Source organism: Kitasatospora brasiliensis (genome assembly GCF_032654805.1).
Lineage (GTDB): Bacteria > Actinomycetota > Actinomycetes > Streptomycetales > Streptomycetaceae > Kitasatospora > Kitasatospora brasiliensis.
Window position 1 is genome coordinate 1,643,733 of the sequence record NZ_JAUOOW010000001.1, and the last position, 57,671, is coordinate 1,701,403.

The following is a 57,671-nucleotide window of genomic DNA, read 5'->3' on the forward strand; positions in this document are numbered from 1 at the left end:
GTACTTGCGGTCGCCGCGGATCGAGTCGCGCAGCTTGGCCAGGCGGGCGTCGGTGGCCTCGGCGGACAGCTGCGGGGCCCACTGGAACGGGGTGTGCGGCTTGGGCACGAACCCGCCGATGGAGACGGTGCAGCGGATGTCGTTCTGGCCGGTGACCTCGCGGCCCTTCTGGATGACGTTCTTCGCCATCTCGCCGATCTGGAGCACGTCCTCGTCGGTCTCAGTGGGCAGGCCGCACATGAAGTACAGCTTCACCTGGCGCCAGCCGTTGCCGTACGCGGTGGCGACGGTGCGGATCAGGTCCTCCTCCGACACCATCTTGTTGATCACCTTGCGCATGCGCTCACTGCCGCCCTCGGGGGCGAAGGTGAGGCCCGAGCGGCGCCCGTTGCGGGACAGCTCGTTGGCGAGGTCGATGTTGAAGGCGTCGACGCGGGTGGACGGCAGCGACAGGCCGATCTTGTCCTCGGTGTAGCGGTCCGCCAGTCCCTTGGCGATGTCACCGATCTCGGTGTGGTCGGCGCTGGACAGCGACAGCAGGCCGACCTCCTCGAAGCCGGTCGCCTTCAGCCCGCGCTCCACCATCTCGCCGATGCCGGTGATGCTTCGCTCCCGCACGGGGCGCGTGATCATGCCGGCCTGGCAGAAGCGGCAGCCGCGGGTGCAGCCGCGGAAGATCTCCACGGACATCCGCTCGTGCACCGTCTCCGCGAGCGGGACCAGCGGCTGCTTGGGGTACGGCCACTCGTCCAGGTCCATCACGGTGTGCTTGGACACCCGCCACGGCACGCCCGGGGCGTTCGGCACGACGCGGCCGATCCGGCCGTCGGCCAGGTACTCCACGTCGTAGAACTTCGGGACGTACACCCCGCCGGTACGGGCCAGGCGCAGCAGCAGCTCGTCGCGGCCGCCGGGGCGGCCCTCGGCCTTCCAGGCGCGGATGATGTCGGTGATGTCGAGCACGGCCTGCTCGCCGTCGCCGACCACGGCGCAGTCGATGAAGTCCGCGATCGGCTCCGGGTTGAAGGCCGCGTGGCCGCCGGCCAGGACGATCGGGTCCTCGTCGGTGCGGTCCTTGGCGTCCAGCGGGATGCCGGCCAGGTCGAGCGCGGTCAGCATGTTGGTGTAGCCGAGCTCGGTGGAGAACGACAGCCCGAAGACGTCGAAGGCCTTGACCGGGCGGTGGGCGTCCACCGTGAACTGCGGGACGTCGTGCTCGCGCATCAGCGCTTCGAGGTCCGGCCAGACGCTGTAGGTGCGCTCGGCGAGCACGCCCTCGCGCTCGTTCAGCACCTCGTAGAGGATCATGACGCCCTGGTTGGGCAGCCCGACCTCGTAGGCGTCGGGGTACATCAGTGCCCACCGGACGTCGGCGGCGTCCCAGTCCTTGACGGTCGAGTTGAGCTCGCCGCCGACGTACTGGATCGGCTTCTGGACGTGCGGGAGGAGGGCCTCCAGGCGTGGGAAGACCGATTCGACAGTCATGTACTAGGAACCCTTACGACGTGATTCGGTGCCGCGATTCGGCACGGGAGGGGTGACCCTCAAGGGTAGCCCAATCCGGGGAACGGGCCGTCTGCCCCGGATCACGGGCCGCCCGCGCCCCGGCGCCACCCCGGCGGCGGGTGCCCGCCCCGGCACGCCCGGTGGGCGCCCGCCGGGCGGCGCCGTCCGCCGTTGACACGCCCGGAAGGGCCGTGCGGTACTGACGGGGCTCCGCCGAAGACATCTGCGCCCCTTCCGGACAACCCCTTCCGGACAAGGGAGTTGAGTCGTACGCTCGGCCCTCGTCGGATTTCCCGCCGGCGCCGGCGCAAGGAGAACCATGACCGACACCGGTCGGCGGATCCGCCTCCGGCCCCTCGACACCCGGCCGGCCCGCTACCCCACGCCGGCCCAGGCAGAGTCCGCCGCGCGGCGGCTCGCACTGCGGCACCCGGACCGCTGCCGACTGCGCGAGGTGGGCCGCTCCCGGGCCGGGCGCCCACTGCTGCTGCTCTCGGTGGACCGCGGGCCGCGCGCGGTGCTGGTGGTCGGCGGCCCGCACCCCAACGAGCCGATCGGCACCGCCGGGACGGTCCGGCTCGCCGAGGTGCTGCTGGAGCGCCCCGCGCGCCCCGGGCTCTCCTGGCACCTGCTGCTCTGCCTCGACCCGGACGGCGCCGCGCTCAACACCGGCTGGCTGGACGGCCCGCTCACCATGCGACGCCACTACGAGCACTTCTTCCGCCCGTCCTTCGAGGAGCAGCCCGAGCTGCTGCCCGCCCCCGGCTCCGGCCGTCCGCCGATGCCGGAGAGCCTGGTGCTGACCGGCCTGATCGACGAGCTGCGCCCCTTCCTCCAGTGCTCGCTGCACGGGGTGGACTTCGGCGGCGCGTTCGTCCAGCTCACCCGGCCGGTCCGGGGCCTGGCGGGGCGCTTCGCCCGCTCCGCGGAGCGCGCCGGAGTGCCGCTCGACGTGGACTCCTACGACGCGATCGGCTGGGCCAGCCCGGACCCGGGCACCTATCTGATGCCGGACCCGGGCGCCGGGGGCTCCCGGGCGCTGCCGGACGAGCCGGAGCTGTCCACCTGGTCCTACGCGGCCCGGCACGGCGCGGTCACCGCGGTGCTGGAGGTCCCGATGTGGGCGGTCGACGCGGTCGGCGACGCCCGCCGCCACCCGGCCGGGGCACGGGCCCTCGCGGCCGCCGCCGGGGAGCTCACCGCGCGGGCCGGGGAGCTCACCGCCCTGCTGCCGAGCGTCCCCGGGCACGGCGACGAGGAGCGCGGCCCGCTGCTGCGCACCGTCGAGTCCAGTCTGGCGGTCGCCCCGCGGGTGGCCGAGGAGTGGCTGGAGCGCTGGGGTGCCCAGCCGCTGACCGCCTCCCGGGTCACGACGGCCGGGCTGGTCGCGGCCCGGGTGCCGCTGCGGGTGGCGTCGGTCCTGCTGCGGCTGCTCGCCGACGTCCGCGGCCCCGGCGCGGAGGCCGCCCGGGAGCGGGCCCGCGCCGTCGTCACCGACAGCCTGGACCGGCTGCGCCACCGCTTCGGGGCCCGCTGGGTCCCGGTCCAGGAGCAGCTGGCCCATCAGACCCGCGCCGTCCTGACCACCGCCGACTGCCTTCTCTGAGCACCCCCGGGCGCGAAAGAACGGGGCCGGCCCGGGAGTTCCCGGACCGGCCCCGCCGCGCGGCGCGCTCAGGCCGCTATCGGCCGCTGGCTGCGCACCGCCTGGAGCAGCCCGATGGCGAGCCAGTTGGCGAACATCGAGGAGCCACCGTAGGAGACGAACGGCAGCGGGATGCCCGCGACCGGCATGATGCCCAGGCACATCCCTATGTTCTCGAAGGCCTGGAAGGACAGCCAGGCGATGACCCCGGCGGCCACGATCGTCCCGTACAGGTCGGTCGCCTGCCGGGCGATCCGGCAGGCCCGCCAGAGGATCACGCCGACCAGCGCGATGATCGCCAGCGCCCCGACGAAGCCGAGTTCCTCGCCGGCCACGGTGAACACGAAGTCGGTCTGCTGCTCCGGCACGAACTGCCCGACGGTCTGGGTGCCGTGGAACAGCCCCTTGCCGGTCAGCCCGCCCGAGCCGATCGCGATCCGGGCCTGCGCGGTGTTGTAGCCGACGCCGTTCGGGTCGAGCTGCGGGTTGGCGAAGGCCGCGAAGCGGTCGATCTGGTACTGGCTCAGCAGCCCGAACTTCCAGATCGCCACGCATCCGGCGGTGCCCGCGACGAGCAGGCCGAGCACCCAGCGGTTCGCCGCGCCGGAGCCGAGCAGGATGCCCAGCACGATCGCGGCCATCACCATCACCGAGCCGGCGTCCGGCATCAGCAGCACGATGGCCATCGGCAGTCCGGCCCAGAGCAGGGCCCGGAACACCGCCCGGTGCGAGGGGAACTCCTGCTCCCCCGCGTCCACCTGGTCGGCCAGCACGACGGCCATCGCCAGCACGATCGCGAGTTTCGCGAACTCGGCGGGCTGGATGGAGAAGCCGCCGCCGAGCTGGATCCAGGAGTGGGCGCCGTTGATGGTCGAGCCCAGCGGGCTGAGGGTGGCCAGCAGCAGCACGATCACGCCGACGTACAGGAACGGCACGATGGTGCGGAAGCGCCGGCTCCCTATCGCTATCACCACGGCGCACAGGACCAGTCCGACCACGAAGTTGGTCAGGTGCCGGTACAGGAAGTACTGCGGGTCCCCGTGGGTCAGCGAGTCGCGTCCGCGGGTGGCCGACCAGACCAGCAGCGAGCTGCCGGCCGAGAGGGCCAGCGCGGCGACCAGCAGTATCCAGTCCAGCCGCCAGAGCGGGGAGTCCTTGGACAGGGCCTTGGAGACCCCGCTGCGCTGGGGGGCCAGCCGCAGTTGGCGGTACGAGCCGTAGGAGGTCATGCCCGTCCCCTTCCCGGTCCGCGGACGGGTTCGAGCGCGGCGTCGGCCGCGGTGTACGACGCCGGACGGTCGGTCGGCGGCGCCTGGTCGAGGAAGGCCGCCGCGGGGGCCGGCTGTGCCGCGGCCGGGTCGAGCGGCGCCGGGGCGACGGCGGGGGCGGCCGCCGGGGCCTGGGTGCCGTACGAGGCCTGCTTGATGATCGCGGTGCCGTCCGGGTTGAACTTCGGCAGCTCGGCCTGCGGGGCGGGCAGCAGGGCCTTGCCGTTGTCGATGGCGCCCTTGTCGTCGACGCCGTACAGCGCCTGGTAGATCCGGCGGATGGCGTCGCCGGAGCCGCCGGAGCCGGTGCCGCCCTGGCTGATCGTCATGACGACGGCGTAGTCCTTGCTGTACGTGGTCAGCCAGGAGGTGGTCTGCTTGCCCTCGACCTCGGCGGTGCCGGTCTTGGCGTGCAGCGCGATCTTGTCCTGCGGCCAGCCGTTGAACTTCCAGGCGGCGGTACCGGACTTGATGACGCTCTCGGTGGCCTGGTCGATGTAGCTGAGCAGCTTGTCGTCGCCGGGGAACTTGGCGTCCGCCTGCGGGGCGATCTCGCGCACGACGTCCCCGCCGGGGCTCATCACGGCCTTGGCGATGGTCGGCCGGTAGAAGGTGCCGCCGTTGGCGAGGGCCGAGTAGATCCGGGCCATCTGGACCGGGGTGACGAGGGTGTCGCCCTGGCCGATGGCGAAGTTGACGGCGTCACCGGCGCGCATCTGGTAGCCGTCGACGCAGTTCTCCCGGGCGATCTGGTCGGAGTAGCTGTTTCCGCCCTTCTGCCCCTGGGCGCACCAGGCGTCCTTGTTGTTGTCGTAGAAGGTCTGCTTCCACTGCCGGTCCGGCACCCGGCCGGGCACCTCGGAGGGCAGGTCGATGCCGGTCTTGGCGCCGAGGCCGAACTGGTGGGCGGTCTTGAAGAACCAGTCGCCCGGGTCCTTCTTCGGCTTGATGCCGCCGTCCTTCATCCACTGGTCGTAGGCCAGGCCGTAGAAGACGGTGTCGCAGGAGACCTCCAGGGCCTTCTCCAGGGAGATCTGGCCGAAGTTCTCGCTCTCGAAGTTCTTGAACTCGCGACCGCCGATGGTCATGCTCTTCGGGCAGTCGTAGTGGCCGTCCAGCGAGTAGCCGGCCTGCACGGCGGCGGTGGTGGAGATGACCTTGAAGGTCGAGCCGGGGGCGGACTGACCCTGTATCGCCCGGTTCAGCAGCGGGAAGTTGGACTCCTTGCTGGTCAGCGACTGGTAGTCCTTGCCGCTGATGCCGCCGACCCAGAGGTTCGGGTCGTAGGTGGGGGCGCTGGCCATGGCGATGATCCGCCCGGTGTGCACGTCCATCACCACGGCGGCGCCGGAGTCGGCCTCGTAGTTGCGGTTGGTGACCTTGTCGAAGGTGTTGCGGGCGTCGGCCATGGCCTGGCCGAGGTTGTCCTCGACGACCTTCTGCACCCGGGCGTCGATGCTGGTGACCAGGTTGTCGCCGGTCTGCGGGGCGACGGTGCCGGCGGTGCCGATCACCCGGCCGAGGTTGTCCACCTCCAGCTTGGTGATGCCCGCGGTGCCGCGCAGGTCGCGGTCGTACACCGACTCCAGGCCGGCCCGGCCGATCTGGTCGGCCGGCAGGTAGCGGTCCAGGCCGGTCTTGTCGGCGGTCTTGCTGACCTCCGCGTCGGTGACCGGCGAGAGGTAGCCGAGCACCTGGGCCATGTTGGCGCCCTCGGCGCCGGTGTAGCGGCGTACGGCGGTGGGCTGCGCGGTGACCCCGGGGAAGTCCTCGCGGCGCTCCATTATCTGCATCGCCTGCTGGGTGGTCGCTTCCTTGGTGACCGGGATCGGCTGGTAGGGCGAACCGTTCCAGCAGGGCTGGGAGGTCTTGGCGTCGCAGAGCCTGACCTTCTCCTGGACGTCCTTGGCGGGCATGCCGAGGACCTCGGCCAGCCGGGCCAGCACCCCCTTGCCGCCGTCCTTCTGCTGGAGCAGCGAGGTGCGGCTGACCGAGACCACCAGCCGGGTCTCGTTGCCGGCCAGCACCCGTCCGGAGGCGTCCAGGATCTCGCCTCGGACGGCCGGCTCGACCACCTCGCGGATGTGGTTGCCGGTCGCCTTCGCGGTGTACTCCTTGGCGTTGCGGATCTGCAGGTACCACAGCCGCCCGCCGAGGGTGGCGAGCAGCGACAGCACCAGGATCTGCAACACCACCAGCCGGATCGTCACCCGCCGGGTGCGGCCGGTCTCGGGGATGTTGCTCACGTCTCGTGCGCTCCAGGATGCGGGGAAGTCGGGAGGTCGGGGCCGGGCCGGTTACGGGCGGCGGACGAAGCCGGGCACGCGCCGCTTCTTGTACGACGGGCCGCCCGAGGCATCGCGGGTAGTGCGGTAGCGGGCCAGGGTGCCCAGGCCGGAGCCGCCCTGGTCGTCGTCGGCGGCGGCCACCGGGTCGCGCCCGAAGCGGCGGCCGAGGTACATCACCAGCGGCACCACGAAGGGCGCCAGCAGCAGGTCGTAGAGCAGGGCGCTGATCACCAGGCCGCCGAGGCCGACGTGCCGGGCGGCGGTGTCGCCGACCAGGGCGCCGACCATCGCGTACAGCAGGGTGGAGGCGACGGACGCGGCGCCGACCACCAGCAGCGAGCCGGCGACGGAGCGCTGGCGGCCGTGGTCGGAGCGCAGCAGTCCGGCGGCGTAGCCCATCAGGCAGAGCACCAGCGCGTAGCGGCCGATCGCGTGGTCGGAGGGCGGGGCGAGGTCGGCGAGCAGGCCGCCGGCGAAGCCGACCAGGCAGCCGCCGGTGGGCCCGTAGACCATGGCGAGGCCGACCACGACGAGCAGCAGTATGTCCGGGGTGGCTCCCGGGAGTTGGAGTCGGCCGAAGACGCTGACCTGGAGGATCAGGCCGAGCAGGATGAGGCCAGCGGAGACGGGGATGCGGGCGAGGCGCATGGCTCAGTTCCCCCCAGTGGGCTTGGCGGGCGGGGCGGCGGGCGCGGAGGCCGGGGCCTGGGCGGCCGGCTGTCCCGGGGCGGTGGCGGGGGCCGGCGGCAGGACGGCGTCGCGCGGGTCGGTGCGCGGCGGGACGACCACCACGCCGACCAGGTCCAGCCGGGTGAACTGGACGAAGGGCTCGACCAGGACGGTCTTGGTCAGCTGGCCGGCGTTGGCCTGGACCTCGGTGACCTTGCCGACCGGGACGCCGGGCACGAACGGGCGGCCGCTCTGCGAGCCGAAGGTGACCAGCCGGTCGCCGGCCTTGACCTGGGCCTTGCCGTTGAGCAGGGAGACCTTCATCGGGCTGTCGCCGCCGCCGGAGGCGAAGCCGATCTCGCCGGTGCCCTCCAGCCGGGTGCCGGCCGAGAAGCCGGGGTCGGAGGCGAGCAGCACGGTGGCGGTGGTCGGGGCGACGGTGGTGATCCGGCCGACCAGGCCCTGGCCGTTGACCACGGTCATGTCGCGGGTGAGGCCGTCGTCGCTGCCGGCGTCGATGGTGATGGTCCAGGAGAAGCCCTGGGCGGGGCCGATCGCGATGACCTGGGCGGCCTTGACGGTGTATCCGCCGGTGCCAGCGGTGCGCAGCAGGTCGTCGAGCTGCTTGGTGCGTCCGGTGGCCATGTCGGAGGAGGCCAGCTTCTGCCGCAGTTCGGTGTTCTCGCGGGCGAGTTGGTCGGTGCGGCCGCTGTTGGTGGCGGCGTCGCGGAAGGCGCGGACGGTGTCGGCGACGGGGTCGACGACGGTGGCGGCGCCGCGCTCGACCGGGCCGAGGACGCTGGCGGCGGCGTGTCGGGCCGGGCCGAGCGGGGAGTCCTCACCGCCCTTGATGTCCACGGTGATCAGCGCGAAGGCGACGGCCACCAGCAGGATGAGCAGCAGCCGGCTCTCTCGTGTGTCCCTCACGGTGCTGGTACTGCCCCTTCGTACCTGGCCGCCGCCCGGGGCTGTGGGGCCCGGGCGGCGGCCCGTTCAGTCGAGTGTCGGATGTGGCGCGTGGTGCCGGCGGTGCGGCGGCCTGTCAACGACGCGGCGAAGCGTCGAGTACCTGCTGGAGGGCCTCGAACTCCTCGACGCACTTGCCGGAGCCGAGCGCGACGGAGTCGAGGGGGTTCTCGGCGATGTGGATCGGCATGCCGGTCTCGCGGCGCAGCCGCTCGTCCAGGCCGCGCAGCAGGGCGCCGCCGCCGGTGAGCACGATGCCGCGGTCCATGACGTCGCCGGCCAGCTCGGGCGGGCACTGGTCGAGGGTGGTCTTGACGGCGTCGATGATCGCGTTGACCGGCTCGTCGATGGCCTCGCGGACCTCGGCGGCGGAGATGACCACGGTCTTGGGCAGGCCGCTGACCAGGTCGCGGCCGCGGATCTCGGCGTGCTCGTCCTTCTCGCCTTCGAGGCCGAAGGCGCTGCCGATGCTCATCTTGATCTGTTCGGCGCTGCGCTCGCCGAGGAGCAGCGAGTACTCCTTCTTGATGTGCTGGACGATCGCGTTGTCCAGTTCGTCGCCGGCCACCCGGATGGACTGGGCGGTGACGATGCCGCCGAGGGAGATCACGGCGACCTCGGTGGTGCCGCCGCCGATGTCGACGACCATGTTGCCGGTGGCCTCGTGGACGGGCAGGCCGGCGCCGATCGCGGCGGCCATCGGCTCCTCGATGATGTGCACCTGGCGGGCGCCGGCCTGCGAGGAGGCCTCGATGACGGCGCGGCGCTCGACGCCGGTGATGCCGGAGGGCACGCAGACGACGACGCGCGGGCGGGCGAGGTAGCGGCGGCGGTGGATCTTGAGGATGAAGTAGCGCAGCATCCGCTCGGTGATCTCGAAGTCGGCGATCACGCCGTCCTTGAGCGGGCGGATGGCGACGATGTTGCCCGGGGTGCGGCCGATCATCTTCTTGGCCTCGGCGCCGACCGCGAGGATCCCGCCGGTGTTGGTGTTCACCGCGACGACGGACGGCTCGTTCAGAACGATGCCCTTGCCCCTGACGTACACCAGCGTATTGGCTGTTCCGAGGTCGATCGCCAAGTCGCGGCCGATGAACGACAGGTTGCTCGCCATGGGGTGTGGGTGCCTTCCCGGGCTCGGAGTTCATAGGGGGGGTGGACGAATGCGCGCGCCCACGCTTGGGCGGAGACCAGTTGAGCTGCCTTACCGGGCCCTTGAGTCGCGTCCATCGTAGTCACGCGGCGCGGTAGGGACGTCGACGTGGGGCATGCCGTCCATTGTCCGGGGCGTGATCGCTTCTCCGAGGATTGGGACGCCGTGTCGGCGCCGCCAGTTCCCTATTTCACGATAAGAATGCCCCGGCCGGGCCAATGGTCCCGACCGGGGCGGCACGAAGGTCCTGCGGGCGTGTCGCGCCCGTTCCCGCCGGGCGTGTCGCCCGGGCGGGGTCAGGCGTGCGCGGGGAAGAAGATCTTGATCTCGCGCTCGGCGGACTCCGGGGAGTCGGAGGCGTGGATCAGGTTCTCGCGGGTGATCGTCGCGTAGTCGCCGCGGATGGTGCCGGCCCCGGCCTCCAGCGGGTTGGTGGCGCCGGCGAGCATGCGGATGCCCTTCACGACCTCCTCGCCCTCGACGATCAGCGCGATCGAGGGGCCGGAGGTCATGAACTCAAGCAGCGGCTCGTAGAACGGGCGGCCGACGTGCTCCGCGTAGTGCTGCTCCAGCGTCGCCCGGTCGAAGGTGCGCAGCTCGATGGCGGCGAAGCGCCAGCCGGCCTTGCGCTCGATGCGGCTGATGATCTCGCCGGCCAGGCCGCGGCGGACGGCGTCGGGCTTGAGCAGGACGAGAGTGCGCTGGGACACGGTGCGTCTCCTGGGGATTCGGTTCGGCAGACAGTCGGGTCGACGAGCGCCGACAAGGCAGAGATTACCTTGCGTACACGGCGTGTCGGTCGGCCGGTCCGGGCCTCAGGCCTGTACGGCGGCGGCCTCCGCGGCGGCCCGGGCGGCCTTGAAGTCGTCCACCTTGCGGCCGTAGTGCACCGAGCACCACCACAGGCCGGCGAAGACGACGCCCAGGCCGAACATGCTCGGCAGGATGAAGCCGCTGGCGATCAGGCCGATCTGCAGCGCCCAGCCGATCTGCACCGCGCCGGGGCGGTTGATCATGCCGCAGAGCAGGACGCACAGCGCCATCGCGATGCCGCTGACCGTCCAGATCTCCGCGCCGGAGACGTCGGAGAGCCGCATCGCGACCAGCGCCGCGAACATGATCAACAGCGCTTCGCCGATCAAGGTCGAGGAGCAGAGCGTCCTCATGTCACTTCCTTCCGAGCAGCAGGCGGGCCTCGCCCACCGTGATGACCGAACCGGTGACCAGCACCCCGGCGCCGCCGAGGTCGCCCTCCTCCTCGGCGAGGGTGACGGCGGCGGCGATGGCGTCGTCGAGCCGGGGCTCGACCTGGACGCGGTCCTCGCCGAAGACGTCGACGGCCAGGGCCGCGAGCGCGTCGACGTCCATCGCGCGGTGGGTGGAGTTCTGGGTGATGACGACCTCGGCCAGGATCGGCTCGAAGGCCTCCAGCACGCCGGCCACGTCCTTGTCGCCGGAGGTGCCGATCACGCCGACGAGCCGGGTGAAGCCGAAGGACTCGCCGAGCGCGGCGACGGTGGCGCGGGCGCCGTGCGGGTTGTGCGCGGCGTCCAGGATGATCGTGGGGCTGCGGCGGACGACCTCCAGGCGACCCGGCGAGGAGACGCCGGAGAAGGCCTGGCGGATCTTGTCCACGTCGAGCTGCCCACCGCGCGCGCCGCCGACGCCGAAGAAGGCCTCGACCGCGGCCAGGGCGAGGGCCGCGTTGTGCGCCTGGTACTCGCCGTGCAGCGGGATGAAGACGTCCTCGTACTCCTCGCCGCCGAGGCCGCGCAGCGTCACCAGCTGGCCGCCGACGGCGAGTTCACGGCGGATCACGCCGAACTCCATGCCCTCGCGGGCGACGGTGGCGTCCACCTCCACGGCGCGGCGCAGGATGCTCTGGGCGGCGTCCAGCGGCTGCTGGGCGACGACCGCGACGGAACCGGACTTGATGATCCCGGACTTCTCGACGGCGATCTCGCCGGTGGTCTCGCCGAGCTTGTCGGTGTGGTCCAGCCCGATCGGGGTGATCACCGCGACGGCGGCGTCGATGACGTTGGTGGCGTCCCAGGAGCCGCCCATGCCGACCTCGACCACGGCGACGTCCACCGGGGCGTCGGCGAAGGCGGCGTAGGCCATGCCGGTCAGCACCTCGAAGAAGGACATCGGCACCGGCTGCGCCGCGTCGACCATCTGCACGTAGGGCTCGATGTCGCGGTAGACCTCGACGAAGCGCTCGGGGGTGATCGGGGCGCCGTCCAGGCTGATCCGCTCGGTGACGGACTCCACGTGGGGGCTGGTGTAGCGCCCGGTGCGCAGCTCGAAGGCGTTGAGCAGCTGCTCGATCATCCGGGCGGTGGAGGTCTTGCCGTTGGTGCCGGTGATGTGGATGGAGGGGAAGGACCGCTGGGGCTGGCCCAGGATGTCCATCAGCGCCTCGATCCGGTCGAGCGAGGGCTCCAGCTTGTTCTCCGGCCAGCGCTTGGAGAGCTCCACCTCGACGTCGCGCAGGGCGTCGCCGGTGTCGCCATCGGCGGGGCGGAGGGTGTACGGGTTCGGGTCGGCCTTGTCGCTCACGTCCACAGTCTACGGAGCGCTGGCCGGTCTTCCTCAAGGGGTGAGAACGACCACTTTGCCCCTTCTTTTACATGATCATCCAATTTCCTCCCCTTACTGTCGATTTGGCGACTTGAACCGCAATGAAGCATCGATTCGCAGCCGATAGGAGATCTCAGCCTTTGATCACGGGGAGCACCGCGCCATGCCCGACGCCCTGCACGAATGGATCACGCTTCGCCAGGACACCGTCGTCTGGCTCGCCGGGCTGATCTCGCTGGCCCTCGTCGGCTACATGGCCATGGTCTTCGGGCGCTTCCTCGTGTACTGGGCCGGCTCCCGGCACGCCTTCCGGCACAGCCGCCCCGCCCAGCCCGGCGACCCCGCCGCCTTCCAGTGGCACCTGGTGATTCCCTGCCGCGACGAGGAGGCCGTGGTCACCCAGACCCTGGACGGCCTGCGGGCCGGCGCGCCCGAGGCCCACCTGTGGGTGATCGACGACGACAGCGAGGACGCCACCCGCGAGCTGGTGCTCACCGCCGCGGCCCGCGACCCGCGGATCCACCTCGTCCAGCGCCGCCGCCCGCACGCCCGGATCGGCAAGGGCGCCGCCCTCAACGCCGCCTACCGGGAGATCTCCGCCTGGCTGCCCGAGTCCACCGACCGCTCCCGGGTGGTGATCGGCGTGGTCGACGCCGACGGACAGCTCGACCCGGGCACCCTCGCCCAGGTCTGCAACGCCAAGGCGCTCGGCCGTCCCGACACCGGCGCCGTCCAGATCGGCGTCCGGATGCGCAACGCCGACGACGAACTCCCGCTGCCCGGCCGCGGCAAGGCCGCCAACGCCCTGGCCCGCGCCCTGGCCCGGATGCAGGACATCGAGTTCCAGGCCAACAACGCCGGCATGCAGCTGCTGCGCCGCCGCACCGGCAGCGTCGGCCTCGGCGGCAACGGCCAGTTCGTCCGGCTCACCGCCCTCGACTCGCTGACCGTCGAGGAGGGCCGGGCCGGGCGCCCCTGGCCCGAGCGCGCCCTGCTGGAGGACTACGAGTCCGGCCTCGACCTGCGACTGGCCGGCTGGCGGCTCACCCACGTCACCGAGGCCCAGGTCTCCCAGGAGGGCCTGGTCTCGCTGCGCCGCTTCCTCACCCAGCGCACCCGCTGGGCCCAGGGCAACATGCAGTGCCTGCGCTACACCGGCCGGGTGCTGCGCTCGCCCCACTACACCCCGGCCGGCAAGGCCGAGGTGCTCTACACCTTCCTCCAGCCGGTGATCTGCGTGCTGCTGGTGCTGCTCTTCCCGCTCTCGCTCGGGATCACCGGCGCCGGACTGGTGCTCTTCCCCGAGGAGACCGCCGAGTTCCAGCTCCGCTTCGGCCCGTGGATGCTGCTGGTCTTCGTGCTCGCCACCCTGCCGATGGTGTTCTGGGGCTTCGCCTACCGCCGGCTCGTCCACCCCGACCGCGGCCGGCTCACCGGGCTCCTCTGGGGCGTCCTGGTCTGGATCTACGCCTACCACCTGTTCGTGGTCGCCACCCGGGCCGCCGTACGGATGCTGCTCGGCCGCAACGGCTGGGCCAAGACCCGCCGCAACGCCGAGAAGGTCGCCCTCGGCGCCCCCACCGCGCTCGAATCCTGAGCCCGCCTCCCCTCCCCCCGCACCTCCCCCCGCACGCCGTCCCACCGGAGTCCCGCATGAGCCCGTGCCTGCCCCCGTCCAGCGTCGCCGTCGTCCTCGGCACCCGCCCCGAGCTGGTCAAGCTGGCCCCGCTGATCCACGAACTCGGCGCCGCCACCCGGCTGGTGCACACCGGCCAGCACTGGGACGAGGCGATGTCCGGCCGCTTCCTGCGCGACCTCGACCTGCCCCGGCCCGAGCTGCTCACCGGTGTCGGCGGCCGCCCCCGGGCCGGCCAGATCGCCCAGTCGCTGGGCCAGTTGGACGCCGCCTTCGCCGAGGACCGGCCCGTCGCCGTGGTCGTCCAGGGCGACACCAACGCCACCCTGGCCGGGGCGCTGGCCGCCAACGCCCGGGAGATCCCGCTGGTCCACGTCGAGGCCGGGCTGCGCAGCTTCGACCGGGCGATGCCCGAGGAGCACAACCGGGTGATGGTCGACCACGTCTCCGACCTGCTCTGCGCCGCCACCGGGGAGAACGTCGCCAACCTGCGGGCCGAGTCCCTGGCCGAGGAGCGGATCGCGCTCACCGGCAACACCGTGGTCGAGGTGGTCCGCCGTCAGCTGCCCGACGAGGCCGCCCGCGCCGCGCTGCTCGCCGCCCACGGACTGCTCCCGGACGGGTACGTGCTGGCCACCGTGCACCGCCCGGAGAACACCGACACCGCCGAGGCGCTCGGCGCGGTGCTCGCCGAGCTGGACCGGATCGCCCGGACCGGCACCCCGGTGCTGTTCCCGATGCACCCGCGCACCCGGGCCGCCGTCGAGCGCTTCGGGCTGGACGGCCTGCTGGAGCGCCTCGCCGTCACCGGCCCGGTCGGCTACGGCGACTTCCTGGGCCTGGCGAGCCACGCCGCGCTGCTGGTCTCCGACTCCGGCGGCGTGCAGGAGGAGTGCACCGTGCTCGGCCGCCCGCTGCTGGTGGTGCGCCGCTCCACCGAGCGCCCGGAGGCCGTGTCGGCCGGCTTCGCCGCGCTGGTGCGGCCCGGCGAGGAACTGGGCGCGCTGGCCCGCGACTGGCTGGTCGACACCCCCGAGCGGCTCGCCCGGCTGGCGGCCACCCCGAGCCCGTACGGCGACGGCCTGGCCTCGGCCCGGATCGCCGCGCTGACCGCCGCGCTCGCCGGGCCCGCCGGGGCACGGGCCCTGCCGCAGGCCGCCTAGGCGCCCTTGACAGGCAGATTGGTCTACTCCACCTTGTGAGGCAAGTCTCCGTTCCCGACCGGGACTTGAGTTGTCGGTAGCTCCCGCACCCGCACGGACACCCCGGACGGCGCACTCCCCCACGAGACGCCGCCGGGCCTCCCCCACAGGAGATGGAGTCATGCCACCTGCCCGACACCGGCGCCCGCGCGCCCTGCGTCCACTGCTCGCCGGCGCCAGCGCCATCGCCCTCGGCCTGAGCGGCCTCGCGCTCGCCGACAGCACCGGCGCCCACGCCGCGGACACCGACCTGATCACCAACGGCGGCTTCGAGACCGGGAACCTGTCCGGCTGGACCTGTTCGAACGGCACCGTCCGGACCACCGCCCACTCCGGCTCGTACGCCCTCCAGTCCACCCCGAGCGGCAGCGACACCGGCGAGTGCGCCCAGACCGTCACGGTGAAGCCCGACTCCGCCTACACCCTGAGCTCCTGGGTCCAGGGCTCCTACGTCTACCTGGGCGCCCGCGGCACCGGCGGCACCGATCCGAGCACCTGGACGCCGGGCGGCACCGGCTGGAACCGGCTCAGCACCGGCTTCACCACCGGCCCCGACACCACCAGCGTCACCGTCTACCTGCACGGCTGGTACGGGCAGCCGGCCTTCCTCGCCGACGACGTCTCACTGCTCGGCCCCGGCGGCCCTCAGCCCTCCCCGAGCCCGACCGCCACCGCGACCGTCTCGCCCTCGCCAAGCCCGACGGACCCCGGCACCGGGAGCCCGACGCCCACCTCCACCGGCAAGCCCCCGAACCTGCCCAAGCACATCCTCACCGGCTACTGGCAGAACTTCGACAACGGCGCCACCGTCCAGCGGATCAGCGACGTCCCGGCCGCCTACGACATCATCGCGGTCTCCTTCGCCGACGCCACGGCCACCCGCGGCGGCCTGAGCTTCACCCTCGACCCCGCCCTCTCCTCCCGCCTCGGCGGCTACACCGACGCCCAGTTCAAGGCCGACATCGCGGCCAAGCGGGCAGCCGGAAAGCGGGTGGTGCTCTCGATCGGCGGCCAGAACGGCACCGTCTGGGTCGGCGATTCCGCCTCCGCCGCGAACTTCACCGCCACCGCCTGGGCGCTGATGCAGGGTTACGGCTTCGACGGGATCGACATCGACCTGGAGAACGGCATCAGCTCCACGTACATGGGCCAGGCGCTGCACGCCCTCGCCGCCAAGGCGGGGAGCGGATTCATCCTCACCATGGCTCCGCAGACGATCGACATGCAGTCAACCGGCATGGAGTACTTCAAGCTGGCGCTGAACGTGAAGGACATCCTCACCATCGTCAACATGCAGTACTACAACTCCGGTGCGATGAACGGCTGCGACGGGAACGTCTACTCACAGGGCACCGAGAACTTCCTCACCGCGCTGGCCTGCGTCCAGCTCAAGGGCGGGCTGCGGCCCGACCAGGTGGGCCTCGGGGTGCCGGCCTCCACCAGCGCCGCGGGCGGCGGATACCTCGCCGCCGGCACCGTGAACAACGCGCTGGACTGCCTGGCCTCCGGCACCAACTGCGGCAGCTACAAGCCGGACACCACCTGGCCGGGCATCGGCGGCGCGATGACCTGGTCGACCAACTGGGACGCCTCGGCGGGCAACCCGGTCGCCGGCACCATCGGCGCACACCTGCACGCCATGCCGTGACCCGGCCCGGAGGCCCGGGTTCAGACCCCGGCCCGGGCCTCCGGCACCTGCGCGACCGAGCCGTGCCGGCGGCGCAACTCGGCCGTGATCTCGGCCAGTTCACCGTCCGGCAGCAGCGGCAGCATCATCGCGACGCCCTGGAGCAGACCACCGAGCAGGAAGGTGGTGTCGGGCGTCGCGGCGACCAGGCCGCGGACCTCGGCCACCTCGCCGGCCGCCACCGCCTCGATCAGCTGGGCGGCGTTGGCGGTCTCCTCGTCCACGTCGACCGCGCCGGTGTCCTCCGGAGCCCGCCGGACCATCGCCCGCAGCACCTTGTCCCCGACCTCGGGGGCGTACGCCTTGCGGACCGCCTCGGCGGCGATCCAGGTGAGCAGGGTGGTCACTTCGCGCTCGGCGTGCTCGGCGAGCAGCAGGTCCAGCTCCGTGTCGAACGCGAGCTGGTTCCCGTGCCGGAAGGCGAGCAGCAGGGTCGCCGCCCTGGCCTTGGCCTCTTCGACCGCCTCGGCAGGCAGTTCGTCGGCCAACTCCTCGGTCACCACCACGCCGTACCCTCCCGTCCGTCGCTCAGCAGGAACGCTCAGCAGAAACGCCCATTCGGAAACTCCGTGCACACGGTACACAGCGGACCTGAAAACTTCCGTGAACCCGCGCGGGCAAGACCGGAATCAATTCGCTCGGAATAAGACCTCACCCGGTCGCAGGATGATAATTCGCCGGAAGGGAGCAATGCTGATGGGCTATTTGGTGTAGTGAAAGTGCCCCGAGAAGCCGAGTCCGGAAGCGCTCCGGAAAACGCCCGAGGGGCCGCACCCCGCGTGTTGCGGTGTGCGACCCCTCGGGGGAACGACGGGGCTCAGCCCTGCGGCAGCGCCGCGAGCTGGGCGGTGATCCGGGCGATGTCGGCCTCGGCGGCCTCCTGACGGCCACGGATCTTGGCGACCACCTCGTCCGGCGCCTTGGCGAGGAAGGCCTCGTTGCCGAGCTTGGCGGTGGTCTGGGCCTTCTCCTTCTCGGCGGCCGCGAGGTCCTTGGCCAGGCGCTTGCGCTCGGCCGCGACGTCGATGGTGCCGGAGAGGTCCAGCGCGACGGTCGCACCGGCGACCGGCAGCGAGGCGGTGGCCGCGAAGCCCTCCTCGGGGACGGTCAGCCGCAGCAGCGAGCGGATCGCGTCCTCGTGGACGGCCAGCACGGTGCCGGCCAGCTCCAGCTGGGCCGGGACCCGCTGGCCCGGCTTGAGGCCCTGGTCCGAACGGAACCGGCGGACCTCGGTGACCACCTGCTGGAGCGTGGCGATCTCGGCCTCGGCCGCGGCGTCGCGGTAGCCGCTGTCCTGCGGCCACTCGGCGATGACCAGCGACTCGGCGCCGGTCAGCGTGGTCCACAGGGTCTCGGTGACGAACGGCACGATCGGGTGCAGCATCCGCAGCGTGACGTCCAGGACCTCGCCCAGCACCCGGCGCGCGGCGTCGGCCTGCGGGCCGCCCTTGGCCAGGGTGGTCTTGGAGAGCTCGACGTACCAGTCGAAGACCTCGTCCCAGGCGAAGTGGTACAGCGCCTCGGAGAGCTTGGAGAACTGGAAGTCGTCGTACAGCGCGTCCACCTCGGCGACGGTGCTGTTGAGGCGCGACAGGATCCAGCGGTCGGTCGCGGTCAGCTCCTCCGGCGCGGGCAGCGGGCCCTCGACGGTGGCGCCGTTCATCAGCGCGAAGCGGGTGGCGTTCCAGATCTTGTTGGCGAAGTTGCGGGCCGCCTGGACCCAGTCCTCGCCGATCGGCACGTCGACGCCCGGGTTGGCACCGCGCGCCAGCGTGAAGCGCAGCGCGTCGGAGCCGTACTTGTCCATCCAGTCCAGCGGGTTGACCACGTTGCCGAAGGACTTCGACATCTTCTTGCCGTTCTGGTCACGGACCATGCCGTGCAGCGCGATGGTGTGGAACGGCGGGGTGCCGTCCATTGCGTAGAGGCCGAACATCATCATCCGGGCGACCCAGAAGAACAGGATGTCGTAGCCGGTCACCAGGACGGAGTTCGGGTAGAACTTCGCGAGGCTCTCGGTCTGCTCCGGCCAGCCGAGCGTGGAGAACGGCCACAGGCCGGAGGAGAACCAGGTGTCCAGGACGTCGCTGTCCTGGTGCCAGCCCTCGCCCGTCGGCGGCTGCTCGTCGGGGCCGACGCAGACGATCTCGCCGTTCGGGCCGTACCAGACCGGGATGCGGTGGCCCCACCACAGCTGGCGCGAGATGCACCAGTCGTGCAGGTTGTCGACCCAGTCGAAGTACCGCTTCTCCATCTCCTGCGGGTGGATCTTGACCTTGCCGTCGCGGACCGCGTCACCGGCGGCCTTGGCGAGCGGGCCGACCTTGACCCACCACTGCATGGACAGCCGCGGCTCGATGGTGGTCTTGCAGCGCGAGCAGTGGCCCACCGAGTGGACGTACGGGCGCTTCTCGGCGACGATCCGGCCCTCGGCGCGCAGCGCGGCGACGATCGCCGAGCGGGCCTCCAGGCGGTCCAGGCCGAGGAAGGGGCCGTGCACGGTGATGACGGCGTGCTCGTCCATGACGGCGATGTTCGGCAGGTTGTGCCGCTGGCCGATCTCGAAGTCGTTCGGGTCGTGCGCGGGCGTCACCTTGACGGCGCCGGTGCCGAACTCCGGGTCGACGTGGGCGTCGGCGACGATCGGGATCCGGCGGCCGGTGAGCGGCAGCTCGATCTCGGTGCCGATCATGTGCTGGTAGCGCTCGTCCTCCGGGTGGACGGCGACCGCGGTGTCGCCCAGCATCGTCTCGGCGCGCGTGGTGGCGACGACGATGGAGTTGTCCCCCTCGCCGTAGCGGATCGAGACCAGCTCGCCGTCGTCGTCCTGGTACTCCACCTCGATGTCCGAGATGGCCGTCAGGCAGCGCGGGCACCAGTTGATGATGCGCTCGGCGCGGTAGATCAGCTCGTCGTCGTAGAGCTTCTTGAAGATCGTCTGGACGGCCTGGGACAGGCCCTCGTCCATGGTGAAGCGCTCGCGGGACCAGTCCACGCCGTCGCCGAGGCGGCGCATCTGGCCGGAGATCTGGCCGCCGGACTCCGCCTTCCACTTCCAGACGCGCTCGACGAAGGCCTCGCGGCCCAGGTCGTGGCGGGACTTGCCCTCCTTGGCGAGCTCGCGCTCGACCACGTTCTGGGTGGCGATGCCGGCGTGGTCCATGCCGGGCTGCCACAGGGCCTCGTAGCCCTGCATGCGCTTGCGGCGGACCAGGGCGTCGATCAGCGTGTGCTCGAAGGCGTGGCCCAGGTGCAGGCTGCCGGTGACGTTCGGCGGGGGGATGACGACGGTGAACGGCGGCTTGTCGCTCTTCGCGTCCGCGGTGAAGTACCCACGGTCTACCCAGCGCTCGTACAGCTCGCCCTCTACGTCCGCGGGGGTGTAGGTCGTCGGGAGGGTGGCTGCTTCGTCCCCGGCAGAGGTGCTCACGGGGCGCTGGTTCGTCGTGTCGGTCACGACGCACAGTTTACGTAACCGGGGAGAGGGTCACGAACCGCTTTCGGTCCGCGGACCGCTCTCACCCCTGGTGGGCCCCGTGCGGTAGCGTGCGCGGCACTCGCCCGATGGGAGGAACGTTTCTGCACCATCGGGCCCCAATGACGCGTGAAAGTTGCCCAGTGACCGAGCAGACCCCCTACGGCGCCCCGGTGCCGCCCGCCAACCAGCCCTACGGCCAGCCCGGCCAGGCCGGCTACCCCGCGCCCGACCAGGCCGGCCACCCGGGCTACGCCGGGTACGCGCCGGTGCCGCCGCGCAAGTCCCGCAAGACGCTGTGGATCGTGCTCGGCACCATCGCCGCCGTCCTGCTCCTGGGCGGCGGCGCGCTGGCGTACTTCGCCTGGAACGTGGCCAGCAACGCGGGCACCGAGAAGGTCGTCCTGCCGGCCGCCTTCAAGGACCTCAAGCTCAGCAACGACAGCGCGGTCACCGACGCCATGGAGAAGTCCATGACCGACAGCATCGGCAAGGGCGACGGCAACTGGAAGCCCACCGGCGTGGCCGGGATGTACGAGGACTCGAAGTCGGAGCCGCAGCTCATCGTGGTCGGGGTCTACGGGAAGGTCCTGCTGCCCAAGCAGGAGCTGGACTCGGCCTTCAAGGGCGCGGCCGGTGACGGCACGAAGGTGACGGACCGGCACAGCGTGGACGCCGGGCCCAAGGGCGGCACCATGGAGTGCGGCGTGATGACCGAGTCCGACGGTGACATCGGGCTGTGCGCCTGGGCCGACAGCAGCAGCCTGGCCATCGTCATGCGGGTGCCGGAGGACGGCGGCAAGCCCGACCTGGACAAGCTCGCCGCCGAGACCCGCGACCTGCGCGCGGTCGCCGAGGTGGCGAAGTAACACCCGCGGCAACGACGAAGGGCCCCGCACCGAAACGGTGCGGGGCCCTTCCCGTTGTTCGTGGAGCCCTGGGGTCAGGCGCTCTTGTCGCGGCGCTCGCGCTTGATCATGTCGCGCGGCACCAGGGTGGGGATGGCGTGCTTGGAGACCACGTCCCCGGTGACCACCACGCGGGCGACGTCCTGGCGCGAGGGGACCTCGTACATCACGGACATCAGCACCTCCTCCATGATGGCCCGCAGCCCGCGCGCGCCGGTGCCGCGCAGGATCGCCTGGTCGGCGATCGCCTCCAGCGCGTCCCGGGAGAACTCCAGCTCCACGCCGTCCAGTTCGAAGAGCTTGCGGTACTGCTTGACCAGCGCGTTGCGCGGCTCGGTGAGGATCTGGAGCAGCGCCTCGCGGTCCAGGTTGTGCACGCTGGTGATCACCGGCAGCCGGCCGATGAACTCGGGGATCATGCCGAACTTCACCAGGTCCTCGGGCATCACCTGGCGGAAGTGGTCGCTGGCGTCCGACTCCCGCTTGGAGCGGATGTTGGCGCCGAAGCCGATGCCCTTGGCACCCGCGCGGCCCTCGATGATCCGCTCCAGGCCGGCGAACGCGCCGCCGACGATGAACAGCACGTTGGTGGTGTCGATCTGGATGAACTCCTGGTGCGGGTGCTTGCGCCCGCCCTGCGGCGGCACCGACGCGGTGGTGCCCTCCAGGATCTTCAGCAGGGCCTGCTGCACGCCCTCGCCGGAGACGTCCCGGGTGATCGACGGGTTCTCGCTCTTGCGCGCGACCTTGTCGATCTCGTCGATGTAGATGATCCCGGTCTCGGCCTTCTTGACGTCGTAGTCGGCCGCCTGGATCAGCTTGAGCAGGATGTTCTCGACGTCCTCGCCGACGTAGCCGGCCTCGGTCAGCGCGGTGGCGTCCGCGATCGCGAACGGCACGTTGAGCATCCGGGCCAGGGTCTGCGCCAGCAGCGTCTTGCCGGAGCCGGTGGGGCCCAGCAGCAGGATGTTGGACTTGGCCAGCTCGATGGCGTCCTCGCGGCCGTTGCCGCCGCTGCGGCCCGCCTCGCCGGCCTGGACGCGCTTGTAGTGGTTGTAGACCGCCACCGACAGCGCCTTCTTGGCGAGGTCCTGGCCGACCACGTACTGGTCCAGGAACTCGTAGATCTCGCGCGGCTTCGGGAGTTCCTCGAAGCGCACCTCGGAGGTCTCGGCGAGTTCCTCCTCGATGATCTCGTTGCACAGGTCGATGCACTCGTCGCAGATGTACACGCCTGGTCCGGCGATCAGCTTCTTCACCTGCTTCTGCGACTTGCCGCAGAACGAGCACTTGAGCAGGTCGCCACCGTCTCCGATGCGTGCCACGAGGTGCTTCCCCTTCGCCAGGGGCCCCGCAGGGTTCCGGGGCCTGGTGCTGTGGACCGTCAACGCCGAGGGCGCTCGGTCTCGGTATCCGACGGTACTCTGTCGGGCCCGTGATTCCGGCCTCTTCGCCAGGTCTGCCCTACGCCCTGGGCGAATTGATACCGAACAGATGCCGTCCTACGGGCCCGCCCCGATGGCCCCTCCCGTCCGATGGCGGGCGGGAGGGTGCCGACCTCAGGAGGTCAGCGAGGTCTTGCGGGTGGTGATGATCTGGTCGATCAGGCCGTACTCGGCGGCCTCCTCGGCGGTGAGGATCTTGTCGCGCTCGATGTCCTCGCGCACCTGCTCCGGCGACTTCTTGGAGTGCTTGGAGAGCATCTCCTCCAGCTGCTCGCGCATCCGGAAGATCTCCTTGGCCTGGATCTCCAGGTCGGACACCTGGCCGCGGCCGGTCTCGGTGTACGGCTGGTGGATCAGGATCCGGGCGTTCGGCAGCGCCATCCGCTTGCCGGGGGTGCCGGCGGCGAGCAGCACGGCCGCGGCGGAGGCCGCCTGGCCCATGCAGACCGTGGTGATGTCCGGCTTGACGTACTGCATGGTGTCGTAGATGGCCGTCAGGGCCGTGAACGAGCCACCGGGCGAGTTGATGTACATCTGGATCTCGCGGTCCGGGTCCATCGACTCCAGGCACAGCAGCTGCGCCATGATGTCGTTCGCCGAGACGTCGTCGACCTGCGAGCCGAGGAAGATGATCCGCTCCTCGAACAGCTTGGCGTACGGGTCGTACTCGCGGATGCCCTGCGTGGTGCGCTCGACGAAGCGCGGCACGATGTAGCGGCCCTCGGCGCGCATGTCCTCGACGCGGGCCTTGGCGGCCGACAGGCTGGGGATGTTCATGGGGGTCCTTGTCCTCCGGGGCGTTGGGGCTGTGGTCTCGCGGGACGGGCCGAAGCTCAGGCAGCGCCCGTGCCGCCGCCGCCGGGGACATCCGCGGCGCTGTGCATGATCGCGTCGATCAGGCCGTACTCCAGGGCCTCCTCCGGGCTGAACCAGCGGTCGCGGTCGGAGTCCGCGGTGATCTGGTCGAAGGACCGGCCGCTGTGCTGGGCGATCAGCTCGGACATCCGCTTCTTGGTGCGGAGCAGCTGCTCCGCCTGGATGCGGATGTCGGTGGCGGAGCCACCGAGGCCCGCGGAGGGCTGGTGCATCAGGATGGTCGAGTTCGGCAGCGAGAAGCGCTTGCCGGGGGCGCCCGCGGTCAGCAGGAACTGGCCCATCGAGGCGGCCATGCCCATCGCGATCGTGACGACGTCGTTCTTGATGTACTGCATGGTGTCGTAGATCGCCATGCCGGCCGAGATCGAGCCGCCCGGGGAGTTGATGTAGAGGAAGATGTCCTTGTCCGGGTCCGCGGCCAGCAGCAGCAGCTGCGCGGTGATCCGGTTGGCGATGTCGTCGTCGACTGCCTGGCCGAGGAAGATGATCCGCTCGTTGAGCAGCCGGTTGTAGACCTGGTCGCCAAGGCCGCCGAGCACGTCACCAGCGGCGGCGTGCGGCGCCATCGGGCCAGGCATCTGGATCTGCGGGAACGTCACTTGCCACCTGCTCAGTCGGGTTGGACGGTCGCTCCACGGCCGTCACGATGGTGCACAGCTTCGGGTATCACGTCGTGATTGGTGCTGTCCAAGGACCCTAACGCGCAGGCCGGGCCGCAGAATCCCTCACGCAGAACTGTTCGCTGTGAGCGCAGGGTCGTGGCGGAGTCGGGACCCGACGACAGCGGGCCCGGACACCTTACGGCGTCCGGGCCCGCTGGGTTGCCTCAGGGGGCTACCGGGGCACTCAGGCCTCGGTCTTCTCCTCGGCAGCGTCCTCGGCGGCGGCCTCGACGGTCTCGGCCGTCTCGTCCTCGTCGTCGAAGTTGACCTCGTTGCCCTCGGTGTCGACGACCTTGGCGGCCTCGACCACGGTGGCCAGGGCCTTGCCGCGGGCGACCTCGCCGACCAGCAGCGGAACCTGGCCGCCCTGGACGACCTGCTGCGCGAACTGGTCCGGGGTGAGGCCCGAGCCGGCGGCGCGGCGGATGAGGTGCTCGGTCAGCTCCTCCTGGTTAACACCCAGCTCCTCGTTGGCGACGATCTGGTCCAGGACGAACTGGGTCTTGATGCCCTTCTTCGCCTGCTCCTCGACCTCGGCGTCCCACTCCTCACGGGTCTTGCCCTGGGTCTCCAGGTAGGCGTCGACGGTGAGACCCATCGGCTGGAGCTGGTGGTGCTCCACGTTGTGCTTGCGGGTCTCGATCTCGTCCTTGAGGAGCTTCTCGGGGTACTCGATCTCAACCAGGCCGAGCAGCGCGTCCAGCACCTTCTCCTGGGCCTGGGTCGCCTGGTCGTACTCCTTCATGCGCTCAAGGCGCTTGCGGGAGTCGGCGCGCAGGTCCTCCAGGGTGTCGAACTCGCTGGCCAGCTGGGCGAACTCGTCGTCCAGCTCCGGCAGCTCCTTCTCCTGGACGGCGGTGACGGTGACGGTGACCTCGGAGGTCTTGCCCGCCTGGGTGCCACCCTTGAGCTCGGTCTCGAAGGTCTTCTCCTCGCCGGCCGACAGGCCGACGACGGCCTCGTCGATGCCGTCGATCAGACGGCCCGAGCCGATCTCGTAGCTGACGCCGCTGGCGGTGCCGTCGTCCGGCACCTCGCCGTCGACCTTGGCGACCAGGTCCACGACCACGATGTCACCGGCGGCGGCGGCGCGCTCGACGTCCTTGACCGAGGAGAAGCGCTCGCGCAGCTGCTCCAGGGACTTGTCGACGTCCTCGTCGGCGACGACGATCGGGTCGACGGTCACCTCGATGGAGGAGAACTCCGGCAGGGTGATCTCCGGGCGGACATCCACCTCGGCGGTGAACTTCAGGTCGCCGCCATCGGCGATCTTCTCGACACCCTCGATGTTGGTGATGTCGGGCTGGCCGAGGACCTCGATCTTGCCCTCGTCGACGGCCTGCGTGTAGAAGCGCGGCAGGGCGTCGTTGACGGCCTCTTCCAGCACGGCACCACGGCCGAAGCGCTGGTCGATGACCCGGTTCGGGATCTTGCCCTTGCGGAAGCCCGGGACCGAGACCTGCTGGTTGATCTTCTTGTACGCCGCGTCGAGGCTGGGCTTGAGCTCCTCGAAGGGCACCTCGACGGTGAGTCGAACCCGGGTCGGGTTCAGAGTCTCGACGGCGCTCTTCACGGTTTGGTCTCCTATGGGCTTGCGGTCGGGTTGTCTCCGCCCGTCCCCGTCACCCGGCCGGAGCCGGAAGGGGGGTCGGACGAGACGGGCGATGGGCGGTTGGAGCTGCATCTCCCGTGGGGTGGACGGTGAGCTTGACTCCTCGCCCTCGTGCGGTTGACCTGGGTGGACGCCACAGGGACTACCGCCAGCGCCCCATCCTACCGGTACCACGAAAGGCGGACGCCAGACGCCACCGTATCGCCGTCGTGGAGGTCCGATACAGAACAGGGCCCCGCCCCGGTGGGCGAGACCCTGCCGCACTGTCGGGGTGACCGGATTCGAACCGACGGCCTTCCGCTCCCAAAGCGGACGCGCTACCAAACTGCGCCACACCCCGTGGTGCCGAGAGGAAGCGTACACGCCGGGCCTGCAGGGGTTCGCCGACTTCTTCCGCTTGTTCCGCGCGGGCGCGAACGCGGCTTATACCGCGCGGGCGCGCAGGGGGTGTGACGCGATGCGGTGTGCATTCGGGCGCCCGGACCAGGTAGGCTGTCCCCCGAACTTCCGGCCGGTGACGGTTCGGAGGCTCGTGCGGGCGTAGCTCAATGGTAGAGCCCTAGTCTTCCAAACTAGTCACGCGAGTTCGATTCTCGTCGCCCGCTCTTCGGTCCGGCCCCGGTGTGCTCAGCACGCCGGGGCCGTCGACGTTTCCGGGTCCGGGCGCGGGCCCCGGCCTCAGAGGCCCAGCCGGGCGGCCCGGGCGGCGGCCCGGTCCAGCAGCTGGTGGACGTCGCCCTCCCGGGTGCCGGGCCGGTCGTTGAACTCGTCCGGGGAGCGCGCCGGGCGGCCGGTGGCGTGCAGCACCTCCATCAGCTGCACCCGGGCGGTGCGGACGGTGGCCGGGGTGCCGTAGCCGTGTGCCAGGACGGCGGCCTGCGCGCCGAGCAGGCAGACCCGGCCGGCCGCGTCCCACATCGCGCCCTGGAGCCAGCCGTGCGCCCCGATGTAGCGGGAGGCCAGTCGCAGGTGGTCGGCCGCGCTGACCGGGACGGGCCGGGCGGGCCGGTGCAGCGCCCGGTCGAGCAGGGTGGCCCGGGGCTCGGGGTGGCCGGCCCGCCAGGGCCGCAGGACGCTGCCATACGGGCAGACGTACGGCACCGGGGTGCGCGCGGGGGCGGGCAGCGAGGCGAGGTAGGCCTCGATTTCGGCGACCAGGCCGTCGGCGGCTGGGCCGAACGGTGGCGGGCCGGGGGCGAGGAGGACGGGCGGGGCCGGGGCGGTGGTGCGGGGCATGCGGGCTCTCCGGGCGGACGGCGGTCGGGTTCCGCTGCCCAAAGTGGGGCATTCGGCACATTTCCGCGACCGGAGGGCCATAGGGCCCGGATGGTTTCCCGGTGGGCTGCCGGGCCGATAGCCTCGGCGGCGTTCGAGCGCAGTTCGAGCGCGATCCGGCGCGGCGCTCCCGAGGTGGAGGAGTCCCGGTGCGTTCGCAGGAGCGACTGGCCGTCATACAGCGCTGTGTGGTCCTGGAGATGGCGCGGCTGGGCCAGGTGTTCCGCCCGGACGGCGAGGTGGTCCGCGGCCCCGGCACCACGGCGGTGGCGGTGCGCGAGCACCCCGGGGACGACGGCGCCGGGCACGTGGACCTCGGCTTCGTACTGCACCTGGGCCGGGCGGACGCCCCGGTGGTGTGGGACTGCGCGGCCGGACTCGGCAAGACCGAGGAGGAGAAGCTCGCCAACGCGGTGAAGATGTGGGCGACCACCACCGCCTCGGTACTGGTCGAGGAGGCGGAGCGGCACGGGGTGCACGCCGACCACCCGGACCTGCCCGAGCTCCCGGGCTGGCGCGCGGTGCAGGGGCCGGCCGCGGTGTTCGGCTTCGGCAACGAGCACCTGGCGGGCTGGCTGGCCGAGCACCGGGTGCTGCCGGCGCTGGCGCCCGCGCTGCGCGCGGAGTTGACCGGGCCCGGGCCGGTGGGCGTCAAGCTCTTCCTGGGCGGGAAGGCGGGGGACGACGTCGCCGAGGTCCGGGTGGGCGGCGAGGTGTCCGAGGCGGCGTCGGCGGCGCTGCGCGCGCTGGACTGGCCACGGGGTGAACGACTGTGCTGGGCAAGGCTGTTCGTCCTGCTGACGGCCGAACCGGAGGCAGCGGGGCAGCACGCGTCGGCGGGTGCCGAGGCACCCGCACCGATGCGCGTCCCGACCCCGGCGGCGGCCCGCCCCCGGGGACTGTTCGCTCGCTGGCGGAGGGCCGGACGGGCCGACCGGTAGCCGTGACTCGCCCGCTCGCCTGATGACGCCCGGGGCGAGCGGGGCGCAGGGCCGACCGGGTCAGCCTCCGGTGATGCCGGAGATGCTGTGCGCCAGGTTGGACAGCAGGGAGTTGATCGAGGACGCGACCGTGGTCTCGTGCAGCATGAAGCCGAACAGGGCGGCGACGATCGCGTGCGGGATCTTCATCTGCTTGTTGCGGATGAAGATGATGCACAGGATCGCGAACAGGACCAGTGCGGAGACGGAGAGTGCCACCCGGACTCACTTCCTCGTTTTCATAGCGGGGTGCCACCGCCCGGCGGCACCTGCGAAAGCCGGACCCCGGCCTGTCCGACGGTCCCGAGGCGGAACCGCGGACCGTCCGGCACACCGCCGGCGAAGGAGCCCACGGTCGAACGCTCTCTGTCGTGCCGCATGTGACGCCCCCAATCCCCCGAATCCTGAACAGTCCCGCCCGGACTCAGTGTGGTCGACCGTGCCGATTGCGTAAAGGTCTGAAAGTCAGTCCAACGCCATATCCTGCGATGCGAGACGAGTTTCCGCCGACCGGGACGATAGCGGAGCGGTCTTGACGAACCGTCGGCGGGGGCGTGCTGAGCGGCGGGAAGACGACCGGGGGCGGGTAACGGAAGCCGCTGGTCCGGTCCGCCGACGGGGCGTCCGATTTGGCTGAAGATCAGCTACCAGGCTTGACAGTCGCGCCGGCTGTGACTCGCCCGCTCGCGGGGTCTCGCGGCGCTAGTCGCGCCAGAGCAGCAGCAGGGCACGGTCGTCGTTGATGTCCCGGGCCACCGTCTCGATCAGCGCGGCCGCGGCGCCCGCGCCGGTGCCGGGGCCGCCACCGGGCACCAGCCGGTCCGCCTCCCCCATCAGCCGGTCCATGCCCTCCCCGAGGTCCCGGCCCGGCGCCTCGACCATGCCGTCGGTGCAGAGCATCAGGACGTCGCCCCGGTTCAGTCGGCCGCGCACGCCCTCGAACTTGGCGCCGTCGTAGATCCCGAGCAGCGGGCCCTCGGCCTGCTTGACCTCCCAGCGCCCCTCCCCCGCCAGGCGCTGCATGCCCGGCAGGTGCCCGGCGGAGAGCAGCTCGTACTCGCCGGTGTCCAGGTCCAGCACCAGGTGGACGGCGGTGGCGAAGCCCTCGTCCCAGGACTGGCGCAGCAGGTAGCCGTTGGCGGCAGGCAGGAAGTCGTGCGCGGGCAGCGAGCCGACCAGGCCGCCGAAGGCGCCGGAGAGCAGCAGGGCGCGGGAGCCGGCGTCCATGCCCTTGCCGGAGACGTCCGCGAGGACCACCTCCAGCAGCCGCTGGCCGGGGCCGGTGCGGGCGGCGACCACGAAGTCCCCGGAGAAGGACTGGCCGCCGGCCGGACGCAGCGCCATGTCCGCGTGCCAGCCGTCCGGCAGCGCGGGCACCCGGCTCTGCACCCGCAGCCGCTCGCGCAGGTCGAACAGCATGGTGGAGCCGCCCCACCAGGGCACGCCGACCCGGGCCCGGAACTGGGCCAGCAGCAGGCCGCCGACGCCGGCGGCGCCGACCACCAGGGCGGCGCCCGGGGTGACGCCGTAGAGGTAGGCCTCGGGGTTGTCGCTGGCGACCCGCTGGCCGGTGTGGATCACGGACTCGGAGGAGAGGCCGAGCGCGGCCAGGGCGTAGAGCACCACCAGGCTGCCGGGGCGCAGCAGCAGGGCGCCGGCCAGGATCGGCAGGACCAGGGAGGTGGGCGGGGCCCAGTCGGGCATCCAGATGTTGAGCAGGATCAGCACCGGGACGAGCAGGGCGAGTGCGCAGAGCACCGGCCAGTCGGCGGCGCCGCCGCGGAAGTAGTCGACACCGGCCGTGCGCAGCCTTCGGCGGACCCGGCGGACCCTCTTGCGCAACCGGGCCGTCACGGGCTCGGACGCCGGGGCGGCGCCGGGCCTCGTCGCAGTCGTCTGGGGCTTGGTGCCCGGCGCTCTGCCAGCCATGGGGTCCGACCCTATCCACGGGTACCGCCCGGCGTCGACGGGCCGGGGGCGGGCGCGGTCGCCGGAGCGCGGGGTGCGGGGCGGGATTCGGCCGATCGGGAGGGTGGTGGGTGTGCCGTCAGGAGGCGTGTGCGGGTTGGGGCGTACGAACCAGGCGGTCGGTGTACGCGCCCCGCGTGCGGGTGTGTCCGCGCGCCGGTCCTGTGGCCGATCCCACAGCCGTCGCGGGGCCTGTGAGCGCCCCGGCGCCGGCGGCGGCCGGTCGCACGGGAGTGTGCGGCCGGCCGCCGGGAAGGTCGGGTGGGGGGATCAGCCCTGGGGGTGGTGGGCCGGGATCGGCGGGAGTTCGCCGGTGGTCTCGTACTCGCTGAGCATCTCGATCCGGCGGGTGTGCCGGGGCTCACCGCTGTAGGGGGTCTTGAGGAAGACCTCGACGAACTCGGTGGCCTCGTCCTGCGTGTGCATGCGGCCGCCGATGGAGATCACGTTGGCGTTGTTGTGCTGACGGCCGAGCTCGGCGGTCTGCGTGCTCCAGGCCAGCGCGGCCCGGACGCCCTTGACCTTGTTGGCGGCGATCGCCTCGCCGTTGCCCGAGCCGCCGATCACGATGCCCAGCGCCTCCGGGTCGGCGGCGGTGCGCTCGGCGGCGCGCAGGCAGAACGGCGGGTAGTCGTCCTCGGCGTCGTAGATGTGCGGCCCGCAGTCGACCGGCTCGTGGCCGGCCCCCTTGAGCCACTCCACGAGGTGGTTCTTCAGTTCGTATCCGGCATGGTCGGAGCCCAGGTACACGCGCATGCCATGAGTGTGGCATGCGGGTGCGCCCGGGCCCGACAACGGGTGCGCCGGATGGGGGCTCGCAGGCCTGGCGGGTCAGCGCTTGCCGAGCAGCTTCCAGGCCAGCGGCAGGGCGCCGGCGGCGAAGGCGGCCTTGAGGGCGTCGCCGACCAGGTACGGGTAGAGGCCGAGCTCGGCGGCGCGGGCGAGCGACACGTGCAGGGTCAGGGCGAGGTACGGGACGCCGACGGCGTAGATGGCCAGGCTGCCGAGGACCATGGTGACGGCGGTGTTGACCGGGGTGCGGTCGGCGCCGCGGCGGGCCAGCGCGCCGGTGACGGCGGCGGCGAGGACGAAGCCGAGCACGTAGCCGAAGGAGGGCATCGCCCAGCCCGAGGTGCCCTCGGCGAACCAGGGCAGGCCCGCCATGCCGGCCAGCAGGTAGAGCGCGAGCGAGGCGATGCCGCGGCGGGCGCCGAGCGCGGTGCCGACCAGCAGGGCGGCGAACGTCTGGCCGGTGACCGGCACCGGCGAGCCGGGGACGTTGACCGACAGCTGGGCGGCCACGCCGGTCAGCGCGGCGCCGCCGACCACCAGGGCCAGGTCGCGGGCCTGGGTGCCGAGGCGGGTGGAGGCGGCGGGCAGCAGGTCGGCGAGGACGGCGCGGCGCGGTGTCGGGGTGGTGGCGGTGGCCATCGGGGCTCCTCCGGGAACAGGTGGGTGATCACCTGTGAACCTACGTGGTGATCCATTGGGCGAACGGGTCGGTTTCGGACAAACCCCTGACCTCGGGGGTTGTCGAAACCGACCGAGATCGACAACTGGTTACCTGGTGATCACGCTGGGTTCCGGCGAGGTCCGCATGGTGAGCCCTGATCGATCATCTTTGGCATGGACAGGGGTGGCGCCGGATATTGGACAACTCGTACCGCTTATCGCACGGCAGTCTGGAACCACCCCTTATGGCCCCCACCTCCGCACCTCCGGCGACCGGGACGCCCAGCGGCGCCCAACCGGCCGCGAGCCCGGCGTCGGGACAGCAGCTCACCCACGGGCTGAAGCAGCGCCACCTGTCGATGATCGCCCTCGGCGGCGTGATCGGCGCCGGCCTCTTCGTCGGCTCCGGCGCCGGCATCGCGGCCGCCGGCCCGGCGATCATCCTCGCGTTCGTGCTCTCCGGCCTCCTGGTCATGCTGATCATGCGGATGCTCGGTGAGATGTCGGCCGCCCGCCCCGCCTCCGGCTCGTTCTCGGTGCACGCCGAGAAGGAGCTCGGCCCCTGGGCCGGGATCACCTCCGGCTGGATGTACTGGGTGATGCTCTGCTGCGGTGTCGCCGCCGAGGCCACCGCGGCCGGGAAGATCGTCAACGGCTGGATCCCGGGCGTCTCCGCCTGGGTCTGGGTCGCGCTGTTCATGACCTTCTTCTGCGCCAGCAACCTCACCGCGGTGAAGAACTTCGGCGAGTTCGAGTTCTGGTTCGCCGCGATCAAGATCGCCTCGATCATCGCCTTCCTGGTCCTCGGCGGGCTGGGCATCGCCGGAGTGATCGGCCCCGGCGCCCCCGGCGTCGAGAACCTCACCGGCCAGGGCGGCTTCCTGCCCAAGGGCGTCGAGGGACTGATCGTCGGCCTGGTCGCCTCGGTCTTCGCGTACGGCGGTCTGGAGACCGTCACCATCGCCGCCGCCGAGTCCGACGACCCCAAGAAGAACGTCGCCAACGCCGTGCGCACCGCGGTGTGGCGGATCGCGATCTTCTACATCGGCTCGATGGCCCTGGTGGTCACCCTGGTGTCCTGGAAGGACCCGAAGGTCGTCTCCGACGGCCCGTACGTCACCGTGCTGAGCCACCTCGGGGTGCCCGCCGCCGGGGCGATCATGCAGGTGGTGGTGCTGGTCGCGCTGCTGTCCGCGATGAACGCCAACATCTACGGCGCCTCCCGGATGGCGTTCTCGCTGGTCGGCCGCGGCCAGGGCCCCAAGGCGCTGGCCAAGGTCAGCGGCGGGGTGCCGCGCCGGGCCGTGCTGGCCTCCTGCCTGTTCGGCTTCGGCGCCGTGCTGGCCGCCAAGTTCTGGCCGGAGACCGTGTTCACCTGGCTGATGAACACCACCGGCGTGGCGATCCTGGTGGTCTGGCTGTTCATCTGCGTGGTCCAGCTGCGGATGCGCCGCCGGCTGGAGCGTGAGGCGCCCGAGCTGCTCACCGTGAAGATGTGGGGCTACCCGTACCTGACCTGGATCGCGATGGCCGCGGTGGCCGGCATCCTCGCCCTGATGACCACCACCCCGGGCAACCGCGCCCAGCTGTACGCGGCCGGCGTGCTCGTCGCGGTGTTCACCGGCATCGGGCTGGTCAAGCAGCGCCGGGACGCTGCCGCCGCCCTGAGCTGACCCTGACGCACGTGCGGCACGATGAGGGCCCGGTACCGATCGGTACCGGGCCCTCGCCGCGCCCGCTACTCGGGGCTCACTCGAAGGACGGGCCGGCCGTCCGGGTGCGCTTGATCTCGTAGAAGCCCGGGGTGGAGGCCACCAGCAGGGTGCCGTCCCACAGCCGGGCCGCGGCCTCGCCCTTCGGGGCGGGGGTGACCACCGGGCCGAAGAAGGCGACCCGCTCGCCGTCCACGCCCTCGACCGCGATCACCGGGGTGCCGACGTCCTCGCCGACCAGGGTGATGCCCTCCTTGTGCGAGGCGCGCAGGGCCTCGTCGTACGCGTCCGTGCCGGCCGCGTCGGCCAGCTCGGCGGGCAGGCCCGCGGCCACCAGGGCGGCCTCGATGGTCTCCCGGTTCTGCGGCAGGCCCTGGTTGTGGAAGCGCAGGCCCAGCTCGGTGTAGAGCCGGCCGAGCACGTCCGGCCCGTGCCGCTCGGCGGCGGCGATGCAGACCCGCACCGCTCCCCAGGCGTTGTCCAGCAGCTCGCGGTAGCTCTCCGGGAGGTCCCGGTGCTCGTTGAGCACCGACAGGCTCATCACGTGCCAGCGCACGTCGACCGGACGCAGCTGCTGGACCTCGACCAGCCAGCGGGACGTCATCCACGCCCAGGGACAGGCCGGGTCGAACCAGAAGTCGGCGGTCTTGCGCTCAGCGGCAGTCGTCACTGGGTGTCGTCCTTCGTGAGGTGATCCGAGGCAGGGAGGTATTCCACCCCCGAACGCCAACATCCGCTCCACGCCGCTGATTCCGGTGCGGGCACGGCGGTCTGTGCAATGGTACTGACGGAGCGAGGCGTGAAAGGATGAGCCCGCGCGGAACACACCCGCGCCGAGACCGCACCATCCACTGGCGCACCACCGTGCGAGCCGGACAAAGGAGTACCGCCGTGCCGGGCAAGAACCTCAGCCGCGACGAGGCGCAGCAGCGGGCCAGCATCCTGGCCGTGGACGGTTACCAGGTCCGGCTGGACGTGACCTCGGCCCCGGACCGGGCGGCCGGCACCTTCCGCTCCACCACCACCGTCACCTTCCGCTGCTCCCAGCCCGGTGCGGACACCTTCCTCGACCTGCTGGCCCCGGCCGTCCGCTCGGTCACCCTGAACGGCCGCGCCCTCGACCCGGCCACCGCCTACGACGGCGCCCGGGTGCACGTCGACGGCCTGGCCGCCGAGAACGTGCTGACCGTCGAGGCGGACTGCGCCTACAGCCGCACCGGCGAGGGCCTGCACCGCTTCGTCGACCCGGTGGACGGCGAGACCTACCTGTACACCCACTACGAGCCGGCCGACGCCCGCCGGGTGTTCGCGAACTTCGAACAGCCCGACCTGAAGGCCCCGTTCACGTTCACCGTGACCGCGCCGGCCGCCTGGGACGTGTGGTCCAACGCGCCGCACGAGAAGGTCACCGCCGAAGGCGACGCCCGCACCTGGGAGTTCGCGCCGACCAAGCCGATCTCCACCTACCTCACCGCCGTCGTCGCCGGCCCGTACCACGTCGCCCGCGACCACTACCGCCGTGAGCTGGCCGACGGCACCGCGCTGGAGATCCCGCTCTCCGCGATGTGCCGCAAGTCGCTGGCCCCGTACTTCGACGCGGACGAGATCCTCGGCGTCACCAAGCTCGGACTCGACTTCTTCCACGAGGAGTTCGACTACCCGTACCCCTTCGGCAAGTACGACCAGGCCTTCGTCCCCGAGTACAACATCGGCGCGATGGAGAACCCCGGCTGCGTCACCTTCCGCGAGGAGTTCGTCTTCCGCTCGAAGGTCACCGACGCCGCGTACGAGGGCCGGGCCAACGTCATCCTGCACGAGATGGCGCACATGTGGTTCGGTGACCTGGTCACCATGCGCTGGTGGGACGACCTGTGGCTGAAGGAGTCCTTCGCCGACTTCATGGGCTCCTACGGCCTGATCGGCGCCCGCACCCGCTACTCCTCGGCCTGGATCACCTTCGCCAACCAGCGCAAGGCCTGGGCCTACCGGCAGGACCAGTTCCCCACCACCCACCCGATCACCGCGGACATCCGGGACCTGGAGGACGCCAAGCTCAACTTCGACGGCATCACCTACGCCAAGGGCGCCTCCGTCCTCAAGCAGCTGGTGGCGTACGTCGGTTCGGAGGCGTTCTTCGAGGGCGCCCGCCGCTACTTCAAGCGCCACGCCTTCGGCAACACCGAGCTGGGCGACCTGCTGGAGGTGCTGGAGGAGACCAGCGGCCGCGACCTCAAGACCTGGGCCGCCGCCTGGCTCCAGACCTCCGGGGTCAACGCGCTCACCCCGCAGGTCACCACCGACGCCGAGGGCCGGATCACCGAGCTGGCCGTGCTCCAGGACGGCGAGGTGCTGCGCCCGCACCGGATCGCGGTCGGCCTGTACGACCGGGACGCGGAGGGCGCCCTGGTGCGCACCGCGCGGATCGAGCTGGACGTCACCGGTACCCGGACGGCGGTCGCCGAGGCGGTCGGCCTGGCCCGCCCGGCGCTGGTGCTGCTCAACGACGACGACCTGACGTACTGCAAGATCCGCTTCGACGAGGAGTCACTGGAGAGCCTGCGCACCGGCCTCGGCGACATCCACGGCGAGCTGGCCAGGGCGCTCGCCTGGTCGGCCGTCTGGAACCTCACCCGGGACGGTCTGATGCCGGCCCGGGACTACGTCGCCCTGGTGCTGCGCTTCGCCGGCCAGGAGGGCAACATCGGCGTCCTCCAGTCGCTGCACGCCCAGGCCAAGACCGCCGTCGACCTGTACGCCGACCCGGCCTGGCGCGGCGAGGGCGGCCGGCTGCTCGCCGACGGCGCGCTGCGCGAGCTGCGCGCCGCCGTCCCGGGCAGCGACCACCAGCTGGCCTGGGCCCGCTTCCTCGCCCAGACCGCGGGCGGCGCCGAGCACCTCGGCCTGGTCCGCGGCCTGCTGTCCGGCAGCGCCCGGATCGACGGCCTGGAGGTGGACCAGGAGCTGCGCTGGTCGCTGTGGCTGGCGCTGGCCGCGTCCGGCCAGGCCACCGACGAGGAGCTGGCCGCCGAGCTGGCGGCCGACAACACCGCGAGCGGCAAGCGGCACCACACCGAGTGCCTGGCCGCCCGGCCCACCGCGGAGGCCAAGGCCGCCGCCTGGTCGGCGGTGATCGACTCGGACGAGCTGCCGAGCGCCCTGGTCGAGGCCAACACCGGGGGCTTCTCGATCCCCGCCCAGCGTGACCTGACCGCTCTCTACGCGGCGCCGTACTTCAAGCTGCTGGAGCGGATCTGGGCCGAGCGGAGCATCGAGATCGCGATGCGGATCGTCGGCGGCTTCTTCCCGATCGCCCAGACCGGGGAGCAGACCCTGGCCGAGGCCGACGCCTGGCTGGAGGGGCACCCGCAGGCCGCGCCGGCGCTGCGCCGCCTGGTGCTGGAGCGCCGGGACGACCTGGCCCGGGCGCTGCGGGCGCAGGCCTGCGACCGGCCCTGACGCACACCCCGGAGGGGCCCGCCGTCGCGACGGCGGGCCCCTCCGCCGTTTCCGGCGTCAGCCACGGCTCAGGCCGCGGTCCAGGGCGGCGATCGCGCTGCCCTGGGCGTCGTCGCCGTCCAGCGACCAGACCATCACCCCGGCCAGGTCGTTCCAGCGGGTGTAGCGGGCCTTCGCGGTGAGCACGTCGGCGGTGTCGTAGCTGTAGAAGGTGGTGCCGTCGTACTTCCAGGACGCGCCGTGGTCGCGGTCCAGGTAGACCTTGCCCGGCAGCGCGTTGATCTCCTGGTACGAGCGGTCCGGCGCGGCCGCGGTGGCGCTCTGGTAGAGGCCGCCGCGGGTGCCGGGGGCGACGCCCGTCCAGCCGTGGCCGTACAGCGGGGCGCCGAGGACGAGCTGCTCGGAGGGCATGCCGCGGTCCTGGTAGTGGTCGACGGCCGTGTCGGCGCTGCGCTGTCGCGGGTCCGGGTCGGTCGGGTCGGAGTACAGCGGGGCCTGGTGGTTGGCCGGGCCCTTGCCCTCCCACGGGCCGTGCAGGTCGTAGGTCATCACGTTCAGCCAGTCCACGGACTCGCTCAGCTGCGGCAGTTCGAGCCGGTCGGCGACGGTCTCGTTGGCGGCGACGGCGGCGGTCAGCAGGTAGTGCTTGCCCTTCTTGCCGCTCAGCGCGTCCAGCTGGCCGCGGAACTCCTCCATCAGCAGGGTGAAGTTGCGCCCGTCCTCGGGGCGGACCACGTTGCCCTCGTCCCCGCCGCCGCCCGGGTACTCCCAGTCGATGTCGATGCCGTCGAAGACGCCCGCGGCCGCGCCCTTGCCGCCCTCCGGGGAGTCGGCCAGGACCGGCAGGTCGCCCTTGAGGTAGAGGTCGACGCAGGAGGAGACGAACTTCTTGCGGGACTCCTCGGTGGCGGCCGCGTCGGAGAAGTACTTCGACCAGGTCCAGCCGCCCAGCGAGATGACCGTGCGCAGCTGGGGGTTCTTCGCCTTGAGCTTGCGCAGCTGGTTGAAGTGGCCCTTCAGCTGCTGCCCGGGGGCGTCGGCCACGCCGTCCACCGACTGGGCGGCGGAGAAGGGGCGCTGGTAGTCGTCGCGGGCGTCGCCCTGGCCGGCCTCGTTGCTCTCGAAGCAGGTGCCCTCGGGGGACACGTTGCCGAAGGCGTAGTTGATGACGGTGAGCTTGCCGGCCTGACCGGAGTCCTGGACCCGCTTGGCGGAGCTCTCGGCGCCCCACTGGGTGAAGTAGCCGACCCGCTGGCCCTTCAGCTTCGGGCCGTGCGGGCCGTCGGCCGCGCCGGCGGTGGCGGGGGCGGCGAGCAGCGCGGCAGCGGTGGCGGCGGCGAGCAGGGCTGAGGCGCGAGTGGGCATACCGGACCTGTTCTCTGAGGCAACGTCAAATGGTCTGGACCAGATGCCACAGAGGTTTAGTCCATCGGCCGTTCACCGCACAAGGGGTAGGACGCAACCGGCGCAGCATGCAAAAGCGGCACGCGGGAGCGCATGGGAAAGCGGCACGCGAAGGCGCACGCGAAAGGGGCCGGACCGCGACGTGCGGTCCGGCCCCTTTTAGGCCTGTGCCGGGACTCAGCCGATCAGGCTGCGCAGCACGTACTGGAGGATGCCACCGTTGCGGTAGTAGTCCGCCTCACCGGGGGTGTCGATGCGGACGACCGCGTCGAACTCCTTGTCACCGGCCTTGACCTTGACGGTCTTCGGGGTGCGGCCCTCGTTGAGCTCGGTCACGCCGGTGATGGAGAAGGTCTCCTCGCCGGTCAGGCCGAGGGACTCGGCGTTCTCGCCCTCCGGGAACTGGAGCGGCAGGACGCCCATGCCGATCAGGTTCGAGCGGTGGATGCGCTCGTACGACTCGGCGATGACGGCCTTGACGCCCAGCAGCGCGGTGCCCTTGGCGGCCCAGTCGCGGGACGAGCCGGAGCCGTACTCCTTGCCCGCCAGGACGACCAGCGGGATGCCGGCGGCCTGGTAGTTCTGCGAGGCGTCGTAGATGAACGACACCGGCGCGTCGGCCTGGGTGAAGTCGCGGGTGTAGCCGCCCTCGGTGCCCGGCGCGATCTGGTTGCGCAGGCGGATGTTGGCGAAGGTGCCGCGGATCATCACCTCGTGGTTGCCACGACGGGAACCGTAGGAGTTGAAGTCGCGCTTCTCGACACCGTTGGCGGTCAGGTACTGAGCCGCCGGGGTGCCCGGCTTGATGTTGCCGGCCGGGGAGATGTGGTCGGTGGTGACCGAGTCGCCCAGCTTGGCCAGGACGCGGGCGCCGGCGATGTCGGTCACCGGGCTCGGGGTCTTGGCCATGCCCTCGAAGTACGGGGGCTTGCGGACGTAGGTGGACTCGGCGTCCCACTCGAAGGTGTTGCCGGTCGGGACCGGGAGCGACTGCCAGCGGTGGTCGCCGGCGAAGACGTCCTGGTAGCCCTTGTCGAACATGGCCTCGTCGATGGAGCCGGCGACGGTGTCGGCGACCTCCTGCTCCGACGGCCAGATGTCGGCGAGGAAGACGTCGTTGCCGTCGGCGTCCTGGCCCAGGGCGTCCCGGGTGATGTCGACGTTCATGTTGCCGGCGAGGGCGTAGGCGACCACCAGCGGCGGGGAGGCCAGGTAGTTCATCTTGACGTCGGGGTTGATCCGGCCCTCGAAGTTGCGGTTGCCGGAGAGCACCGAGACGACCGCCAGGTCGGCCTCGTTGACGGCGGCCGAGACCTCCTCGGGCAGCGGGCCCGAGTTGCCGATGCAGGTGACGCAGCCGTAGCCGACCAGGTTGAAGCCCAGCTTCTCCATGTACGGGAGCAGGCCGGCCTTCTCGTAGTAGTCCATGACGACCTTGGAGCCGGGCGCCAGGGTGGTCTTGACCCAGGGCTTGACGTGCAGGCCCTTCTCCACGGCCTTCTTCGCCAGCAGGGCGGCGCCCAGCATGACGGAGGGGTTGGAGGTGTTGGTGCAGGAGGTGATCGAGGCGATCACGACCGCGCCGTTGTCGATCTCGTAGGACGAGCCGTCGGGGGCGGCGACGGCGGTCGGCTTCGAGGCCTCGGCGGAGTAGGTCGGCAGCGCCTCGGCGAACTTCTCGGCGGCCTCGGCCAGGATCACGCGGTCCTGCGGGCGCTTCGGGCCGGAGATCGACGGGACGACGGTCGAGACGTCCAGCTCCAGGTACTCGGAGTAGACCGGCTCGTGCGCCGGGTTGTGCCAGAGGCCCTGCTCCTTGGCGTACGCCTCGACCAGGGCGAGCTGCTGCTCGTCACGGCCGGTGAGCTTCAGGTAGTTGATCGTCTCGGCGTCGATCGGGAAGATCGCGCAGGTCGAGCCGAACTCCGGCGACATGTTGCCGATGGTGGCGCGGTTGGCCAGCGGGATGGAGCCGATGCCGTCGCCGTAGAACTCGACGAACTTGCCGACCACACCGTGCTTGCGCAGCATCTCGGTGATGGTGAGCACCAGGTCGGTGGCGGTGGTGCCGGCCGGCAGCTCGCCGGTCAGCTTGAAGCCGACCACGCGCGGGATCAGCATGGAGACCGGCTGGCCCAGCATCGCGGCCTCGGCCTCGATGCCGCCGACGCCCCAGCCCAGCACGCCCAGGCCGTTGACCATGGTGGTGTGCGAGTCGGTGCCGACGCAGGTGTCCGGGTAGGCCTGGCCGCCGCGGACCATGACGGTGCGGGCCAGGTGCTCGATGTTCACCTGGTGGACGATGCCGGTGCCCGGCGGGACGACCTTGAACTCGTCGAAGGCGGTCTGGCCCCAGCGCAGGAACTGGTAGCGCTCCTTGTTGCGGCCGTACTCGATCTCGACGTTCTGGGTGAACGCGTCCTTGGTGCCGAACTTGTCGGCGATGACCGAGTGGTCGATGACCAGCTCGGCCGGGGCCAGCGGGTTGATCTTGGCCGGGTCGCCGCCCAGCTCCTTGACGGCCTCACGCATGGTGGCGAGGTCGACCACGCACGGCACGCCGGTGAAGTCCTGCATGATCACGCGGGCCGGGGTGAACTGGATCTCCTGGCTCGGCTGGGCGTTCTCGTCCCAGTTGCCCAGGGCCCGGATGTGGTCGGCGGTGATGTTCGCGCCGTCCTCCGTGCGGAGCAGGTTCTCCAGCAGCACCTTGAGGCTGTAGGGCAGCCGCTCGGAACCCTCGACGGCGGAGAGCTTGAAGATCTCGTACGACTCGTCGCCCACCTGCAGCGAGCTGCGGGCGTCGAAGCTGTTCGCGGACACGACTGACTCCTTCTGGGTGCTTCGTGCGGTATCCGGCCGCCACGCGGTGGTAAGGTCAGCCTTACTTAGGCTTACCTATCCCGCATCGCCGGCGAGCGCCTCTCGGCAAGTATCTTGATGTCGAGATATATCGTAAAGGGCAGTTATCTCGATGTCGAGATAAACCATAGTGCATGCCCGAACCCGCCTGTCGTCCGGGCGGCCGCCATCGGCGGCACCACCCACAAGCTCACCACCGGAAGCGCCGGTCGGCGAGGGGGCGACGGCGGACCGGGGTGTCCTCGGGGGCTGCGACCCGTTAACAGGGGGACCGTCGCCCCGACCGTGGAAGGCCCGCCCCCGATGCCCGCTCCGCTCGCCGCCGCCCTGCTGCCGCTGGCCCTGCTCACCCCCGCCGCCTCCCCGGTCTCGGTGGTCGAGGCCGCCTTCGACCCGCCCACCGCCTTCGTCCCACCGGCCGCCGTCAGCTACGCGAACGATCTGGTCCCGTACGGCTCGCACGCCCGGATCGTCACCGACCGCTCGGTGCCCGGACGGACGGCGCTCACCCTGACGGCCACCGGGCTCGCCCCCGACCACGAGTTCCCGGTGCACCTGCATACCGGCGGCTGCGGGGCCGATCCGGCCTCCTCCGGGCCGCACTACCAGGACCGGATCGACCCGGTGCAGCCGTCCACCGACCCGGCGTACGCCAACGAGCGCAACGAGCTGCGGCTGGTGCTGCGCACCGACGGACGGGGCGCGGGCAGCGCCACCACCACGGTGGCGTGGCAGCCGCGACCGGGCGAGGCGCGCTCGCTGGTGCTGCACGCGGGCAGCCCGGCGGGCGGGCACGCGGCGGCCGACCGGGTGGGGTGCGTCAAGCTGGACGAGCTCGACGGCTGAGGACCAGACCTGGGCCTGGGCTCAGGAGCCGAGTGCCTGGGCTCAGGAGCCGAGGGTGGCGACCAGGACCGCCTTGATGGTGTGCAGCCGGTTCTCGGCCTGGTCGAACACGATGGAGTGCGCCGACTCGAACAGCTCGTCGGTGCACTCCAGCTCGGACATGCCGGTCGCCTCGTACATCTGCCGCCCGACCACCGTGCCCAGGTCGTGGAAGGCGGGCAGGCAGTGCAGGAACTTCACGGCCGGGTTGCCGGTGGCCCGGACGGTGTCCATCGAGACCTGGTACGGCTTGAGCAGCTCGATCCGCTCGGCCCAGACCTCCTTGGGCTCGCCCATCGAGACCCAGACGTCGGTGTAGAGGAAGTCGGCGCCGGCCACGCCCTCGGCCACGTCCTCGGTCAGGGTAATCCGGGCACCGGTCGCCTCGGCCAGGGCCTGGGCCGACTTCCGCACGTCCTCGGCCGGCCAGAGCTCGCGGGGGGCGACGATCCGGATGTCCATGCCGAGCAGGGCGCCGGTGACCAGCAGCGAGTTGCCCATGTTGGAACGGGCGTCGCCGAGGTAGGCGAGGGCGACCTCGGGGAGCGGCTTGACGGTGTGCTCGGTGATGGTGAGCACGTCGGCCAGCATCTGGGTGGGGTGCCACTCGTCGGTCAGGCCGTTCCAGACCGGCACGCCGGAGTACTCGGCGAGCTCCTCGACGACCTCCTGGCCGTGGCCGCGGTACTCGATGCCGTCGAACATCCGGCCGAGCACCCGGGCGGTGTCCTTGATGGACTCCTTGTGGCCGATCTGCGAGGCCGCCGGGTCCAGGTAGACGGTGGTGGCACCCTGGTCGTGGGCCGCGATCTCGAAGGCGCAGCGGGTGCGGGTGGAGGTCTTCTCGAAGATCAGCGCGATGTTCTTGCCGCGCAGCCGGGGCTGCTCGGTGCCCGCGTACTTCGCTGCCTTGAGCCCGGCGGCGAGGTCCACCAGGAAGCGGAACTCCTGGGGGGTGAAGTCGAGTTCCTTGAGGAAGTGTCTGTTCCGGAGGTTGAAGGCCATGCCGGGCTCCTGAGGTGATGGTGCTGGTATGGTGCCGAGAGAAAGGGTAAGTGTATACGATGTCCAGAATTTCTATGCAGCGGCGGGGCGGATGAGGGGAGCCCCGCCACGGGACTCCCCTCGTTCGGCGCCCTCCGGCACGCGGCGCATCCTCCGGCTCTCTCAGAGCCGGGGGTCGACCGGCTCCGACTCCAGCGCGAGCACCGCGAAGACCGGCTCGTGCACCCGCCACAGCGGCTCCCCCGCCGCCAGCCTGTCCAACGCCTCCAGGCCCAGCGCGTACTCGCGCAGCGCCAGCGAGCGCTTGTGACCCAGCGTGCGCAGGCGCAGCCGGTCGAGATGCTCGGTGTAGTCCGGGCCGTAGATGATCCGCAGGTACTCCCGGCCGCGCACCTTCACCCCGGGCTGCACCAGGCCGCCCGACCGGCCCTCGCCACGCACGGTGCGCACCAGCGAGGCCAGCGGCTTGACCACCATGCCCTCGCCGCCCGCCCCGGTCAGCTCCTCCCACCAGGCGGTGGCGGCGGCCGTCGAGGCCTCGTCCTCGGTGTCCACCAGGATCCGGCGGGTGCGGTGCAGCAGCGGCTCCTTGCCCTCGGCCGTGTCCGCGCCGGCCGTGTCACCGCCGGCCGTGTCCGCGTCCACCAGGCGGTCGATCCAGGCGAGGTGCTCGTCGTGCGGACGCACCGCGAGGTTCGCCCCCTCGGCGGCCAGCAGCTGGAACGGCGCGAGCCGGATGCCCGCCAGACCCTCGGTCGGCCAGCAGTAGCGCCGGTACGCCTCGGTGAACGCCCGCGCGTCGGCGGCGCGCTGCCGCTGGCGGGCGGTCAGGTCGGCCAGGTCCAGGCCGCGCCCGGCCGCCCGCTCCAGCGCGGACAGCACCTCCGGCAGGGCGGCGCCCGCCGCCGCGCCGACCGACGCGTACTGGCGGCGCAGCAGCTCCACCGCCTTCAGCGACCAGGGCATCAGCTCGGCGTCCAGCAGCAGCCAGTCGGAGGCCAGCTCCTCGAACAGCCCGGCGCGCTCGGCGGCCGCCCGGACCTTGTCGAGCACGGCGCCGGTCAGCTCCTCGTCCGTGAGGAAGGCGCGGCCGGTCCTGGTCCAGATCGCACCGGGGCCGGCCACGCCGAAGCGCCGCTCCAGCGCCGTATCGTCCCGGGCGACCAGCAGCACCGCGCGCGAGCCCATGTGCTTCTCCTCGCAGACCAGGTGCCGGACACCGTCCGCCCGGTAGCCGAGGAAGGCCTCCTCCGGGTGCTCCAGGTAGCCGTCCCGGCGGGAGGTGGCGCTCGGCGCCATGGTCGGCGGCAGGTAGGAGAGCAGCCGCGGGTCCAGCGCGAAGCGGCTCATCACCTCCAGCGCGGCCGCGGCGTTCTCCTCCCGGACGGCGACCCGCCCGTGCAGCCCCGTCTCGACGATCCGGCGCCCGGTCACGTCGGCCAGGTCCAGCGGACGGCCCTCGCGGGCGCCCGGCGCGTCGGTGATCAGCGGGCGCACCGGGGCATACCACTCGCGCTCGGCCTCGACGACCACCAGCTCGCGCTCCGGATAGCGCAGCGCGGTCAGACTGCCGCCGAAGACGCAGCCGGTGTCCAGGCAGATGGTGTTGTTGACGAAGCTCGCGGTCGGCACCGGGGTGTGGCCGTAGACCACCAGCGCCCGGCCGCGGTACTCCTCCGCCCACGGGTAGCGCACCGGCAGGCCGTACTCGTCGGTCTCACCCGTGGTGTCCCCGTACAGCGCGTGCGAGCGGACCCGGCCGGAGGTGCGGCCGTGATATTTCTCCGGCAGGCCCGCATGGCAGACCACCAGGGCGCCGCCGTCCAGCAGGTAGTGGCTGACCAGGCCGCGCATGAACGCGCGGACCTCGGCACGGAACTCCTCGCTCTCCCCGGCCAGCTGGTCCAGCGACTCCTGGAGGCCGTACGCGACGGTGACCTTCTTGCCGGCCATCGCCCGGCCGAGCTTGTTCTCGTGGTTGCCCGGCACGCAGAGCGCGTGGCCCGCCGCCACCATGCCCATCACCAGGCGCAGCACGCCCGGGGTGTCGGGGCCGCGGTCGACCAGGTCGCCGACGAAGACGGCGGTGCGGCCCTCGGGGTGGGCGGCGTCCACCGGGCGGCCCTCGGCGTCCCGGGTGAAGGTGTAGCCGAGGCGGGTCAGCAGGGTCTCCAGCTCGGCGCGGCAACCGTGGATGTCGCCGACGATGTCGAACGGGCCGGTGAGGTGACGCAGGTCGTTGTAGCGCTTCTCCAGCACGATCTCGGCGGCCGCCACCTCGGCCTCACCGCGCAGGACGTGCACCTTGCGGAAGCCCTCACGCTCCAGGCCCCGCAGGGAACGGCGCAGCTCGCGGTGCTGGCGCGGGACGACGTGGGCGGGCAGCTGCCGGTCCGGGCGGGAACGGTTGCGCTCGGCGCACACCCCCGGCGGGAGGTCCAGGACGATCGCGATCGGCAGCACGTCGTGCTCGCGGGCGAGCTCGACCAGCCGCCGGCGGGCCTCGGGCTGGACGTTGGTGGCGTCCACGACGGTCAGCCGGCCGGCCGCCAGCCGCTTGCCGACGATGTAGTACAGGACGTCGAAGGCCTCGGCGGAGGCGGACTGGTCGTTCTCGTCGTCGGCGACCAGGCCCCGGCAGAAGTCCGAGGAGACCACCTGGGTGGGCAGGAAGTGGCGGCGGGCGAAGGTGGACTTGCCGGCGCCGCTGGTGCCGATCAGGACGACGAGGGAGACGTCGGTGACGGGGAGGCGGCGCGGGGCGGTGTCGGTGGTGTCGGCAGTGTCGGTGGCGCCCGTGGTGTCGTCGGTCATCGGGGTTCGCCTCCTTCGGGCGTCGTGGTCGGGGCTGTGGTGAACAGGGCCAGCTGGGTGGGTGCGCCGACCTCCTCGTCCTCCGGACCGACCGGGCGCAGCTCGACGGTGTAGCCGTACGCGGCGGCGACCTTCTCGGCCCAGGCCCGGAACTCGGCCCGGGACCACTCGAAGCGGTGGTCGGAGTGCCGGACGGTGCCCGCCGGCAGGCTCTCCCAGCGGACGTTGTACTCGGCGTTCGGCGTGGTGACCACGACCGTCCTCGGCCGGGCGGCCCCGAACACCGCGTACTCCAGCGCGGGCAGCCTGGGCAGGTCCAGATGCTCGATCACCTCGCACAGCACCGCCGCGTCGAAGCCCTTCAGTCGGGCGTCGGTGTAGGTGAGCGCGCCCTGGACCAGCGACACCCGGGCAGCCTGACGCTCCGACAGCCGCTCCAGACCCAGCTTACGGCTCGCCACCCGCAGTGCCCGGACGGAGACGTCCACCCCGAGGATCCCGGTGAACCGGGGGTCCTTGAGCAGCGCGCCGAGCAACTCGCCCTGGCCGCAGCCGAGATCGGCGACCTTGGCGGCGCCGGTCTCGCGCAGCGCGGTGAGGATCGCGGTGCGGCGCTGCTCGGCGAGCGAGGGCTGCCGGGGCTCCTGCTCCTGCTGAGGCCCCTGGAGTTCTTCCTCCGGCCGGTCGTCGACCGCGTTGTCGATCTCCTCGACCTCGCGGTCGTCCGCCTCCGCCAGCCGGGCCAGCTCCAGACGCTCCATCGCGGCCCGGGTCAGCGACCAACGCCGGGACAGGTAGCGGCGGGTGATCAGGGCGCGCTCCGGGTGGGCGGCCAGCCAGCCCTGACCTGCGGCGAGCAGCTTGTCCACCTCGTCCGGGGCGACCCAGTAGTGCTTGGCCCCGTCCAGCACCGGCAGCAGCACGTACAGCTGCTGGAGCGCCTCGGCGAGCCGTACCGTCCCGGAGGAGAGCGCGATCCGCACGTAGCGGGACTCGCCCCACTCGGGGAACGACTCGTCCAGCGGGATCGCCGTCGCCTCGACCTGCCAGCCCAGCGGCTCGAACAGCCGGGCCACCAGGGCCGGGCCACCGCCCTCGCCGACGGCGCTCGCGGGGACGCCGTTCGCGGGGACGGCGCTCGCGGGGATGCCGTTCACGGGCACGGCAGGCAGTTCGATCCGCAGCGGACGGGCCTGACCGGGCAGTTCGGGGCGGGCCGGGCAAGCGCCCTTCATCGCGGACCGGAACACCGTGCGCAGCGCCACCGCGAGCAGCGAGGAGGCGGCGTACGGGCGGTCGTTGACGTACTGGGCGAGCGCGAAGTCGGGCGAGCCGCCGCGCCCCCTGCCGTCGCCGCGGCCCTTGCGGACCAGCGCGATCGGGTCGATGTCCAGCAGCAGCGCCGCCGTGCAGACCTCGTCCCCCGCCTCGGGGTAGAAGACGTGGGCCTCGCCGTGCGACGTGGTGAACCGCTGGAGCTTGCCGGGGTGCTTGTGCAGCAGGAACCCGAGATCCGTGGCCGGGTTCTCGGCGCTGCCGGTGGTGGAGATCGACATGAACACCCGGGGAAGTATTGCCCAGCACGGTGGCTCCGAACATCCGGTTTTCCCACCCCACGGGCCGCTGACCACCGGGTCCGACGCCCGCGTCCGTCCGGTGGGCGTGTTCGGCACCGAGGCCCCGCATTGGTTAACGTGCACGGTGTGACTGCTGAATCCACCTCGCTCGAATCCACCACGCCGGCGAACGGCGCCGTGGCCGCCGGTCTGGCCACCATCGCCGCCGACGGCACCGTCCTCGACACCTGGTTCCCCGCCCCCGCGCTGGCCGCCGAGCCCGGCCCGGCCGGCACCGTCCGACTGACCGCCGAGCAGGCCGAGGCCGAGCTCGGGGCCGGCGCGGCCGAGGCCCTGCGCGTCGACGCGCGCCGTGGCGTCGAGGTGGTCGCCGTGCGCACCACCATCGCCTCGCTGGACGAGAAGCCGCTCGACACCCACGACGTGTACCTGCGTCTGCACCTGCTCAGCCACCGCCTGGTCAAGCCGCACGGCCAGAACCTGGACGGCATCTTCGGGCTGCTGGCCAACGTCGCGTGGACCAGCATCGGCCCCGTCCCGGTCGACAAGGTCGAGCAGGCCCGCCTGGCCGTGCGCGCCCAGGGCGGCCAGCTGGCCGTGTACGGGATCGACAAGTTCCCGCGGATGACCGACTACGTCGCCCCGACCGGCGTGCGCATCGCCCACGCCGACCGCGTCCGGCTCGGCGCGCACCTGGCCGCCGGAACCACCGTGATGCACGAGGGCTTCGTCAACTTCAACGCCGGCACCCTGGGCACCTCCATGGTGGAGGGCCGGATCAGCGCGGGCGTCGTCGTCGGCGACCACAGCGACATCGGCGGCGGCGCCTCGATCATGGGCACCCTGTCCGGCGGCGGCAAGCAGGTCGTCTCGGTCGGCGAGCGCTGCCTGCTCGGCGCCAACGCGGGCATCGGCATCTCGCTCGGCAGCGACTGCGTGGTCGAGGCCGGCCTCTACGTCACCGCCGGCACCCGGGTCACCACCCCGGACGGCACCGTGGCCAAGGCCGTCGAGCTGTCCGGCCAGGACAACCTCCTCTTCCGCCGCAACTCCCAGACCGGCGCCGTCGAGGTCATCGCCCGCTCCGGCTCCTGGGGCGGCCTCAACGCCGACCTCCACGCCCACAACTGACCCACGGGCTTTCCCCGCTCTCTCAGCGAGCTGAGAGAGCGGGGAAACCGGGGAAAGCGGGGAAACCCGCATCGATAGCGGGCAGGCCAGGCCACAAAGATCGTTGGGCTTCGCCAGGGACAGGCCACTTTGCGGTCCCCAGGCCCCCGGCGCCGCGCTCGCGCGGCGCCGGGGGCCACCCACAACTGAGGCATTGGCCCTCCAAAATCGCTTTGGGCAGCGGGACATGAAACCGACGCGGCCAGACCCCCCCTTAATTTCGTCGCAGGATGCGCGGGCTTGCCACCGAGCTGGACGGTGATGCCGAGCACCGCAAGACGATGAGCACAGGCCTCAGGCGTCGTGAAAAACTCGGCGCGCAATCCGCCGCACGAGCCCCGGCGACGAACGTGACTTGGTCATCGAAGTAGTAGGGGTCCCGTCTTCCGGCGGTTCGCTGCGGCTGTCGGTGCCGAGACCTTGACCCCGGTGAACTGACCGCGAACGAGCGGTTGATGGGCCCCGGCGCCGTGCCAGACACGGCGCCGGGGCCGATGTGCCTCATGGGCTCGTGAGGATCGCCAGCCGTTGGGTTGCCCTGGTCATGGCGACGTAGCGGTCGACGGCTCCTTCGATGCCGCCGCCGAAGGACTCCGGGTCTACGAGTACGACCAGGTCGAATTCGAGGCCCTTGGAGAGCTCCGGGGTGAGTGACCGGACCCGGGGGCGTGGTTCGAAGTCGGGGGCACCGATGACGCAGGTGGTTCCCTCGGCGTGGTCGGCGAGCCAGGTGTCCAGGATGGTGTCCAGGTCGGCGGTCGGGGCGTGCAGGACGGGGATGCCGGTGCTGCGGACGGAGGTGGGCACGTTGGCGTCCGGCAGGGCGGCCCGGATCGTGGGCTCGGCCTCGGCCATGACCTCTTCCGGCGTGCGGTAGTTGATGCTCAGCGAGGCGACCGTGTTCCGGTCGAGCCCGATCCGCTCCAGCCGCTCCGGCCAGGACTCCGTGAACCCGTGTCTGGCCTGCGCGCGGTCCCCGACGATGGTGAAGCTCCGGGAGGGGCAGCGCAGCAGCAGCATCTGCCACTCCGCGTCGGTCAGCTCCTGGGCCTCGTCCACCACGATGTGCGCGAACGGGCCGGCGAGCGGCTCCGGGTCGGCGGCGGGCAGGACCGTCTCGTCGACCAAGGTGTCCTGGAGGTCGTGCCCGCGCAGCATCGTCACCGCGCTCTCGCCGTCGTCGTCGGCCTGGAGCAGGTCGCCGATGACGTCGGCCATGCGGGCACGCTCGGCGGCGACCGCGGCCTCCCGGCGGCGTTGGCGCCGGTCCGCCTCCGGATCGCCGAGCCGTTGCCGGGCGGCGTCCAGGAGCGGCAGGTCCGATACCGTCCAGGCCTGGGGCGCGTCCTTGCGCTGGAGCTTGCGGACCTCCTCCGGTTCGAGCCAGGGCGCGCACATCCGCAGGTAGGCGGGCACCGACCAGAGGTCACCGACCAGCTCGGCCGGGTCGAGCAGCGGCCAGGCCCGGTTCAGCGTCTCGACCAGCTCCCGGTCCTGCCGCAGCGACCGGCGGAACAGCTCGGGCGAGACCCCCTCGCCGTCGTCCAGCTTGTCCATCAGGATCGTGGCCAGCTCCTCCCAGATCTGCTCGCGGGCCTCGTTGTGCGGGGTGCCCGGGTCCGGAGCGTCGAACGCGTCGGACCAGTCCTCGGCGCTCAGCCAGAGGTCCGCCCAGTGGGTGGTGACCTCCATGCCCTCGGTCGGCGGCTCCTCGTAGAACCGGACGGCCTTCTCGATCGCCTTCACCAACTCGGCCGAGGACTTCAGCCGGGCCACCTCCGGATCGGTCTCGGTCCCGGCCTTCGCCCCCTCGGCGACGAGGTCCCGCACGGTGCAGGTGCGCACCCCCTCCTCGCCCAGGCTGGGCAGCACGTCGGCGACGTAGGCCAGGTACGGCTGGTGCGGACCGACGAACAGCACCCCACCGCGCCGGTGGCCGAGCCGGGGATCGGAGTAGAGCAGGTACGCCGAGCGGTGCAGCGCGACGACCGTCTTCCCGGTGCCCGGGCCGCCGTCGACCACCAGGGCGCCCCGGGAACCGGCCCGGATGATGGCGTCCTGGTCGGCCTGGATGGTGGCCAGCACGTCCCGCATCCGGGCCGAGCGCTCGCTGCCCAGGCTGGCGATGAACGCGGACTGGTCGTCCAGGGCGGCGTGCCCCTCCAGGCCCTCGGCGGTGAACACCTCGTCCCAGTAGTCGCCGATCCGGCCCGCCGTCCAGCGGTACCTGCGCCGGCTCACCAGGCCCATCGGGTCGGCGTGGGTGGCCGCGAAGAACGGCTCGGCCGCGGGCGAGCGCCAGTCGACCAGCAGCCGGCGCCCCTCGCTGTCGGTGAGGCCGAGGCGCCCGATGTACACCGGCTCCGGCTCGCCCCCGCGGACGACCCGCCCGAGGCACAGGTCCAGGCCGAAGCGCCGCAGGGCGCGCAGCCGACCGGTCAGCTTGTGCACCTCGGTGTCCCGGTCCATCGCCTCCCGGCCGAGGCCGCCCGGCGCGCGGCGCAGCGCGTCGAGGCGGTCCGACAGCTCGGCGATCGACTGCTCCAGGCTCTCCGCGATGGCCGCGAAGTGCCGCTCGTCCTCGCCGATCAGTGCCGGATCGGCCTTGGCGGCGAGACGGTCGGGAAGGTCGAACGCGCTGGTGGTGTGGCGGTTCATGGCATCAGCTCCGATCTGAGGCCTGCGATTGTGCGCCGCCACGGGGGCCTTGCCGCAAGACCCCCCATGCGCTATACGTTGAGAGTGGCAAGGGGTGGGTATTCCCCCTGTTTCGCCCCGATCGCACCAAGCCCCTGCACCGCCCGCGCATCGCCCGTGCTCGCCGCGTGCCTAGCCGAGGCGGCGCCGTCACGGCAACCCCGGCTCACCCGGGAGGCTGACCGGGCGGCGGAGTTGGACCGCATCGAGTGGTGTCCGGGTGACGGCCTCCGGCACGGTTCGTTGGGTGCTACGGCGGGGGTGGGTGCCCCGGTGGCGGGCAACTGCCGCCTCCCGCCGTGCGGTCCGAGCCACCGTCGGCCGCTCCACACCGCACCAGCGATCCGAAGAGGTTCCGTCATGTCCGAACCATCTGCCACGCCGCAGTTCCCGAGCAGCCCGACGGGCTCGGCCGACGGCACCTCGGCCGGACCCGCCACTCCCAAGAGCCTGCTGGAGCAGATGCAGGAACTGCTCGCCTCCGTCTCGGCGGACCTCGCCGAGCTCCAGAGCACCAGCCCCCGGGGCGCCGACTCCGCCGCCTACCCGACCGGCACCGACACCTCCGACACCTCCGGTTCCCCCGAGTCCTCGGAGGAACCGGACGTCCGGTAGCCCACCCCCCGTTCCTGCTCGGCCGGCCCGCCCTCACCGGGCGGGCCGCCGGTACGCGGCGCATCACCACCCGGCGGGCCCGTTTCCCCCGGTGGGCCCAGCCGGACCATCAGTAACGGCGACGCCCCGCTCCCCGCCCGCTCCGGCTCCGCCCCGCCGAGCGCCACGGACTGCTCGCCCTCGGCCCGGAGCGCCGCCTCGCGCAGCCGCGCGGTCAGGTCCTTGCACTCCGAGACCGCGTCCACCCCGTCGATGCACGTCCAGTAGACGCTTTCGGTGTCCGCCCCGCAGGCCAGCACCACCAGCGTCTCTCCGACCTCCTGGAGCAGCCCGTCCAACGCTCCCAGGGCCGGCGCCACGTCCCCCAGGTCGGTGAGCCGCGCGGCCCGGCCGCCGCTCGCCAGGGCCGCCCGGACGACCGAGCGGTCCAGGCAGACCGCCGCGTGCGCCCCGGCCTCGGACAGCTGCTGGCCGAGCCCGCCGAGCTCCTCGTACTCCGACTCCGCCAGCCTGGCGCCCACCGCTTCGGTGAGCAGCGCGGCCTGCCGCGCCTCGGCCAGCACGTCCGGTACGTGCCTGGCCTCGGCCAGGGCGTGCCGGGCCGTCTTGATCAGTCGCAGCGCCTCCATGGCCACCGCTCCTCCCGCTCGCTGTCGCCGTCGACCCGGGCCGCCGGGAGGGGCGGCCGGGCGGTGACGGCTGGTCATGGCGAAAGCGTGCGCGGAAGAGCGGGAAACCGCATCCACGGTGTCAGAACCTGTGGACAACCCGGGGGTTGTGGATAACTTCCGTCCCTCACAAGGGTTGGTCGCTCACGTCCGAGTTGACGTCGGCCGCATCTTCCGGGGCCTCCCGCTCACCGGCTCCGACCGCGTCCGCCGACACCGGGAAACGGAGCTCGTTCCGTTCGATCTTGGCCGCCAGGGCCTCCAGCGGGTCAACCCCGACCGCCGTGCAGAACTGGAGCAGGTACGCCAGCACGTCGGCGACCTCGTCGCGCACCCGATGCGCTCGCTCCGGTTCGGACATCACCGCGGCGGCCTGCTCGGGCGTCAGCCACTGGAAGATCTCCAGCAGCTCCCCCGCCTCCACGCTCAGCGCCGCCGCCAGGTTCTTGGGCGTGTGGAAGGGCTCCCACCGCCGGGCCGCCGCGAAGTCCACCAACCGCTGCCTCAGGGCCGCCATGGTGGGCTCCGCCGGCCCCGTCACTCGTTCGCTCACCCCTCCAGGTCTACCGCATCGCGGCCCGCCGCCCCACCGCCCGCGGGCTCCGCCGCGCCCCCGGCGTCCCCCGCGCCTCCAGAGAACACCGCCCCTGAACACACCGCCCCTGAAACCACCACCCCGGAAGAAGCCGCCCCGGAAGAAGCCGGACCGCCGACCTGGGCCGGCACCCGCGCCGTCTCCGGCCGCAGCACCGTGAACCCCGAGTCCGGATCCCGCCGGCACTCGACCAGCGCCACCCCGCCCCCGGGCGAGTCGCCCAGCGCCTCCCGCGCCGCCGCCGGCTCCTGGAGGGCCGCGACCACCCGCAGCTGGCTGCGCTCCGCCATGTCCCGCGCCAGCCGCAGCAGCGTGGTCGCCTGCTCGGCCGAGAGCCCCGCGCCCAGATCCTCGGCCAGCACGATGAGCTGCCGGTGCGCCCAGGGCACCTCGGCGGCCACATCGAGGTCGAGCACCCCGGCCCCGGTCAGCAGCACCGCGGCGAAGGCGAGGTGGCGCAGCATGCCGTCGGAGGCCTGGTCGGCCCCGGTGCGCCCGAGGACGCCCTCGTCGAAGACGGCGAGGACCCGCCGCACGCCCGCGCTCTCGCGCTCGGCCAAGGTCAGCCCGAGCAGCGGGTGCGGCGCGGCGGACTGCACGGCGCGCAGCAGCTGCCCGTACCGGCGGGGGCACTCGTTGCTCAGCCGGGCGATGACGGCGGAGATGTTGGCCGCGTTGCCGCGCAGCCGGGCCTGTGGGTCGGCCCGGGCCCAGCCGCGCATCAGCGTGGGGACGGGGTGCAGCGGGAAGACCTCGCGCAGTGCGGTGAGCAGGTCCTCGGTGGCGGCGAGGACGAGGCACTCCCCGGCCGACGAGCCGGCGACCCGCAGCGGCAGCTGGGCGGTGATCATGGTGCCGCTGGGGAACGGCGCCCGGATGTCGCCCTGGCGGGTGTCGTTGTGCCAGCAGACGTTGACCCGCCGGTTGCGGACGTCCTGCTCACCGGTGTCCATCAGGGTCCGGCCGTCGAGGGTGAGCGTCTCCCGCGCGATCCGGACCGGGCCGTCGGTGCGGATCACGGCGTCGAGCCGGATCAGCCCGTGCGGCGAGCGGACGGTGCAGCCGAGGATGATCGCGTCCCGCCCGTGCGGGACGCACCCGTCCAGGCCGCCGCGGACGGCCACGGCGAGTGGGCCGGTGCGGTCGGGCAGGCCGTCCAGCGAGTCGGCGATCTCCTCGCCGAGGGCGAGCCGGGACAGCACGGCCAGCGCGTCGAGGGCGTTGGACTTGCCGACCCCGGCGGGCCCGTGCAGCACGGTGAGGGGCGCGAGAGGCAGGACCGCGCGTCGGTAGGACTTGAACGAGGTGAGCCGGAGCTCCTCGACGGTGGGGCGCGGCACGGGCGGCCGGTCGGGCCCGGGGGCGCCCGGTCGAAGGTGGGCCGGGGCGGCGGGCCTGGTGGCGTCGCGGTTCACCCGTCGGACGTTAGCCGCAGGCCGATCGGCAGAAACGTGCCTGCGCGCCAGATTCATCCCAACGTGGCGTCCCGCCGCCACCCGGTGACCCCACGCCGGAGAGCCCGGAAAGCCTCGGAAAGCCCCGCAAGGCCCGGGCCTCGGAAGGCCCCAGAAGCCCGGGAAAGCCGGGAGGGCCGGGAAGACCCCGGGACGGCGGCCGAACGACTCAGCGCCGGTACGCGGCCACCGTCACCGAGGCCGTCACCTCGACCGGCTCCGGCAGCTCCGCGAGCGCGGCACCGAGCCGCTCCGGATCGGTGTGCCAGGCACTCGGCCCCATCCCGACGACGGTCCGCACGTCCTGCGGGCCGAGCCGCAGGGTGAACTCGACCTCCCGCCGACCGGCGGGCTCCAGGTACGGCCCGAGCTTCTCGTCGATCCGCCGCTGCTTCTCCTCGTCCACCGACAACAGCCCCAGGGCGCCGACGAGTTCGCGCAGGTGCCGGGCGGTCGGCGAGACCAGCAGCAGGGTGCCGCCGGGGCGCAGCACCCGGCGGATCTCGGGCCCGTTGCGGGGGGCGAAGACGTTGAGCATCAGCTCGGCCGACGCGTCCCGCAGCGGCAGCGGGCGCCAGGCGTCGCACACGACGGCGCCGATCCGGGGGTGGGCCTTGGCGGCCCGGCGCAGCGCGTACTTGGAGATGTCGAGGGCGGCGCCGACCTTGCCGGGCAGCGCGTCCAGGACGTGCGCCAGGTAGTGGCCGGTGCCGGCGCCGAGGTCGGCGACCAGGCCGCCCGGCTCGCCGACGACGGAGGCGGCGGAGGCGGCGGCCTCCGCCAGCGCCTCGGCGATCGGCCGGTAGTGCCCGGCGGCGAGGAAGTCCGCGCGGGCGGCGACCATCTCGGCGGTGTCCCCGGTGCCGGTGTGGGCGTCGCCGGCGAGGAGGCTGACGTAGCCCTGCTTGGCGAGGTCGAAGCTGTGCCCGGCCGGGCAGCGCAGGCTGCGGTCGTGCCGGGTGAGGGCCTGCGCGCAGTGCGGGCAGGCCAGGTAGCGCTCGATGTCCTGGAGCAAGGTTCCGTCTTCTCTCGCCGTACGCCCCGGCCGGTCGGGGCGCCAGCCAGCCTAACCACCCGGCCCGGCCCGGCGCCCCGACCCCGCCGGTCGGTCCCACGACCTACCCCTGCCGCGCCCCCTGCCGGGCGGCGACCCGCGAGGCCGCGCCGCACGACACCCCGACCCCCGAGGCCCCCACCCGCAGCGCCAGCGCCGCGAGCGCCTCCGGCGCGCCCGCCCGGCCGCGCACCCCGGGGAAGGCGTTGACGTCGACGATGACCGGCTCGGCCGGACCGTCGAGCAGGTCGACCCCGTACACGTCGAGCCCGAACACCTCGCCGACCCGCAGCGCGAGCGCGGCCCGCTCGGCGGACGGCTCCCAGTCCTCCGCCCGCCCCGACTTCCCGGTGCTGGTGGCGAGTTCGGACTGCCGCCGGGCCGCGAACACCTGCCCGTCCACCACCCACAGCTTCTGGTCCCAGCCGGTGCCCGGAACGAACGGCTGGGTGACGACCGGCTCTTCGGGCCAGCGCCCGGCGAGTTCCCGCAGCCGGTCCGGCCCGTCCACCCGGGCGACCAGGTCGTCCCGCCTGCTGCGCCGGCTCTTGACCACGAACGGGTAGGCGGGATCGGCGAGTTCACCGATCAGCCCGACGACGGCGGTCTCCGCGAAGGGCAGTCCGGCGGCGCGGGCGAGGTCGGCCGTCCGCACCCGGTCCTGGCACAGTTCGGTGGCCGCGGCCGAGTTGACCACCGGCGCCCCGCGCCTCTCCAACTCCCTTGCCAGCGCCAGCGCTTGCGGCGTACGGGCCTTGAGCAGGTAGACGTCCGCGAGGTCGACCACCGGCCCCGCGGGCGGGACGGCCGCCACCTCGTGCCCCTGGCGCATCAGCAGCTCGGCGGCGGCCGCCAGCACCGGATGCCCCGGGTCGCCGGCGATCAGCCCGACCCTCACCGCAACTCCCCCTCGACGAAGCCCAGTTGCCCGTACGGGTCGGCGCCCGCGGGCACCAGCTCGGCGGTCGGCACACCGGGCACCGAGACGGCCGTGCCACTGCGTGCGAGCCGCAGCACCGCTTGGGAGACCCGGGCCACCGCGTCCGGCACCTGGCGGAAGCTCGGGAAGTCGTTGACGTCCACCACCACCGGCCCGTCCGGCCCAAGCAGCACGTCGACCCCGTACAGGTCCAGCCCGAACACCTCGCCGACCTGCGCCACGATCCGCGCGACGCTCCCCGGCAGCGGCACCTGCCGCTCGCGCACGCCCTGGCCGGGGTGCAGCGGAGAGGAACGTTCCGTCGCGAAGAGCTCGCCATCGACGCAGTACACCTTGAGGTCGGTCCCGCAGTTGGGCACATACGGCTGCGCGATCAGCAGCCCCTCCCCGGCCAGCTCCGGCCCCACTTCCAGCAGTTCATCCGGGTTGCGGACCAGCCGGACGGCCCGCCCGGAGCTGCCGTCGGCGGGCTTGACCACCAGCGGGTACTCGGCGGCCGGGATCTCCGCCAACCGCTCCCAGCGCGCGGCCGCGTAGGTCACCGGCACCGGCAGGCCCCGGGTGCGGCCGATGACCGCGGCGATCGCCTTGTCCCGGACCCCACGGATCGAGCGCACGTCGTTCACCGTGGTCAGGCCGACGGCGGCGGCCGACTCCAGCAGGGTCAGCCCGGGGCCGCCAGACACGGTCTTGAGCACCCAGGCGTCATGGCTGCCGGCCCGGACCTCCTCGGAGATCGCCAGCAGCGAATCCCCGGGGCGCAGCACGTCCACCCGGTGCCCCCACGCGGTGAGTTGGCGCACCACGTCGAGCGGCATGCCGTCGTGCCGGTAGTGTTCCTCCACCAGAAAGCAGAGCCTCATCGGCCTGTCTTCCCCCTTGCGTCGCCTCGTGCAGGTCCGCCGTCCCCCACGGCGGCTGTAAAAGCATCAGCATGCCTCCCGCCTCCGCACAAGATCGCCGCGGGCGAGTAAGCGTTCGGCAACAATCGCCGCCCGCCTGCTCGGTGAAGGCGCGTCGGATGCGGGCGAAAACGAGTGGCACCCTGTCCCCGTCCCTGTTTGGATGCACGCCGTGACCCCTGCCGATCATGCTTCCGACCGCCCCCTGCTCGATGAGATCGAGCGCTACTACGACGCCGTGCCGCGCAGCTCCGCCCGCGCCGAGGACTTCGGGCCGCTGACCCTGTTCGTCCGCAAGGGGGAGACCGGCTGGCAGTACTACGCCCGCCCCACCCTCGGCCACACCGGCCCGGCCGCCACCGCCGAGGACGTCCGCCGGGTGCTGGAGCGGCAGCGGGAGCTGGGCGCGCCGGAGGCCTTCGAGTGGGTCGCCGAGCAGAACCCCGAGCTGCGCGCGACGGTCGAGGCGGCGGGCCTGACGGTGCACGAGCACCCGCTGCTGGTGCTGGGCCCGCGGGACGAGCCGGCCCCGGCGCCCGGACAGCCGGAGCACGCGGAGGTGCGGGTGCTGGCGCCGGACGCGCCCGAGCTGGCCGAGGCGACCGCCG

At 72.1% G+C, this 57,671-nt stretch carries 45 protein-coding genes and 2 tRNA genes (2 of these 47 cut by a window edge); 13 read left to right on the forward strand and 34 right to left on the reverse strand.

The features are described 5' to 3' along the window. A protein-coding gene (locus QWJ13_RS07530; protein WP_316521460.1) for a TIGR03960 family B12-binding radical SAM protein crosses the window boundary here: on the reverse strand, nucleotides 1–1,485 show its 5' portion. 444 nt of this gene lie to the left of the window's left edge; the window shows 1,485 of its 1,929 coding nt (coding positions 1–1,485); its start codon is at nucleotides 1,483–1,485; the stop codon falls past the left edge of the window. A 340-nt stretch (nucleotides 1,486–1,825) separates the two neighbouring features. On the opposite strand from QWJ13_RS07530, the gene QWJ13_RS07535 reads away from it, so the two are divergent. Beyond that, a complete protein-coding gene (locus QWJ13_RS07535) occupies nucleotides 1,826–3,112 on the forward strand; it encodes a M14 family zinc carboxypeptidase (protein WP_316521461.1) in 1,287 nt (428 codons plus the stop codon). Nucleotides 3,113–3,180: 68 nt separating this feature from the next. On the opposite strand, the gene rodA is transcribed toward QWJ13_RS07535, so the two are convergent. The 8 genes from rodA to folC form a co-directional block, all read right to left on the reverse strand. Next, entirely contained in the window at nucleotides 3,181–4,380 is a 1,200-nt protein-coding gene (gene rodA / locus QWJ13_RS07540; RefSeq protein WP_316521464.1) for a rod shape-determining protein RodA, read from the reverse strand. Next, nucleotides 4,377–6,665, reverse strand: a complete 2,289-nt coding sequence (gene mrdA, locus QWJ13_RS07545; RefSeq protein ID WP_316521465.1) for a penicillin-binding protein 2 — start codon at nucleotides 6,663–6,665, stop codon at nucleotides 4,377–4,379. The genes rodA and mrdA overlap by 4 nt, the downstream gene beginning before the upstream one ends. Nucleotides 6,666–6,716: 51 nt before the next feature. Next, complete coding sequence (gene mreD / locus QWJ13_RS07550) at nucleotides 6,717–7,355, reverse strand: rod shape-determining protein MreD (protein WP_316521467.1); 639 nt, start codon at nucleotides 7,353–7,355, stop codon at nucleotides 6,717–6,719. A 3-nt stretch (nucleotides 7,356–7,358) separates the two neighbouring features. Further along, nucleotides 7,359–8,303, reverse strand: coding sequence for a rod shape-determining protein MreC (gene mreC / locus QWJ13_RS07555; RefSeq protein ID WP_316521468.1), 945 nt, complete (start codon nucleotides 8,301–8,303; stop codon nucleotides 7,359–7,361). Nucleotides 8,304–8,418: 115 nt separating this feature from the next. Further along, nucleotides 8,419–9,444, reverse strand: a complete 1,026-nt coding sequence (locus tag QWJ13_RS07560) for a rod shape-determining protein (protein WP_049648984.1) — start codon at nucleotides 9,442–9,444, stop codon at nucleotides 8,419–8,421. Between the two features lie 347 nt (nucleotides 9,445–9,791). After that, nucleotides 9,792–10,205: a nucleoside-diphosphate kinase gene (gene ndk / locus QWJ13_RS07565; protein ID WP_224277488.1), complete on the reverse strand. Its 414-nt coding sequence runs from the start codon at nucleotides 10,203–10,205 to the stop codon at nucleotides 9,792–9,794. 105 nt (nucleotides 10,206–10,310) lie between these two features. Further along, nucleotides 10,311–10,661, reverse strand: coding sequence for a DUF4233 domain-containing protein (locus QWJ13_RS07570; protein WP_316521472.1), 351 nt, complete (start codon nucleotides 10,659–10,661; stop codon nucleotides 10,311–10,313). Nucleotide 10,662: 1 nt separating this feature from the next. Then, nucleotides 10,663–12,054 (reverse strand): bifunctional tetrahydrofolate synthase/dihydrofolate synthase, encoded by a 1,392-nt coding sequence (folC, locus tag QWJ13_RS07575; RefSeq protein ID WP_316521475.1) that lies wholly within the window; start codon nucleotides 12,052–12,054, stop codon nucleotides 10,663–10,665. A 274-nt stretch (nucleotides 12,055–12,328) separates the two neighbouring features. Between folC and QWJ13_RS07580 the strand changes: the two genes are divergently transcribed. The 3 genes from QWJ13_RS07580 to QWJ13_RS07590 all read left to right on the forward strand — a co-directional run bounded on the left by QWJ13_RS07580 (nucleotide 12,329) and on the right by QWJ13_RS07590 (nucleotide 16,561). After that, nucleotides 12,329–13,672 carry an XrtP-associated glycosyltransferase gene (locus QWJ13_RS07580; protein WP_489753393.1) on the forward strand — a complete coding sequence of 448 codons (1,344 nt, stop codon included), beginning with the start codon at nucleotides 12,329–12,331 and terminating at the stop codon, nucleotides 13,670–13,672. Nucleotides 13,673–13,728: 56 nt separating this feature from the next. Continuing rightward, nucleotides 13,729–14,874 (forward strand): non-hydrolyzing UDP-N-acetylglucosamine 2-epimerase, encoded by a 1,146-nt coding sequence (gene wecB / locus QWJ13_RS07585; RefSeq protein WP_316521478.1) that lies wholly within the window; start codon nucleotides 13,729–13,731, stop codon nucleotides 14,872–14,874. 160 nt (nucleotides 14,875–15,034) lie between these two features. Then, entirely contained in the window at nucleotides 15,035–16,561 is a 1,527-nt protein-coding gene (locus QWJ13_RS07590) for a chitinase (RefSeq protein ID WP_316521481.1), read from the forward strand. A 20-nt stretch (nucleotides 16,562–16,581) separates the two neighbouring features. Here the strand turns inward: QWJ13_RS07590 and QWJ13_RS07595 are convergent, their stop codons facing one another. Together QWJ13_RS07595 and QWJ13_RS07600 are read right to left on the reverse strand one after the other, a co-directional pair. Further along, entirely contained in the window at nucleotides 16,582–17,106 is a 525-nt protein-coding gene (locus QWJ13_RS07595; RefSeq protein WP_316521484.1) for a hypothetical protein, read from the reverse strand. A 311-nt stretch (nucleotides 17,107–17,417) separates the two neighbouring features. Then, nucleotides 17,418–20,030, reverse strand: coding sequence for a valine--tRNA ligase (locus QWJ13_RS07600; RefSeq protein WP_316521732.1), 2,613 nt, complete (start codon nucleotides 20,028–20,030; stop codon nucleotides 17,418–17,420). Between the two features lie 188 nt (nucleotides 20,031–20,218). Between QWJ13_RS07600 and QWJ13_RS07605 the strand changes: the two genes are divergently transcribed. Next, entirely contained in the window at nucleotides 20,219–20,944 is a 726-nt protein-coding gene (locus tag QWJ13_RS07605; RefSeq protein WP_316521486.1) for a hypothetical protein, read from the forward strand. A gap of 74 nt (nucleotides 20,945–21,018) precedes the next feature. Here the strand turns inward: QWJ13_RS07605 and clpX are convergent, their stop codons facing one another. From clpX to QWJ13_RS07630, 5 genes are all read right to left on the reverse strand, one after another. After that, nucleotides 21,019–22,308: an ATP-dependent Clp protease ATP-binding subunit ClpX gene (gene clpX, locus QWJ13_RS07610; RefSeq protein WP_030058268.1), complete on the reverse strand. Its 1,290-nt coding sequence runs from the start codon at nucleotides 22,306–22,308 to the stop codon at nucleotides 21,019–21,021. 234 nt (nucleotides 22,309–22,542) lie between these two features. Next, the gene (locus QWJ13_RS07615) at nucleotides 22,543–23,205 is read right to left on the reverse strand and encodes an ATP-dependent Clp protease proteolytic subunit (protein ID WP_316521491.1); all 663 of its coding nucleotides are present in this window, start codon (nucleotides 23,203–23,205) and stop codon (nucleotides 22,543–22,545) included. 56 nt (nucleotides 23,206–23,261) lie between these two features. Beyond that, nucleotides 23,262–23,882 (reverse strand): ATP-dependent Clp protease proteolytic subunit, encoded by a 621-nt coding sequence (locus QWJ13_RS07620; protein WP_432277455.1) that lies wholly within the window; start codon nucleotides 23,880–23,882, stop codon nucleotides 23,262–23,264. A 268-nt stretch (nucleotides 23,883–24,150) separates the two neighbouring features. After that, nucleotides 24,151–25,539, reverse strand: coding sequence for a trigger factor (tig, locus tag QWJ13_RS07625; protein WP_316521494.1), 1,389 nt, complete (start codon nucleotides 25,537–25,539; stop codon nucleotides 24,151–24,153). A gap of 305 nt (nucleotides 25,540–25,844) precedes the next feature. Further along, a tRNA-Pro gene (locus tag QWJ13_RS07630) sits at nucleotides 25,845–25,918 on the reverse strand. Nucleotides 25,919–26,112: 194 nt separating this feature from the next. On the opposite strand from QWJ13_RS07630, the gene QWJ13_RS07635 reads away from it, so the two are divergent. Next, nucleotides 26,113–26,183 (forward strand) — tRNA-Gly (locus tag QWJ13_RS07635). A 73-nt stretch (nucleotides 26,184–26,256) separates the two neighbouring features. On the opposite strand, the gene QWJ13_RS07640 is transcribed toward QWJ13_RS07635, so the two are convergent. Beyond that, nucleotides 26,257–26,814 carry a DUF6197 family protein gene (locus QWJ13_RS07640; RefSeq protein WP_316521496.1) on the reverse strand — a complete coding sequence of 186 codons (558 nt, stop codon included), beginning with the start codon at nucleotides 26,812–26,814 and terminating at the stop codon, nucleotides 26,257–26,259. Nucleotides 26,815–27,002: 188 nt separating this feature from the next. Between QWJ13_RS07640 and QWJ13_RS07645 the strand changes: the two genes are divergently transcribed. Beyond that, nucleotides 27,003–27,794, forward strand: a complete 792-nt coding sequence (locus QWJ13_RS07645) for a DUF6348 family protein (RefSeq protein WP_316521498.1) — start codon at nucleotides 27,003–27,005, stop codon at nucleotides 27,792–27,794. 60 nt (nucleotides 27,795–27,854) lie between these two features. Here the strand turns inward: QWJ13_RS07645 and QWJ13_RS07650 are convergent, their stop codons facing one another. From QWJ13_RS07650 to QWJ13_RS07665, 4 genes are all read right to left on the reverse strand, one after another. Continuing rightward, nucleotides 27,855–28,052 (reverse strand): hypothetical protein, encoded by a 198-nt coding sequence (locus tag QWJ13_RS07650; RefSeq protein WP_316521500.1) that lies wholly within the window; start codon nucleotides 28,050–28,052, stop codon nucleotides 27,855–27,857. Between the two features lie 483 nt (nucleotides 28,053–28,535). Further along, on the reverse strand, nucleotides 28,536–29,762 hold the full coding sequence (locus tag QWJ13_RS07655) for a PP2C family protein-serine/threonine phosphatase (protein WP_316521502.1): 1,227 nt from the start codon (nucleotides 29,760–29,762) through the stop codon (nucleotides 28,536–28,538). Between the two features lie 309 nt (nucleotides 29,763–30,071). Next, nucleotides 30,072–30,557 (reverse strand): ribose-5-phosphate isomerase, encoded by a 486-nt coding sequence (locus tag QWJ13_RS07660; protein WP_316521504.1) that lies wholly within the window; start codon nucleotides 30,555–30,557, stop codon nucleotides 30,072–30,074. Between the two features lie 75 nt (nucleotides 30,558–30,632). After that, nucleotides 30,633–31,232 carry a biotin transporter BioY gene (locus tag QWJ13_RS07665; RefSeq protein WP_316521505.1) on the reverse strand — a complete coding sequence of 200 codons (600 nt, stop codon included), beginning with the start codon at nucleotides 31,230–31,232 and terminating at the stop codon, nucleotides 30,633–30,635. A gap of 266 nt (nucleotides 31,233–31,498) precedes the next feature. On the opposite strand from QWJ13_RS07665, the gene QWJ13_RS07670 reads away from it, so the two are divergent. Further along, entirely contained in the window at nucleotides 31,499–32,926 is a 1,428-nt protein-coding gene (locus QWJ13_RS07670) for an amino acid permease (RefSeq protein ID WP_316521506.1), read from the forward strand. Between the two features lie 76 nt (nucleotides 32,927–33,002). On the opposite strand, the gene QWJ13_RS07675 is transcribed toward QWJ13_RS07670, so the two are convergent. Beyond that, nucleotides 33,003–33,635 (reverse strand): mycothiol-dependent nitroreductase Rv2466c family protein, encoded by a 633-nt coding sequence (locus QWJ13_RS07675; protein WP_316521507.1) that lies wholly within the window; start codon nucleotides 33,633–33,635, stop codon nucleotides 33,003–33,005. Between the two features lie 221 nt (nucleotides 33,636–33,856). On the opposite strand from QWJ13_RS07675, the gene pepN reads away from it, so the two are divergent. Beyond that, on the forward strand, nucleotides 33,857–36,421 hold the full coding sequence (pepN, locus tag QWJ13_RS07680) for an aminopeptidase N (RefSeq protein WP_316521509.1): 2,565 nt from the start codon (nucleotides 33,857–33,859) through the stop codon (nucleotides 36,419–36,421). 57 nt (nucleotides 36,422–36,478) lie between these two features. Here the strand turns inward: pepN and QWJ13_RS07685 are convergent, their stop codons facing one another. Both QWJ13_RS07685 and acnA read right to left on the reverse strand, forming a co-directional pair. Further along, entirely contained in the window at nucleotides 36,479–37,786 is a 1,308-nt protein-coding gene (locus tag QWJ13_RS07685; protein WP_316521511.1) for a glycoside hydrolase family 18 protein, read from the reverse strand. Nucleotides 37,787–38,002: 216 nt separating this feature from the next. Further along, nucleotides 38,003–40,648 carry an aconitate hydratase AcnA gene (gene acnA, locus QWJ13_RS07690; RefSeq protein ID WP_316521513.1) on the reverse strand — a complete coding sequence of 882 codons (2,646 nt, stop codon included), beginning with the start codon at nucleotides 40,646–40,648 and terminating at the stop codon, nucleotides 38,003–38,005. Nucleotides 40,649–40,990: 342 nt separating this feature from the next. Between acnA and QWJ13_RS07695 the strand changes: the two genes are divergently transcribed. Further along, entirely contained in the window at nucleotides 40,991–41,533 is a 543-nt protein-coding gene (locus QWJ13_RS07695; RefSeq protein ID WP_316521514.1) for a superoxide dismutase family protein, read from the forward strand. A 42-nt stretch (nucleotides 41,534–41,575) separates the two neighbouring features. Here QWJ13_RS07695 and argF read toward each other — a convergent pair whose 3' ends face one another. From argF to QWJ13_RS07710, 3 genes are all read right to left on the reverse strand, one after another. Beyond that, complete coding sequence (argF, locus tag QWJ13_RS07700) at nucleotides 41,576–42,577, reverse strand: ornithine carbamoyltransferase (protein WP_316521515.1); 1,002 nt, start codon at nucleotides 42,575–42,577, stop codon at nucleotides 41,576–41,578. Between the two features lie 162 nt (nucleotides 42,578–42,739). Further along, nucleotides 42,740–45,391 (reverse strand): polynucleotide kinase-phosphatase, encoded by a 2,652-nt coding sequence (locus QWJ13_RS07705; RefSeq protein ID WP_316521517.1) that lies wholly within the window; start codon nucleotides 45,389–45,391, stop codon nucleotides 42,740–42,742. Then, nucleotides 45,388–46,953 (reverse strand): 3' terminal RNA ribose 2'-O-methyltransferase Hen1, encoded by a 1,566-nt coding sequence (locus QWJ13_RS07710; RefSeq protein WP_316521520.1) that lies wholly within the window; start codon nucleotides 46,951–46,953, stop codon nucleotides 45,388–45,390. Before QWJ13_RS07710 ends, QWJ13_RS07705 begins: the two co-directional genes overlap by 4 nt. A 141-nt stretch (nucleotides 46,954–47,094) precedes the next feature. Between QWJ13_RS07710 and dapD the strand changes: the two genes are divergently transcribed. Beyond that, entirely contained in the window at nucleotides 47,095–48,099 is a 1,005-nt protein-coding gene (gene dapD / locus QWJ13_RS07715) for a 2,3,4,5-tetrahydropyridine-2,6-dicarboxylate N-succinyltransferase (protein ID WP_316521521.1), read from the forward strand. A gap of 540 nt (nucleotides 48,100–48,639) precedes the next feature. On the opposite strand, the gene helR is transcribed toward dapD, so the two are convergent. Then, nucleotides 48,640–50,796, reverse strand: coding sequence for an RNA polymerase recycling motor ATPase HelR (gene helR, locus QWJ13_RS07720; protein WP_316521523.1), 2,157 nt, complete (start codon nucleotides 50,794–50,796; stop codon nucleotides 48,640–48,642). A gap of 399 nt (nucleotides 50,797–51,195) precedes the next feature. On the opposite strand from helR, the gene QWJ13_RS07725 reads away from it, so the two are divergent. Beyond that, nucleotides 51,196–51,450 (forward strand): hypothetical protein, encoded by a 255-nt coding sequence (locus QWJ13_RS07725; protein ID WP_316521526.1) that lies wholly within the window; start codon nucleotides 51,196–51,198, stop codon nucleotides 51,448–51,450. Here QWJ13_RS07725 and QWJ13_RS07730 read toward each other — a convergent pair. The 6 genes from QWJ13_RS07730 to QWJ13_RS07755 all read right to left on the reverse strand — a co-directional run bounded on the left by QWJ13_RS07730 (nucleotide 51,378) and on the right by QWJ13_RS07755 (nucleotide 57,024). Beyond that, nucleotides 51,378–52,079 (reverse strand): DUF6099 family protein, encoded by a 702-nt coding sequence (locus QWJ13_RS07730; RefSeq protein ID WP_316521528.1) that lies wholly within the window; start codon nucleotides 52,077–52,079, stop codon nucleotides 51,378–51,380. The two genes, QWJ13_RS07725 and QWJ13_RS07730, sit on opposite strands and share 73 nt — an antisense overlap. A 166-nt stretch (nucleotides 52,080–52,245) precedes the next feature. Beyond that, nucleotides 52,246–52,635 carry a nucleotide pyrophosphohydrolase gene (locus QWJ13_RS07735; protein WP_316521530.1) on the reverse strand — a complete coding sequence of 130 codons (390 nt, stop codon included), beginning with the start codon at nucleotides 52,633–52,635 and terminating at the stop codon, nucleotides 52,246–52,248. Between the two features lie 32 nt (nucleotides 52,636–52,667). Further along, the gene (locus QWJ13_RS07740; RefSeq protein ID WP_316521532.1) at nucleotides 52,668–54,128 is read right to left on the reverse strand and encodes an AAA family ATPase; all 1,461 of its coding nucleotides are present in this window, start codon (nucleotides 54,126–54,128) and stop codon (nucleotides 52,668–52,670) included. A gap of 208 nt (nucleotides 54,129–54,336) precedes the next feature. Then, nucleotides 54,337–55,182 (reverse strand): putative RNA methyltransferase, encoded by an 846-nt coding sequence (locus QWJ13_RS07745; RefSeq protein ID WP_316521534.1) that lies wholly within the window; start codon nucleotides 55,180–55,182, stop codon nucleotides 54,337–54,339. A 103-nt stretch (nucleotides 55,183–55,285) separates the two neighbouring features. Further along, nucleotides 55,286–56,119, reverse strand: coding sequence for an ATP-grasp domain-containing protein (locus QWJ13_RS07750; RefSeq protein WP_316521536.1), 834 nt, complete (start codon nucleotides 56,117–56,119; stop codon nucleotides 55,286–55,288). Further along, complete coding sequence (locus tag QWJ13_RS07755; protein WP_316521538.1) at nucleotides 56,116–57,024, reverse strand: ATP-grasp domain-containing protein; 909 nt, start codon at nucleotides 57,022–57,024, stop codon at nucleotides 56,116–56,118. The genes QWJ13_RS07750 and QWJ13_RS07755 overlap by 4 nt, the downstream gene beginning before the upstream one ends. 211 nt (nucleotides 57,025–57,235) lie before the next feature. Between QWJ13_RS07755 and QWJ13_RS07760 the strand changes: the two genes are divergently transcribed. Further along, nucleotides 57,236–57,671 carry the beginning of a GNAT family N-acetyltransferase gene (locus tag QWJ13_RS07760; RefSeq protein WP_316521540.1) on the forward strand. 512 nt of this gene lie beyond the right edge of the window, so 436 of the gene's 948 nt are visible here — the first part of the coding sequence; its start codon is at nucleotides 57,236–57,238; the stop codon falls past the right edge of the window.

Bases quoted from the DNA above. Each gene is read 5' to 3' on its own strand.
- QWJ13_RS07535 (WP_316521461.1), top strand. From the start codon at position 1,826: ATGACCGACACCGGTCGGCGGATCCGCCTCCGGCCCCTCGACACCCGG.
- rodA (WP_316521464.1), bottom strand. From the start codon at position 4,380: ATGACCTCCTACGGCTCGTACCGCCAACTGCGGCTGGCCCCCCAGCGC.
- mreD (WP_316521467.1), bottom strand. From the start codon at position 7,355: ATGCGCCTCGCCCGCATCCCCGTCTCCGCTGGCCTCATCCTGCTCGGC.
- QWJ13_RS07570 (WP_316521472.1), bottom strand. From the start codon at position 10,661: ATGAGGACGCTCTGCTCCTCGACCTTGATCGGCGAAGCGCTGTTGATC.
- QWJ13_RS07580 (WP_489753393.1), top strand. From the start codon at position 12,329: ATGGCCATGGTCTTCGGGCGCTTCCTCGTGTACTGGGCCGGCTCCCGG.
- wecB (WP_316521478.1), top strand. From the start codon at position 13,729: ATGAGCCCGTGCCTGCCCCCGTCCAGCGTCGCCGTCGTCCTCGGCACC.
- QWJ13_RS07590 (WP_316521481.1), top strand. From the start codon at position 15,035: ATGCCACCTGCCCGACACCGGCGCCCGCGCGCCCTGCGTCCACTGCTC.
- QWJ13_RS07615 (WP_316521491.1), bottom strand. From the start codon at position 23,205: ATGAACATCCCCAGCCTGTCGGCCGCCAAGGCCCGCGTCGAGGACATG.
- QWJ13_RS07620 (WP_432277455.1), bottom strand. From the start codon at position 23,882: ATGCCTGGCCCGATGGCGCCGCACGCCGCCGCTGGTGACGTGCTCGGC.
- QWJ13_RS07640 (WP_316521496.1), bottom strand. From the start codon at position 26,814: ATGCCCCGCACCACCGCCCCGGCCCCGCCCGTCCTCCTCGCCCCCGGC.
- QWJ13_RS07655 (WP_316521502.1), bottom strand. From the start codon at position 29,762: ATGGCTGGCAGAGCGCCGGGCACCAAGCCCCAGACGACTGCGACGAGG.
- QWJ13_RS07660 (WP_316521504.1), bottom strand. From the start codon at position 30,557: ATGCGCGTGTACCTGGGCTCCGACCATGCCGGATACGAACTGAAGAAC.
- QWJ13_RS07665 (WP_316521505.1), bottom strand. From the start codon at position 31,232: ATGGCCACCGCCACCACCCCGACACCGCGCCGCGCCGTCCTCGCCGAC.
- QWJ13_RS07670 (WP_316521506.1), top strand. From the start codon at position 31,499: ATGGCCCCCACCTCCGCACCTCCGGCGACCGGGACGCCCAGCGGCGCC.
- QWJ13_RS07685 (WP_316521511.1), bottom strand. From the start codon at position 37,786: ATGCCCACTCGCGCCTCAGCCCTGCTCGCCGCCGCCACCGCTGCCGCG.
- QWJ13_RS07695 (WP_316521514.1), top strand. From the start codon at position 40,991: ATGCCCGCTCCGCTCGCCGCCGCCCTGCTGCCGCTGGCCCTGCTCACC.
- argF (WP_316521515.1), bottom strand. From the start codon at position 42,577: ATGGCCTTCAACCTCCGGAACAGACACTTCCTCAAGGAACTCGACTTC.
- QWJ13_RS07705 (WP_316521517.1), bottom strand. From the start codon at position 45,391: ATGACCGACGACACCACGGGCGCCACCGACACTGCCGACACCACCGAC.
- helR (WP_316521523.1), bottom strand. From the start codon at position 50,796: ATGAACCGCCACACCACCAGCGCGTTCGACCTTCCCGACCGTCTCGCC.
- QWJ13_RS07725 (WP_316521526.1), top strand. From the start codon at position 51,196: ATGTCCGAACCATCTGCCACGCCGCAGTTCCCGAGCAGCCCGACGGGC.
- QWJ13_RS07730 (WP_316521528.1), bottom strand. From the start codon at position 52,079: ATGGAGGCGCTGCGACTGATCAAGACGGCCCGGCACGCCCTGGCCGAG.
- QWJ13_RS07735 (WP_316521530.1), bottom strand. From the start codon at position 52,635: ATGGCGGCCCTGAGGCAGCGGTTGGTGGACTTCGCGGCGGCCCGGCGG.
- QWJ13_RS07755 (WP_316521538.1), bottom strand. From the start codon at position 57,024: ATGAGGCTCTGCTTTCTGGTGGAGGAACACTACCGGCACGACGGCATG.